Origin of the sequence: Novosphingobium anseongense, from assembly GCF_037482895.1 — a bacterium.
Classification (GTDB): domain Bacteria; phylum Pseudomonadota; class Alphaproteobacteria; order Sphingomonadales; family Sphingomonadaceae; genus Novosphingobium; species Novosphingobium anseongense.
The window spans coordinates 56,033-96,756 of sequence record NZ_JBBHJZ010000008.1 but is presented as its reverse complement, the minus strand read 5'-3'; the positions used below and the strand labels follow the sequence as shown (position 1 = coordinate 96,756).

46 protein-coding genes (1 of these 46 cut by a window edge) are annotated in these 40,724 nt (G+C 61.8%); 23 read left to right on the top strand and 23 right to left on the bottom strand.

Annotated features, from left to right (window positions below; all coding sequences use genetic code 11):
* Positions 1-199: 199 nt before the first annotated feature.
* Complete coding sequence (csgH, locus tag WG901_RS22820) at positions 200-478, top strand: curli-like amyloid fiber formation chaperone CsgH (RefSeq protein WP_339589443.1); 279 nt, start codon at positions 200-202, stop codon at positions 476-478.
* 233 nt (positions 479-711) lie between these two features.
* On the opposite strand, the gene WG901_RS22815 is transcribed toward csgH, so the two are convergent.
* Positions 712-1,575, bottom strand: a complete 864-nt coding sequence (locus tag WG901_RS22815) for a LysR family transcriptional regulator (RefSeq protein ID WP_339589442.1) — start codon at positions 1,573-1,575, stop codon at positions 712-714.
* A 1,353-nt stretch (positions 1,576-2,928) separates the two neighbouring features.
* Between WG901_RS22815 and WG901_RS22810 the strand changes: the two genes are divergently transcribed.
* On the top strand, positions 2,929-3,552 hold the full coding sequence (locus tag WG901_RS22810; RefSeq protein WP_339589441.1) for a hypothetical protein: 624 nt from the start codon (positions 2,929-2,931) through the stop codon (positions 3,550-3,552).
* Positions 3,553-3,807: 255 nt separating this feature from the next.
* Here WG901_RS22810 and WG901_RS22805 read toward each other — a convergent pair whose 3' ends face one another.
* The gene (locus WG901_RS22805) at positions 3,808-4,191 is read right to left on the bottom strand and encodes a hypothetical protein (protein WP_339589440.1); all 384 of its coding nucleotides are present in this window, start codon (positions 4,189-4,191) and stop codon (positions 3,808-3,810) included.
* A gap of 345 nt (positions 4,192-4,536) precedes the next feature.
* On the opposite strand from WG901_RS22805, the gene WG901_RS22800 reads away from it, so the two are divergent.
* Positions 4,537-5,094, top strand: coding sequence for a hypothetical protein (locus WG901_RS22800; RefSeq protein WP_339589439.1), 558 nt, complete (start codon positions 4,537-4,539; stop codon positions 5,092-5,094).
* A 273-nt stretch (positions 5,095-5,367) separates the two neighbouring features.
* A complete protein-coding gene (locus WG901_RS22795) occupies positions 5,368-6,441 on the top strand; it encodes a hypothetical protein (protein WP_339589438.1) in 1,074 nt (357 codons plus the stop codon).
* Between the two features lie 1,418 nt (positions 6,442-7,859).
* On the opposite strand, the gene WG901_RS22790 is transcribed toward WG901_RS22795, so the two are convergent.
* From WG901_RS22790 to WG901_RS22770, 5 genes are all read right to left on the bottom strand, one after another.
* The gene (locus tag WG901_RS22790) at positions 7,860-8,087 is read right to left on the bottom strand and encodes a hypothetical protein (protein ID WP_339589437.1); all 228 of its coding nucleotides are present in this window, start codon (positions 8,085-8,087) and stop codon (positions 7,860-7,862) included.
* 500 nt (positions 8,088-8,587) lie between these two features.
* On the bottom strand, positions 8,588-8,773 hold the full coding sequence (locus WG901_RS22785; protein WP_339589436.1) for a hypothetical protein: 186 nt from the start codon (positions 8,771-8,773) through the stop codon (positions 8,588-8,590).
* 406 nt (positions 8,774-9,179) lie between these two features.
* A complete protein-coding gene (locus tag WG901_RS22780; protein WP_339589435.1) occupies positions 9,180-9,362 on the bottom strand; it encodes a hypothetical protein in 183 nt (60 codons plus the stop codon).
* 17 nt (positions 9,363-9,379) lie between these two features.
* Complete coding sequence (locus WG901_RS22775) at positions 9,380-9,730, bottom strand: hypothetical protein (RefSeq protein ID WP_339589434.1); 351 nt, start codon at positions 9,728-9,730, stop codon at positions 9,380-9,382.
* Positions 9,730-9,981: a hypothetical protein gene (locus WG901_RS22770; protein WP_339589433.1), complete on the bottom strand. Its 252-nt coding sequence runs from the start codon at positions 9,979-9,981 to the stop codon at positions 9,730-9,732. The genes WG901_RS22775 and WG901_RS22770 overlap by 1 nt, the downstream gene beginning before the upstream one ends.
* Positions 9,982-11,337: 1,356 nt before the next feature.
* Here WG901_RS22770 and WG901_RS22765 point away from each other — a divergent pair.
* Both WG901_RS22765 and WG901_RS22760 read left to right on the top strand, forming a co-directional pair.
* Entirely contained in the window at positions 11,338-12,084 is a 747-nt protein-coding gene (locus tag WG901_RS22765) for an HAD-IIB family hydrolase (RefSeq protein ID WP_339589432.1), read from the top strand.
* Between the two features lie 324 nt (positions 12,085-12,408).
* Positions 12,409-12,627 carry a hypothetical protein gene (locus WG901_RS22760; protein WP_339589431.1) on the top strand — a complete coding sequence of 73 codons (219 nt, stop codon included), beginning with the start codon at positions 12,409-12,411 and terminating at the stop codon, positions 12,625-12,627.
* A 131-nt stretch (positions 12,628-12,758) separates the two neighbouring features.
* Here the strand turns inward: WG901_RS22760 and WG901_RS22755 are convergent, their stop codons facing one another.
* From WG901_RS22755 to traA, 6 genes are all read right to left on the bottom strand, one after another.
* Positions 12,759-12,950, bottom strand: a complete 192-nt coding sequence (locus WG901_RS22755; protein WP_339589430.1) for a hypothetical protein — start codon at positions 12,948-12,950, stop codon at positions 12,759-12,761.
* Between the two features lie 544 nt (positions 12,951-13,494).
* The gene (locus tag WG901_RS22750) at positions 13,495-14,406 is read right to left on the bottom strand and encodes a nucleotidyltransferase and HEPN domain-containing protein (protein WP_339589429.1); all 912 of its coding nucleotides are present in this window, start codon (positions 14,404-14,406) and stop codon (positions 13,495-13,497) included.
* 154 nt (positions 14,407-14,560) lie between these two features.
* On the bottom strand, positions 14,561-14,878 hold the full coding sequence (locus WG901_RS22745) for a type II toxin-antitoxin system RelE/ParE family toxin (protein WP_339589428.1): 318 nt from the start codon (positions 14,876-14,878) through the stop codon (positions 14,561-14,563).
* On the bottom strand, positions 14,875-15,114 hold the full coding sequence (locus WG901_RS22740; RefSeq protein WP_339589427.1) for a type II toxin-antitoxin system ParD family antitoxin: 240 nt from the start codon (positions 15,112-15,114) through the stop codon (positions 14,875-14,877). Before WG901_RS22740 ends, WG901_RS22745 begins: the two co-directional genes overlap by 4 nt.
* A gap of 59 nt (positions 15,115-15,173) precedes the next feature.
* Positions 15,174-15,821, bottom strand: a complete 648-nt coding sequence (locus WG901_RS22735) for a hypothetical protein (RefSeq protein WP_339589426.1) — start codon at positions 15,819-15,821, stop codon at positions 15,174-15,176.
* A 9-nt stretch (positions 15,822-15,830) separates the two neighbouring features.
* Positions 15,831-18,653, bottom strand: a complete 2,823-nt coding sequence (traA, locus tag WG901_RS22730) for a Ti-type conjugative transfer relaxase TraA (protein ID WP_339589425.1) — start codon at positions 18,651-18,653, stop codon at positions 15,831-15,833.
* 172 nt (positions 18,654-18,825) lie between these two features.
* On the opposite strand from traA, the gene WG901_RS22725 reads away from it, so the two are divergent.
* Positions 18,826-19,152, top strand: a complete 327-nt coding sequence (locus WG901_RS22725) for a conjugal transfer protein TraD (protein WP_339589424.1) — start codon at positions 18,826-18,828, stop codon at positions 19,150-19,152.
* 16 nt (positions 19,153-19,168) lie between these two features.
* Positions 19,169-19,405, top strand: a complete 237-nt coding sequence (locus WG901_RS22720) for a conjugal transfer protein TraD (protein WP_339589423.1) — start codon at positions 19,169-19,171, stop codon at positions 19,403-19,405.
* Between the two features lie 21 nt (positions 19,406-19,426).
* Here WG901_RS22720 and WG901_RS22715 read toward each other — a convergent pair whose 3' ends face one another.
* The 3 genes from WG901_RS22715 to WG901_RS22705 form a co-directional block, all read right to left on the bottom strand.
* The gene (locus tag WG901_RS22715) at positions 19,427-20,323 is read right to left on the bottom strand and encodes an HNH endonuclease (RefSeq protein ID WP_339589422.1); all 897 of its coding nucleotides are present in this window, start codon (positions 20,321-20,323) and stop codon (positions 19,427-19,429) included.
* A gap of 145 nt (positions 20,324-20,468) precedes the next feature.
* Complete coding sequence (locus tag WG901_RS22710) at positions 20,469-20,705, bottom strand: sigma factor-like helix-turn-helix DNA-binding protein (protein WP_339589421.1); 237 nt, start codon at positions 20,703-20,705, stop codon at positions 20,469-20,471.
* Complete coding sequence (locus tag WG901_RS22705) at positions 20,702-21,610, bottom strand: ArdC family protein (RefSeq protein WP_339589420.1); 909 nt, start codon at positions 21,608-21,610, stop codon at positions 20,702-20,704. The genes WG901_RS22710 and WG901_RS22705 overlap by 4 nt, the downstream gene beginning before the upstream one ends.
* 611 nt (positions 21,611-22,221) lie before the next feature.
* Between WG901_RS22705 and WG901_RS22700 the strand changes: the two genes are divergently transcribed.
* Positions 22,222-22,437: a helix-turn-helix transcriptional regulator gene (locus WG901_RS22700; protein WP_339589419.1), complete on the top strand. Its 216-nt coding sequence runs from the start codon at positions 22,222-22,224 to the stop codon at positions 22,435-22,437.
* Between the two features lie 66 nt (positions 22,438-22,503).
* Positions 22,504-22,698, top strand: coding sequence for a helix-turn-helix domain-containing protein (locus tag WG901_RS22695; protein WP_339589418.1), 195 nt, complete (start codon positions 22,504-22,506; stop codon positions 22,696-22,698).
* A gap of 544 nt (positions 22,699-23,242) precedes the next feature.
* On the opposite strand, the gene WG901_RS22690 is transcribed toward WG901_RS22695, so the two are convergent.
* Positions 23,243-24,769 carry an HNH endonuclease gene (locus WG901_RS22690; RefSeq protein ID WP_339589417.1) on the bottom strand — a complete coding sequence of 509 codons (1,527 nt, stop codon included), beginning with the start codon at positions 24,767-24,769 and terminating at the stop codon, positions 23,243-23,245.
* 567 nt (positions 24,770-25,336) lie between these two features.
* Here WG901_RS22690 and WG901_RS22685 point away from each other — a divergent pair.
* The 4 genes from WG901_RS22685 to WG901_RS22670 all read left to right on the top strand — a co-directional run bounded on the left by WG901_RS22685 (position 25,337) and on the right by WG901_RS22670 (position 27,988).
* Positions 25,337-25,657: a hypothetical protein gene (locus tag WG901_RS22685; protein ID WP_339589416.1), complete on the top strand. Its 321-nt coding sequence runs from the start codon at positions 25,337-25,339 to the stop codon at positions 25,655-25,657.
* A gap of 182 nt (positions 25,658-25,839) precedes the next feature.
* Positions 25,840-26,646 (top strand): hypothetical protein, encoded by an 807-nt coding sequence (locus tag WG901_RS22680; protein WP_339589415.1) that lies wholly within the window; start codon positions 25,840-25,842, stop codon positions 26,644-26,646.
* 132 nt (positions 26,647-26,778) lie between these two features.
* On the top strand, positions 26,779-27,099 hold the full coding sequence (locus WG901_RS22675; RefSeq protein ID WP_339589414.1) for a hypothetical protein: 321 nt from the start codon (positions 26,779-26,781) through the stop codon (positions 27,097-27,099).
* Positions 27,100-27,175: 76 nt separating this feature from the next.
* Complete coding sequence (locus WG901_RS22670) at positions 27,176-27,988, top strand: hypothetical protein (protein ID WP_339589413.1); 813 nt, start codon at positions 27,176-27,178, stop codon at positions 27,986-27,988.
* Between the two features lie 853 nt (positions 27,989-28,841).
* Here WG901_RS22670 and WG901_RS22665 read toward each other — a convergent pair.
* Positions 28,842-29,702 (bottom strand): sugar phosphate isomerase/epimerase family protein, encoded by an 861-nt coding sequence (locus WG901_RS22665; protein WP_339589412.1) that lies wholly within the window; start codon positions 29,700-29,702, stop codon positions 28,842-28,844.
* 91 nt (positions 29,703-29,793) lie between these two features.
* On the opposite strand from WG901_RS22665, the gene WG901_RS22660 reads away from it, so the two are divergent.
* The 8 genes from WG901_RS22660 (at position 29,794) to WG901_RS22625 (ending at position 34,247) form a co-directional block, all read left to right on the top strand.
* Positions 29,794-30,513: a CoA transferase subunit A gene (locus WG901_RS22660; RefSeq protein WP_339589411.1), complete on the top strand. Its 720-nt coding sequence runs from the start codon at positions 29,794-29,796 to the stop codon at positions 30,511-30,513.
* A gap of 14 nt (positions 30,514-30,527) precedes the next feature.
* Positions 30,528-31,163 (top strand): 3-oxoacid CoA-transferase subunit B, encoded by a 636-nt coding sequence (locus WG901_RS22655; RefSeq protein ID WP_339589446.1) that lies wholly within the window; start codon positions 30,528-30,530, stop codon positions 31,161-31,163.
* A 15-nt stretch (positions 31,164-31,178) separates the two neighbouring features.
* Complete coding sequence (locus WG901_RS22650; protein ID WP_339589410.1) at positions 31,179-31,865, top strand: glutathione S-transferase family protein; 687 nt, start codon at positions 31,179-31,181, stop codon at positions 31,863-31,865.
* Between the two features lie 80 nt (positions 31,866-31,945).
* The gene (locus WG901_RS22645) at positions 31,946-32,491 is read left to right on the top strand and encodes a glutathione peroxidase (protein ID WP_339589409.1); all 546 of its coding nucleotides are present in this window, start codon (positions 31,946-31,948) and stop codon (positions 32,489-32,491) included.
* 266 nt (positions 32,492-32,757) lie between these two features.
* Positions 32,758-32,964 carry a cold-shock protein gene (locus tag WG901_RS22640; RefSeq protein ID WP_339589408.1) on the top strand — a complete coding sequence of 69 codons (207 nt, stop codon included), beginning with the start codon at positions 32,758-32,760 and terminating at the stop codon, positions 32,962-32,964.
* A gap of 69 nt (positions 32,965-33,033) precedes the next feature.
* A complete protein-coding gene (locus tag WG901_RS22635; protein ID WP_339589407.1) occupies positions 33,034-33,366 on the top strand; it encodes a DUF6481 family protein in 333 nt (110 codons plus the stop codon).
* 202 nt (positions 33,367-33,568) lie between these two features.
* Positions 33,569-33,778, top strand: coding sequence for a hypothetical protein (locus WG901_RS22630; RefSeq protein ID WP_339589406.1), 210 nt, complete (start codon positions 33,569-33,571; stop codon positions 33,776-33,778).
* Positions 33,779-33,845: 67 nt separating this feature from the next.
* The gene (locus WG901_RS22625; RefSeq protein ID WP_339589405.1) at positions 33,846-34,247 is read left to right on the top strand and encodes a metallopeptidase family protein; all 402 of its coding nucleotides are present in this window, start codon (positions 33,846-33,848) and stop codon (positions 34,245-34,247) included.
* Positions 34,248-34,268: 21 nt separating this feature from the next.
* Here WG901_RS22625 and metK read toward each other — a convergent pair whose 3' ends face one another.
* Together metK and lnt are read right to left on the bottom strand one after the other, a co-directional pair.
* A complete protein-coding gene (gene metK, locus WG901_RS22620) occupies positions 34,269-35,480 on the bottom strand; it encodes a methionine adenosyltransferase (RefSeq protein WP_339589404.1) in 1,212 nt (403 codons plus the stop codon).
* A gap of 42 nt (positions 35,481-35,522) precedes the next feature.
* Positions 35,523-37,130 (bottom strand): apolipoprotein N-acyltransferase, encoded by a 1,608-nt coding sequence (gene lnt, locus WG901_RS22615; protein WP_339589403.1) that lies wholly within the window; start codon positions 37,128-37,130, stop codon positions 35,523-35,525.
* Positions 37,131-37,238: 108 nt separating this feature from the next.
* Here lnt and WG901_RS22610 point away from each other — a divergent pair, with 108 nt between their 5' ends.
* A complete protein-coding gene (locus WG901_RS22610; protein WP_339589402.1) occupies positions 37,239-37,943 on the top strand; it encodes an SOUL family heme-binding protein in 705 nt (234 codons plus the stop codon).
* Positions 37,944-37,991: 48 nt separating this feature from the next.
* Here WG901_RS22610 and WG901_RS22605 read toward each other — a convergent pair whose 3' ends face one another.
* The 3 genes from WG901_RS22605 to prfA form a co-directional block, all read right to left on the bottom strand.
* Positions 37,992-38,873, bottom strand: a complete 882-nt coding sequence (locus tag WG901_RS22605; RefSeq protein ID WP_339589401.1) for a DUF4167 domain-containing protein — start codon at positions 38,871-38,873, stop codon at positions 37,992-37,994.
* Between the two features lie 240 nt (positions 38,874-39,113).
* On the bottom strand, positions 39,114-39,947 hold the full coding sequence (prmC, locus tag WG901_RS22600; protein ID WP_339589400.1) for a peptide chain release factor N(5)-glutamine methyltransferase: 834 nt from the start codon (positions 39,945-39,947) through the stop codon (positions 39,114-39,116).
* Positions 39,944-40,724 carry the 3' portion of a peptide chain release factor 1 gene (prfA, locus tag WG901_RS22595; RefSeq protein ID WP_339589399.1) on the bottom strand. 290 nt of this gene lie beyond the right edge of the window, so the window shows 781 of its 1,071 coding nt (coding positions 291-1,071); its start codon lies off the right edge, out of view; its stop codon occupies positions 39,944-39,946. Before prfA ends, prmC begins: the two co-directional genes overlap by 4 nt.

Sequence of the window (40,724 nt, the reverse complement as noted above, 5' to 3'; positions counted from 1 at the left end):
ACAGGCCGCGGCCCAGGCTCTGCAGAACGCCACGGGCGGCACCGGCACCGGCACCAACGGTGCGCCGGTCATCGTTCCCGGCGGCGGCACTGTCGCACCGCCGACCGGCAACTGATCGAGTATGTTTCGAAGCACAATCCTTAGCAGCGCCATTATTCTCGGCGGTTTAGTTCTAGGCGGCGCAACCAAAGGAAATGACGTGACCGAATGTTGGATCGCCGCGGAGGGGCAACTCTTCGTCGGGCACGTGAAGTCGCCGGCAAGCTTCGTTGCGCGCTATGAATTGATCGGCGAGAAGCGTGGTCCATCCGGTAATTCGGTTGTGCGTCAAGGTGGGCAGGTGACAATTGAGGCGAACAGGCCCGCGCACCTGTCGCAGGTGTCATTTGGCGCTTTAGGCGCGAGTGATCACTATTCCGTGCATCTGCGCGTGTTTGACGGCGAGCAGCTGGTTGGCGAAACCGTCATCCAAAACTAAAGTGACTGTCCACCTGCTTGATTTGCTCCGGTCGACGCGCAGATCCTAGAGAAAGACTGCTGCACGGACGGCTGCCTCTCTTATGCCGCTTCCAGAACGACAATGCGCAGACTGTCGCTGCACAGGCGGCGGCCTATCGGAATATGACGGTGCTTTGGCCAGCGCGACGATATTTTATCCCTTGTGGCAAGGTCGCGTCATTTCTCAGCGCCAAGCGGGCCGATCACCAACACCTATTTGAGATCAGTCAGAACGCTCCATAAAAACTCAGCGACGGGGCCGGCTTCCGCTTTGCTGCGGGCGACCGAAAGTGACGGGTGGAAAGGTATCTCAGGAGCTTGGGCGAACTGGATGAGCCGCCCCGCATCGAGATGTTCTTCAATGTAATGAAGGGGCAACCGGCCCCAACCGCAGCCGTCCAGAACCAGCGCTAGCTGCAGCAGACGGTTTGAGACCGTAATGCACCTGGGCGAGTGGCTGCACTCGTCATGATCATTGTCGCTCGTTAGCAATATCCGGGGCAGCGTTGGTCGTGTATCGCCATGGAAAGAAGCACTGATTGTACAGACGTCGGCAAATTCGATCTCTTTGATGGTCTTCCATTCAAATTGAACCGAGCTTTGATGCAGAACTGTGTCGAGCATCACAGCTGCATGGGCGTGGCCGGCTTCTAAGAGCTCGCGACCAAGACTGCCATCAGCGCCAAGAAGCTCTATTTCAGTCTCCGGGAACCTTCTGGTGACCTGCGAAACGATCGACTGGCACATCGATTGAGGAACCGCGTGGTCGATTGCGATCGCGATCTTTGGCTCGATACCCGTCGCGAGTACACCGGCCAAATTGTACAGCGAGTCGACCTCTGCCAAAACCGAACGGGCTTTCGCTACCAAGGCTTCGCCTTCCCGGGTGAACTGCACCTTCCACGAGGGGCGCACCAATATGGCGATTCCCAACAGCCGCTCTAGTCGCGTAATCGTGATGCTGACTGCAGGCTTTGATTTTCCGTTCAGCTCTGCGGCCTGCCCCATCGATCCCGTATCGAACACCGCAACCAGATCGGCCAGATCCGTGGGCGAGAGATTACGCTGTGGTTTCAAGTGGCCCCTCGGATTCTTCAACTCGCATGCGCCCTATCATTTGAAGGCACAATCTCAAATCTCGTAGTCCGCCCGTGGCCGTGTTGGCAATTTTGCGTGAAGGAATTTATCGACGGTCTGAGGGGCTGCGTTTGAGGTTTGACTAGCGAAGCTGCATGGGACCGATGCGCAGCGAAACGGCGACGGGTAGTCTTGGCGGTCGTGCCAGGTACGCGGGTGTTCTTACCTCGCCGTGAGCCGCGCTCGGGTCATCCCCGCGATTGTGATCCGAAACCCCGCGCTTTATGCAAGTCGAGCTGACAGGCCAGCGCTGTGGCAACGTCGTATGTTCAATCGTGCTTCTCGCGCAGTGGCAGGCAATTTCCGATGATGGGAAGGCGGACGCAGCAGTCGTCGCGTCCCTGCGGCGCTGGGGCACAACAGCGAGCTGTCGGGGATTGAGCGGTGATTGCGCCAGTTGTCCGCGGAGATAAATTGTGTCCCCCGCGGCAAATCAGCGGCCGCCCGGAACCGCCCAAAGACATCGAGAGCGATCACAAACGAGACCAGATTCGTCGATGCCCGCGCTCAGGTGCTGTCGAAAGGCTTGATCAATGGGGTGCAGCGCGAGGCCGAAACACGTTCGGCTGGCGCGATCGGAAGTATCGAAACATGCGCTAGGCAACGTGGAGATCCACCTCGGCGCGACGTGTGAGTAATACCTAAAGCGGGATCGCCCGTTCCAGGCGCAGCGTCGCGGAATTGTGGCAATGTAAAACGCTTCCGAAACATGCATAATTCTCAAAGAAAATGCCCGTTTTCAATGGCATTTGGCGGTCTACTTGTTAACCTCGGTTTTGGAGGGAATCGCCCTCTGGGGCAGATTGGATGCAGCGCGATTTACACAGCGGCGGGGGACAGCCGCCGGATGCTCATGTGGATGAAAATTTAACGTCGCAAAGTGGGTCGACCTGCCCAAATGAGGGTAGCGCTTCTCGGCGGCAGCCTTCAGAAAGTGAAAGACCTGAGGTAATAAAAGACCTTGAGTCGGGAATTCAATTTTTTTCGCGTATAGCCGGTCCTCTCGTGTTGATCGGTGTTCTGATCGCTATATTTCTTATAGTGTTGTAGGTAGCGCGGCTTGATAAACATCGGATACTCTTCTGGGTATCGGCAAAATTTGCGTTGAACTATGCAAATTAGATTTGCGCAGCGCGAGTATGTCGCCGTGGGATTTGCAAGAAGATCGTGATAATGTAGTTTGGCATCGTGGCTATTTTCTGGATTTAAAATAGAATATGGCCGTCGCGCCATAGTGGCGTTTGGGTAGGAATTTATAGGGTTTGACTCTGTGAGCTGCTTTATGAGTTTTGCATGTGGAACTGGCTGAGCAATCCTCAAGCGGCCATCATCATCGCGATGGTTGCCGTGCTTTTCGCAATAAGCGCAATTTTGTTCTCGTTTGCAGGCGCGACATACTCGGTGCGCCTCTCGAAGAGGTCCGCGATGATCTCCGCCCGGACCGCCAAGCAGATCAAGCACGCTGAATTTCGACAGGCCTGGATCCACATCCTGCGCGAACAGATGGCGATTTTCCAAGCAAAGGCATTCCTCCACCCCAACGAGACCTCAAAAAAGGATTCGGTCGCGGAAGCCATGCTGATGATCATGATGCTCGTCGATCGTCGTGACGTGCATTACGCAGAGTTGAAATCGTTGCTTCATCAAGTAATGACCGTAATCAGCCAGCCAGCCGATCCACTCAATCCCTTCAGCGATGGTTTGAACGCTGCATATCTTCCGGACAGACCCTTATTCGAGGCACAGGCTCGTTTTGTTGAGATATGCCAGGACATTTTGAAAACCGAATGGGAAATCACTAAGCGCGATTTATATGCGCTTCGCCCCCAATCCGAAGGCGGTCGTGGCGTTAAAACGTTATGGTCGATCGGACCGATACGCCTGGGGCATGTGCGCAATCAAAGTCCTGGGGGGTAGATAAAGCACTACGGTACGCAGTGCTAAAGTTTGTAAGCGGCGAGCCGGTCGAACGTCGCCCGATGATGATACAGAAAGTCTGACGCTGTGCTCCGGTGCGGAGGACCGACACTTGGCCTTCTCTAAAATAATCGGATCGAAAGAAGCTGCGTGGCGACATCTATAATGCGCTCGGTTGGGACCGGTGCGATCGCGATGAGCTCGGCCAGCCGTTAGCGGGTCACTCGAGGCTCAGCGCCCGAGTTTGAGGAAGCGTTACCGCTCCAGAACCATGTGTCTGATGCCCAGCGTGAGAACTTCGATGAGAGCGTCGGTGTGGGCGTGCGGGGGCGGATAGGCGGTTTCCGCCAACATGTCGGCAACGACAGTGATTGCGGCAACCGCCTTCTGCCCATTGGTGCCGATGTTCCGGACACTTAATTTTCGCCCAAGCTCGCGAAGAGTTTCGGATGCTGCCGTTGTGCGCCGAGCATCGAGATCGGGCTGAAGCATCATGTCCATTTCGACCCGTTTGAGAAGGAACTCGGGCCAGCGCAGATCATGGCTGAGGAGTCGCTGACCCGAGGCATCCTGATAGCTGCAAACGGTTGAAGAACGATTGACGCTCAGGTCCAGGACAAAGTGGTGCAGCAGCCTCACGAGAGCGTAAATACGCTGTCACGCGAGGGATGGAAATTTCATTGAACGGTTCGAGAAAGGGCTTTCGTTAGGAAAGGGAAATCCGCGTCGTGCCTCGACAGCCGAGCGCGGCTTCGCCGCATGAAATAGCGATCCTACTCCATACAGGGCCAGTACAGCCCAGTAGCGTGCTAAAACGCCGATCGGCACGCAGCGAGAGAAATGCGCAGAAGCGCTAGCCTGGCCGGGCGATTCCACGATTTAGTTAGGTCGCCGAAACCTAAGGTTCGTGGATCCGTTGCAAGGTGGTCGCATGAGTGAAGAGGCGTATCACATGTCTCCGGCTATCCGACCGAGGAGAGCAAAATGACCGATATCTCGAGCACTTGGAACGACAGCGCAAACGGCGTGGTTTCTGCGGTTTTCGACACCGATGACGAAGCCCGGGATGCTATCGAAGCTCTGCGGACCGAAGGAGTGAACGACGCCTCGCTGTCATTGATCACGCAACGTCGCGGCACCACCACCACTGCGAATGCCGACGGGGAGGTCGTTGACGAAGAGCACAGCAATTTGCTTCGCGGCATTCTTGGCGGCGGAGCCCTGGGTGCGGGCCTCGGCATCGCAGCTCTGGCAATTCCTGGCGTGGGCCCCTTGGTGGCAGCTGGCGCAATCGCCGCCACAGCGGTTCCAGAAGCTCTCGCCATCGGCGCAGTTGCAGGGGCCGCTCTTGGTACAGCGAACGAAGCCTTGAAAAACCACGGTGTCGCCGACGACGACGTCGAATATTATGGCAACCGGCTGAAGAGCCAAGGCGGGGTACTGGTTACCGTCCATCCTAATGGAGAGGCGAGCTTCCAGCGAGTGCAGCAGATCCTACATGCCAACGGCGGTCACAACGCTGCGCAGCCGCGCGCCGCCTGAAATAATTCGAGGAGGGCGAGGGGTTCAATCCTTCGCCTTCTTAGCGCCGGGATCAAGACACGGCGATGTTTCGCTTGCGCCATGATACCTGTGAACCCAACGGTTCGAGCAGGGACGTGGGGCGGGGGCTGTCGCGAATGTGGTTCAGACAGGGACAAAGAAATCTTTGTCCTGTTCGACGCTATTCAAGGGATTCTAAGCGTTACAGTGTGCGGCGAGCGCGGTCGGGGGCACCCGATCGAGCGCGCCGTCACCGACGTTTTGGAGAGACTGATGGAGCCGGACGATTATCTTCCGATGGTCCTGGAAGAGATTAAGGGGATCATGTCGGCCGATGGAATAGCCCTGTCCCTTCATGCCGATGACGCACCGCCGACAGTCGTCAGCTCCGATTTCGGTGAACTTCTAGATCGCTTCGATTCCCACCGAATCCTATCGACCCAAGGTGTCGACCCGGTGAAGGGGACAAGGCAGCAAAGTTGGCTAGATACAGAGATTGATGACCAAGCTTGGGACGTCATGCAAATCCCTATCAAGCCGGTGCCGGGCCACAGCCGACTTCTTTTGAGCGTATTTTTTCGCGACGCCACGCGGGATAGAAAGGCCGCAGCGGATCAAATCTATGCGCACCGGAGACCGTTTGCGCTTGGCTACTTTCACTTGTGGCAGTTAGCTCGTCAGAAGACACGACAGATCAACGCGTTTCGAACGGCGCTCGACGGCACGGGGATTGCTGTTTTTCTCTTGAACTCTTCGGGCGAGGTACTTTTCTACAATAATGCCGCCGGCGAGATGACGGTGGGGAGCGGATCGCTCGTGATACGCAAGGGCGTGCTCGAGACGACGCATAAAGAGAGCAGGGGGCGTCTGCGCATGGTTCTACACCATGTCGTCGAGATCAACCGGAGGTCGGAAGACGCGGCAGCCTCAGCCAACAAGGCTGTTGTGCTGTCGGTCGACCGCGCAGAACTACCCCCCCTCATTCTGTCGGTCATTCCGGGGGAGCATGCAGCTGTCGATAAAAACGACGTGGCTGCGATTGTCTTCGCGCTGGACCCATCGCGCGAGATCAAGTCAATCCTCGAGCCAATCTGCCGAATCTATAGTCTCTCGCCGGTAGAGACCCGACTAACCTGTCTGCTCGTAAGCGGATCCACGGTGGGAGAGGCCGCGGTGGACATGGGTATTAAAGAGGCGACAGCGCGAGGCTACCTCAAACAGGTTCTGCGAAAAACCAAGACGGAGCGCCAGTCAGATCTGTTGCGGTTGATGTTGACGAGCGCGATACGCATGGCACCCAACATAGTCCCGGAAAGCGTGACGCGCGTTCTTGAAGCTTCAGCCTAGACCAACCGAAGTTGTGATATGGCCTGGTCGTAGCGGGCGCTATCTCAGACCTTCTGCGTTTCGCACATTGTCCGCAATTATGGCGCTTCCAATGCTTCCCCACCAAACATCCATCTCGAGTCCGCCTGCCTCAAGCGCAGCTCGAATGTCGGTTCTAGCCTGAGCTTCTGTCAGTGCAGCGAACGTGCGTCTTGTAAGGCCACTATGAGTCCCGACCACTGCCGCTAGTTCGTCGTTGGGCATCGCCGGTGAATGCCCCCAAGTGTCATGCAACGGCCGCTCGCAAATCGGTTGCGCCGTTACCGTAGGGAGCGAAGATACGCAGATGGCTAGGAGCGGCAGAATCGACATGAGATCTCCCTGTTCATTAACCTCAACAGTTCGAACACCCATCCGTTCCCGTAGCCTTGGACTGGCATTCGCTGTCGGGAGGGCCGCGGGACGGACGGCCAAGGCGAACGAGGACATTAGCAACTAGCGACACGGCTATGACTTGCTGGCAAATTCTGCGTTACGAGTTCCGCCAGCGGCGCTCAGGAGAGCTTTGTCCCTCTCGTCACGCAAATCGACCAAATTCAAACACCGAGCGTTTGGTCTGCCGAAGCAGAGCTGAAAACAACGTTCTGCCAATTTGCGAATCTCAGTCGGAAGGTGGAGGACTGAGATACCAGACCCCGCGTGGCACGGTATGCTCGCACATCTAATGCGGCGATTTCGGGGCACGAAGAAAGTGAGTGTCACCCGCTTCAATGCTGCCCACTCCGAGTGCCCAACCTTTCGAGAATTCCAAATGGCGTCGATTTCGCTCGCTCCACCCTCCACAGAGCGTGATCCATATCCAAAAGAAAACCCCCACCGAAGCGGAGGTAAGTTGGAAAGTAGTCGGTCATCTCAAGTGGGGCGGGGGGAGCCAGAGTTTCGCGACCGTTGCTCAGACTACTCTCGAACGTTGCTTATAGTTCCAAGGTTTCCCCTTTTTTTGTATTCCCGGCATGCGCGGCGGTTATTTGTTGGGGTCATTCCTCACACGATGGCGTGATCGAAAGTGGAAGAGAGCTAAGGACTGGACGGGAGGTTACGGAGGAAGCACCGGCCGACCCGCCTGAAAAATCGAGCCAGCCGCGCTAGATGGGCCGTGGAGATACCGCGCGAGGCCCGGCCCATGACCGGCATATCCGCCGTCATGATGGTTGATATTAACATCGCCCAACTGGTCACGGCGAACGGCGCGTCGCTGGCCCGACGCACGCGCGCTCGCTAGTACCTTGGAGGCAGACCAAATTGATAGGTGGCGATTTGGAACTGCCTTTCCTGCGCGGCCATGTGGAAAGGCTTGACCCCGTTAGGCGTGGAGCGTGTTTCCGCGTCGGCCAGGAAGAACTCCTCCTCGATCCCGAACTGATAGCTCGCTGCCACAGCTAAATCCGATCCCCGCTGTGCGTCACGAGCTCCTCGCGGGCAGCGTGCAGGGCGATCACGCGGGTGCGCGCGTGATGAATTTCATCGACATCAGCAAGCTCGCGTTCGGTCGAGGATGATTTGTCCGCCTCGGCCGTCGCCAGTGCGACAACCGCGCTCCGATAGGCGCCCTCCGCCGAAACGATTGCTGCGTCCAAGGCACTCACGAGATCTTCGGTTGCGACCATTTCATTTTCCTGTTCGAGGTCTTCGGGTAACGCGCGAACGGGTGCGGGGGTGCCTTGCATCATCGAATAGCTGCGTTCAACGCGCAGGGTGTACGCTGACCGATGTCACCACAGGGTCAACTAGGTCCGTCTCGCTCAACTCGAGGCAGTTCGGTGCTGGGCTGGGGTCGCGCTTGCGCAACGAACGACGACTGAAAGAACCTAAACGTCTTAGGCAGTCAGTGGCCACCCATGTCAGTTCGAGTGCGATTGAGGAGAGTTACCGGAGTTGCGGCAAAAACGCCTCATTCGCTATTCACCGGTGAACTTCGCGACAAGCTGCACTAGATCCGCCCAAGACAATCCTCGTCAGTCAGCGATGCTAGAGCGCCATTCAACTCGATAAGAGACGCGGCCAGCAGCTCAGGAATTGGGCCGATCGAGATGGGCAAATGCGATCGTCGTGAATCGCTCAGCGCATTGGGCGGCCTGCTTAATCCGCCACTCGATGTCACTCGCGTTCATCCGGCAACACCGTAAACATTTCCATCCTTATCCGGGATGCCGAGCACGTCGAGAATGCGGTTATAGGCCTCGATTAGATCCGCCGGATCCCGGATCGGAAAGCTCACGCAAGTATCCTTGAGGGCCACTTCGACGTCCTCTTGGGTCGCAGATCGAACGAGCCGGGGAGTGAGCTTGGTCACGATTCTCTTCGCTGAATGGGTCGATGCCGGCTCCACCGATTGTCACGATGTCGAGACAGTCCAATGGTCCATGCCTGGCGTTCGTCAGGAAAACTGGAGGCCTGGGCTAGCGGCCTATTCATGAACTCGCGCCAGAGCTCGAAAAAACTATCGCTGCTCAATCCGCTCGATGCCGGCCCCGAAGTGTTACTTCCCTCGCTGTGCACTCGATCGCTCTCCCATCAGATTGCGTGCGTCACAACGGAGCAACAAGCCCAGGGTTCCGCGCAGACTAGAATCCATCCACCGGTCAGGCCCAGCTGACCGCGTGGACAGCTTTTATGGTCCTGTGGACGTGCAGATCAGGACGCCCAAGCCCTCCAATAGAGGGCGCTCGACCTAACTCTTTAGGATTGCCAAGCAATTCTCAGTTGCCGCCGCCTTTGCTTATGAGCTCGCCTAACTGCCGTGAAAGCGACCTGCCGCTGAAGTGGCTTTCAAGGTTCGCGTAGCCTTCACGTTGCAGGACCTTCCGGATCTCCGTAACCGTTCGGCATTTCCCCTCACGCGCCAGTTCGAAGGCGCGGGCGATCGGATCGTTGGTAGGCAAGTGTTCTCCTAATTAATTCAAGGCGTCGGATGCCCATGAAAGCGGTCGCTGCCGGGTTCTCTCCATTGTGGCAGCACCTCTGCCCTGACCGCGAATCGCTGATGCGCCCCCAGCGGTTCGCGGCTTTCACCCTGAAGGATTGACGACAGCCCAATAGGCTTTTCGGAAAACGGCTCCCTGTCGAAAACCGGAGCTCCTCGTTTCTTCTCGGTCTCCCTTGGAAATCCAAGATCACTTGCCCAGTCGGTACCGACCCCATGAGCAAGCTGGGGCGAACCGGCCGCGGTGCATAGCAACATCAAGCAAGGGTCTCTGCGATCATCCGGCAATTCCTCAAACGGTTTCCAGTCGATGAGTTTCACCTCCATCAACCTTCCTCCAGCGCAGCGTCTATCATACGTTGCCACGCCTTCAGGGCTGTGCCGTCATCGAACCGCATCTCTCGATAAACGGCTTCCAACATCGCCTCGCTCGGCTCTCGAAGGGCTTCCAGGACAGCGCGGGCCTTGCCCACATAGGTGGTCCAGTAGTGGTCGCCGTTGTTCGACAATCCGACCCTATCTGGATCGTGACCCTCGTTATTGCATAGCGACCGCGCGGCCAGTTCAAGCGGCGTCATTGAGCTTCTCCCCAAGGTGACTCGGTTCGCAGAACCGTTTCGCAACTGCTCGGCCCAACGTTACCCACGCGTCGCGGCCCAGCAGGAAACGTTGCCGCTCAGCCTCCGATACTGCTGTGGCAGCTTCACGGTCGCACATCGCTGCCTGTTTAAAGTAGAAGAGAAACTGCTCGTTCGTCATGAGCGCTTAACGCAGCAGCCTCGGGCGGCGTTTCCAAAAACGCGGCAAAGGTCATATCGTGACGGCAAAAATTCCCTCGCTGCAGTGTGGGGCGCAGCGAGGGAACCGTAGGGCCGTCTGTGGGGTCTCCTGGCGGGCCAGGCAGCAGACAACGGCTCAACGTGGGTGCTGAATCCGAAATAGCACCAATCTAGATTAAGGCTGACGAGCCGATGCGGTAAAACGAGCTCACCATCTGCCAGTCAGAGTTAGTCCGTCATCCATGACGACGATTTGGATGAATCCATGTTGCCGAAAACCCGCGCGGATGAGCAATGCGTTGCTCCTTGCAATTATCCCGCTCGCCTCATGTGCGCTTACGGCTGCGCAGAGCCGGAATGCGTATGACTGAGACTCCATACTCTCGAGATGCTGACACAAGAGCCCTCAACGCGCAGATTTGGACGGGCGCTGAAGTGGCAAGACCTAGAAACAGCTCAGCGCCCGAACAGGTTCGCCTGTAGGGCGTTCGGTGGAATCCTCTCGGCAGAGCATGTGAAGCCGCGTATTTCGGCTCGTACCCTTCAATTGCGCGAGAGCGTCTGTCGACCAATCTCGAGCCGACAATCTGTGAGGATTTCACGGGCCTCACGTAATTGTCGATAAGATCGTGGGCGTTAGTCACGACTTCGGGAGGCTGGAAGGGCTCAAGGCTGAAGTCGGGCAGAACTCGGGGACTGGGCTGGGGCGTACGGTCGCAGCGCTACAACCTTGATGTCACCGCGTCCGCTGCCGACAAGGGCGATGGTGTAAAGGCGCTGACAAGCTGCCACGGCGTTTCGCTCGCGGAACCGCGGTGATCGACGACAACTTCGACGATATCGCCATGATCAGGGTCGCGGGGCGCGCAGTCGCGATGGGCCAGGGCGCCTGAAGATGTACGGATGGCGGGGGACGCCGTGACCCTGCTGAGCAGCGAAGACGGGCTTGCCCATGCGATCGATACGACGCTCGATGGCGCGTCCCAAAGTTCATCGCATTCCTAGTCATCTTCACGTCGGGATGATGGGCCAAGCCTGCCGACCGGCTCGAAGTCGCGCCGGTGACCGATGCATGGTCTGACATTGCGGTGGGAACCGCGCGCGACGAGCGTAGTTCGTCCGCATCGGAAGCGCTGTGAACAGGAGTACCGCCGCTTGAAGAAACTCGTCGCCTTTGATCTCGATGGAACCCTCGCTGAGAGCAAGCAGCCGTTGAAAGAGGACATGGGCGAAGCCCTTGCAGACCTGCTGGGAGTCGCTGAGGTGGCAGTCATTTCTGGCGGCGATTGGCCGCAGTTCGAAAAGCAGGTGGCATCCCGCCTGCCTGGTCACGCCGATCTTTCTCGGCTTTGGCTGATGCCGACCACGGGGACGAAGCTCTACACGAATCGTGGCTCGGGATGGGGCGCCGCCTACGCGGAACTCTTCAACGAAGGCCAGAGGGCTCGAATCCTGACCGCATTCGATGAATCACTGGAGGCGACCGGCTTCGTGCCCGAGCGTACCTGGGGCGAACGCATCGAGGATCGCGGTAGCCAAATCACGTTTTCCGCCCTGGGCCAGCAGGCGCCGACTGAGGCGAAGGAGGTTTGGGATCCGGACTTCGCCAAGCGGAAGGTCATCCAGGCGGATCTCCGGACGCGCCTCCCCGGAATGTCGATCAACATGGGCGGGGCCACTTCGATCGACATCACTCGTGAAGGCGTGGACAAGGCCTATGGGCTGAAGCGGCTTCGGGATGAAAGCGGCATCCCACTCGATGCGATGATGTTCATCGGCGATGCGATCTTCCCAGGTGGGAACGACTACCCTGCGAAGGAATTGGGCCTCGACACTGTTCGCGTCCGCGATCCGCAGGAGACGCTATCGGTGATCGCGGCGATCGTCGCCTGTCTCCGTTGAATAATCCTAACTGTCCTGCAGGAGCTAAAAGCGCCGCAAGAGAACTTCCTGAGAATGCGATCCGCGAGCTCGGCTACGATGTGGTCTGGCATGGCCAGAAAAGTTGGAAGTTTGGGACCATGCGGGTTTGCGGGGGGGGGCGAGTGACTATCGGCACGTTTGATATCCTCCCGAATGGTTCCACTCTCGATGTATGCCGACTTATTCAGTGTGCTCCGGGATCTCGTGCCGATCCGGAAGAATGCGTCACCACATCCGGCGGTCGAGGGTGTGCGGAGGAACCAGCAGGGCTACGGGACGCTTCGTCTGCGAATGGAGACGCGCATGCACACTGAAGAAGACGGCACCGAGATCCATCTGAGCAAGACGGAGGCCCGCGCAGGATCGCGAACCAAGGTCAATCGCAACGCTCTCGTCGGCGGCTTAGTCCTGGTGATCGTTGTCTTCACGATCATCCTGGGATTCGGCTTTTTGCAGACTGACAAGACCGGTGCAGACGAGGTGAATGCGCAAAATGTCGCAGCGAGCGATGCGGCGCCCTAGCCAAACGAACGAGTAACCCAAGCGCATTATCGGTCTCGAGCGGTACGCAAGGCGACCTGGATCACCCGCTGTGATCGGGATGCCGGTGCGCACGGCGATGCTGCCTTGTGAGAAAACGATACCGTCGGGTCCTACGAAGCCATCATGTTCTGGTATTTCACTTTCTCGTGCGGCTCAGCGGTTTTGTTGAGAGGCCCTGTCGTGGCACGAACCTGCTCGTCTCGAGCAGCTTGAGCATACTCGGCAAGGAACAGATGACGGCTCGACCAGCCGTAGACACGGCGCGAGGCAAGGCTGATGCCGAAGCCGAAGCCGCCGCCCATGCTTCCGTGGACCATGCGAAATTCGCGTCGGGCGAACGTGGACCTGTCTTGTGGATGACGGGCCACCCGATCTCGACTGCCACATGGCGCGCAATACACCCTATGCCGACTAGCTCGCTCGACTGGGCTGCGCGATACTTCCGCTCCACCGCCGCCTAGCGGGACGGATAACGCGCTCGTGATCGACTACCATCCGCACCGCGCGCTCGCGGACTTCCGGGGGCGAACTTGTTCGTTGTCTTGCTCACACAGGCTCCACATTTTCACGAGTTGGAGCCTCCGGCAAACCCTGGAGGGTTCAGACCGACGGGGATAGCCATCCAAAGCGGCTCGGCAGCAATGGCGGCCGTCTTAATTTTGGGCGAAACGTGGACCGGAACGATATGACAGAGAGCTTCAACCGCTACCACGCCGAGCTGGGCGCTATCTGACGCTCGCAGGATCCGTTGGGGCGACCTGAACGGAAGGCGATTCAGGCAGGCCAGCGGTTGCGACGCGGACTTTCCGGATCTTCCAACTCTAGCCGGCATTGGCATCTGGCGCGCTAGCGCCGGGACAACTCAGCAATCCTTTGCTCGCAAAGCTTCGCGACGATGTCCCGAAGTCGCTTCACCGAGGTGTAAAGCGCACCGAGATTCTCAAGCGAAATGCTGTAATTCGCCGAATAACGCGCCTCAACGTAAGCCCGCTTTAAGAGTTCGAACCGCCGACGATCGAGCTTGGTTCCACTTGGCCACGCTTCGATCAAACGTTGGTCCTTGCCCTCGGAGAGTGAACGCAGAAACTTGATGTTGTGTGACTTCGGAAAATAGAACGTCGTCACCAGCAAGAAGCATGCATAGGTGGTCTCTGCGGCTTGATGGAGATTGAAAGCGGCTTTGTTCAGCCAATCCCGACTGAGGTTGGGCTTTCTAAGAATGTCATGGGTCATCTCAAGCCAATTGTCAGTCGACTCTAGATAACTAAATAAATACCGCTCCGCCATCCTCACTGCGTCGAACTTGGAAAGCGGCATCGGTGCCGTCAAAGGGTGGCCAGGCAGCTCGTAGAGCAGGATTCCGTCCCGAACGATATCCGTCCAGAAGTACTCGCCGCGCTTCAGCGCCTGGTTCACATCGCTGAGGTCGTGAACGATGATGTTGACCTGCCGCCCGATCGCCGCGTCGCGTAGGATCCGATCCTCGGCGATGTACCAGTACTCGGAAACGTCGGTGAGCTTCTCGTGGCTGACGACCACCAGCAGGTCGAAGTCCGACTGATACCCGCTCTTAGGGTCATCCACCCAGTCGCTGCGAGCGTAGGAACCGAAAAGTATGACCTTGAGGATCTTGCCTTCGCGCTTCCACGTAGAGTTGCCCAGGACGATCGCCTTCTCGAATTCCTCCATGAGAATTCGAACGGCCCGCTGAAGCTCGTTTTGCTGCTTAGCCGGCAGATGCGAAAGGTCATCGTGCATGCGTTAGGATGCCAGAAGGTCGATGCGAGCAACCGACGAGAGACCATGCGAGAACATGCCAGATTCTCGCCGCTCGCCGTGCAAAATGCAATGGTGCCGAGCCAGAACTGCATCCGATTTGAGGAGAGGAAGAAGACCCATTCCTTGTGCCGTCCTACTCGGCCATCCATGCCGGAATATCCCTCGGGGCAAGGAGCACGCGCCAGACATCGATGTGATCGTCGCGCTCCAGATAGAAGACCAGATAGGGAAACCTGCGCATCTTCCGGCTGCGCAGGCCAGGAAGGTCCAACTCGTGCGCATACCGCGGCGATCCGGTGCCCGGCCGGCTTCCGATAGCGCGATAGGCCTCCGACAGTGCGTCAATGAATCGCAGCGCGAGGCCTTCCCCTGCCTCGTCGCCATAGTGATCGATCGCCTCCTCGACATCCCGGCTCGCCAGCTCACGAGGAACAACGGGCTTGCCGGTCACTTGCCCGCGCGGTTGCGGACACGATCTCGCAATCCGTCAAAGTACCTCTCGTCCGCGACCTGGCACGGCGCACTCGCCGCTCCATCAAGCAGGAGGCCGCGCAGCTTCTGCCGGTCCTGGTCCTTGCGGATCAGTTCGCGGACATACTCGCTCGACGTACCATAGCCGCGTCCAGCGACCTGCTCGTCCACGAAGGATTTGAGCGTTTCAGGCAGCGAGATGTTCATCGTGCTCATGCTGTTCAGAATAAGGCGATTGGCAAAAATTGGCAAGAACACGTCCCGCCCTCATCACTCTAGCGGCGCGATTTGCGACGATTGCGAGGGACAGCATTGCTCGGCGTCGCCGTGGGCTCGGCGATGACAGTCAGCCGAGGCTCGCGCTCGCGAGCAAGCCAGTAAAGCTTGGCGCCCGCATCCTTCATGGGGAGGCCCATGGTTTTGGAGGCCATCCACTCTGGGACGTGCCAGCTTTCCGGCAATAAGCGAGCTATCGGGCCGGGAATAATCGACCAGACCAGCATTCCGATCGCGACGAAACATGCCGCGTGCAAGTGCTCCTTCCGTTTGTCGCGATGGGCGGCCTGACCGCGCTCTACGATCCCATCGATCCGGCCGACTGCCTGCGCCATCGCGTTCTGCGCTTCGATGAGCATCTGCCGGTCTTCAGCTCTGATCACTTGGCTTAGCGCGACGATCTTCTCGTGCACGGCCTCGTGGGTCAATTTCACCGCAGGGCTGCTCTCGATCCTGGCCAGGCCAGCGCGAATGGATTTCAGCGACTGCTCCATGGCGGAGAGCGTCGGCGTGTAGTCGTGCATGCGGTCGGGCACCGCGGCGAGGTTCTCGACGTGGCGCTTCATAAGGATGACTTCGCGGCGCAGTTCTTGGAAGGCCTGCGACGGGTCGATTTCGGCGATGTCGGTGTCTTGGTGCTGCGTCATCGCAACAAGCTAACGCCCAAGCCCGCGGCTACGCGAGCGGTCGAGCCAGCTTTGGAGTTCTTGAGACAACGATTCCCTCTTGGGCATCCCGATTCCCAGTTCCCTGGCCCGATTTCGAAGCAGCGACTCGATCTGAGGATCGCGTTCGAGGCTTCTCGCCATCCCAGTCATCTGGTCCCGCACGCGCAATGCCGCATCGTGGTGCCCGTCTCGATCGAGCGCCTTGAACTGCCGCGCCTGGCGCTGCCATTCGGCGACGAAGCGGTCGGCGCGCTGAGCGTTGCTGATTCGAATCTCGCTCTCCAGCGCCATGGCACGGATCGCAGCGGCGGTGCGCCCTTTGACAGCATCGGCGAGCAGTTCGGGCGATCGAGTCATCGCGTCGCGCAGATCACGTGCAGCTTCGGGCCGGATAGCATCGAGCGCCTGGATGGCAGCTCGGACCGCCTCGCGCTGATGCGGCAGCTCTTCGAGGCCTTTCTCTCGCATCTGGAAGATGTCGGCGACGGCGCGGGCGTAGCGTTCAACAGCGGGGCCGATCGGCCCCACTTGCGGTCCGGCCGTTGGGCGGGATTTGAGGCGCAGGCCGGCGAATGGATTTCGGGCCGGCGCTCGATCGGCTTCCGGAGCGGCGTTCGGAGCGATGCCGTAGTCGGACGTCATGTCCTTGCCACGCTCGCGGCTGAGCGTGCGGACTAGCTTACCTTCATCGGCGAAGTCGTCGCGACCATAGTGGAGATCGACCCGATCGCGATGGCGCGAAAGCGCGACATAGGCGGCATGCCGATCTAGCCCCGGCGTTGCGAGCACATGGACACGGTCGACGGACATGCCCTGCGCTTTGTGGATGGTCGCAGCATAGCCGTGGTCGATATGAGCATAGTCCTTGATGTCGAAGGCAACGGCCCGGCCGTCGTCGAGCAGGACCGCCATGCGCGCATTGGTCAGGCTCTCAACCGTTCCTAACGTGCCGTTCTTCACGCCAAGCCCACGATCGTTCTTGAGGAACATGATCCGATCGCCCGATGCAAAAGCCCGTTTCCCGCGCTCAGCGCCGATCGTCACATCCTGGCCCAGCGCGCCAGCCGCACTCAGCCGCTCGCGAGCGGCGAGGTTGATATCGCGAACCTCGTCGTTCGTGTGGGTGAGGATGATCTGGCTTGCCTTCGGCTCGACCATCCGATCGCGATCCCATCGATCGACGAGATCGGCCCGCGCCTGGTCACGCGTCTCTGCCGCATGAACAAGGCCAGCTTCCTCGTAAGCACGGATCGCTTCGCCGGTCCGTCCCGTTGCAAGCTGCCGCGTCGCATCGCGCTGCCAGTCCTCGCGCTGCCGGCGGATCGCGGTGATCTCGACTCCGCCGTGGCGCTCGGCGATCGACCGGAAGGCGGCTCCCGCCTCGATTGCCTGCAACTGCTCGGGATCGCCGACCAGCACGACCTTGGCGCTACGCTTCTGTGCTTCGGCGATCAACCGCTCCATCTGGCGTGTGCCGATCATGCCCGCCTCGTCGATGACGAGCACGTTCTTGCTCGTCAGCAGCTCGCGTCCCCGCGCCCACTGATGTTCCATGCTCGCGATCGTTCGCGAGGCGATGCCCGAACCACTTTCGAGGTTCTCGGCGGCAATACCGGAGAGCGCGAGACCCTGGACGCGATAGCCGGCGGCTTCCCATGCCTCGCGCGCGACGCCGAGCATCGCCGACTTGCCGGTGCCGGCGTAGCCAATGACGAGACCCAGATCCTTACCGCGCGTCACATGTTCGAGCGCGCCGCGCTGCTCGGACGAGAGCATCATTCCGCGCGCCGCGGCGCGCGCAAGCGCGATCTCGCGATGGCGATCGGCAACGGGATGATGGCGCCCTTGCGACAAGGCCGTCGTCACCTTCTCCAACCGCCGCTCGGTCTCGATCATCGCGCGCGACGTGAAGCGCTGCTCGCCGCGTCCGTCTTTGCCCAGCGCCACCAGCTCGGGCGCAGCTTTCACCGCGGCCAGGACGCGATCGAATTGCTCCTTCCCGTCGCTGTGGCGATGGACGAAAATTGCGAGGTCGCGTTGGGTGAACGTGGCCTGCTGGTGCGTAATCGCATCGAGCGCGAGCGAAGGCCGCGCGAGTAGCCGCTCCCCATTGGCCTTGGCGATCTCGCGATGCTCGCCAAGGCGCTCGGGCTCCAGACCCTGCTCCGCCATGCGCGAAGCGGCCGGACCGATCTTGTGCTGGGGTTCGAGGTCGATGCCCTGGGCTTCGAGACTGCGATGATCGACGCGCGCGTCGATGTCGAGTTCGGTAAGGCGCTGGTTGACGTGCTCGGCCCAGGCACTGCGCCAATGCTCGAGCAGGTCAGTGCGGTTCCAGTCGCGAACCTTTGCGCTAAAGCCCTCCTCGCCGACTTCGCGCATGGTCAGCATCACATGGGCATGCGGCTTGGGCAGACCATCGGCGCCCATATCCCAATGCACGTTGATATCGGCGACCATGCCGCGCGCGACGAACTCACGGGCCACGAACTCGCGCGCCAGCCGAATGCCCTCGGCCTGGTCCAGCTCGCGCGGGATCCCGAATTCGATCTCGCGGGCGAGCTGCGCGTCCTTGCGGATCTCGGCCGCCTCGACCGCATTCCAGAGCTTCTGGCGGTCGTGCCATTCCTCGAAAGCGCCATCGGGCAGCATCACTTCAGAGTGGATGACGCCGGCCTTGTTGGTGAAGTCATGATGTCTATCGAGCCGCTGGTCGTGCAGCCGCGAGGCCGAACGATAGGCCGCCGCCGCGAGCGCGCTCGATCCGTTGGCGCGCGAGATGACCTTCGCCGTGAAATGGTAGATCGCCATGACGGCGATCCATTTACACCGCAAAGCGCACGTCGGCACGACGTATAAGCGCGCCCTCGAAAGATTTCATCAATCTCGGGACATCGAAGTCTCAAGAGATTTCAGACGGTTGCGACTAATCGAGACAGCCGATAACTGAACGGTCCGCCCACATCAACTGGAGGCCGGACCGATGCGCAAGCCCCGTGACTTCGATGCCGAACTGAAGGCGCTCACTGACAAAGCGCGCCTACTTAAGAGCCGCAAGCAGGGCCAGCTCGGCGAGCTGGTGATGGCAACCGGCGCCGACGCGCTGACGCCTGAAGAGCTGGCTGGCGCGCTGCTCGACGCCGGCGCCACAATCGACACCGCCCGGAAGGAGGCGTGGCGCAAACGCGGCGCCGAGTTCTTTCAGAACGGCGGCGCCGCGGCTCGCCGCGGATCTCGCAAGCTGCAGAGCGGCGCAGCGCCGAACGACGGCGGCGCGTCATCGACTGCAGGCCCAACAGGCGCGCCATGACACCCGGGCATGGCAGGTGAAGAGGCGCGAGCGCACGCGGCATCTGATCGAGCTGGGCGGCCTGATCGTGAAAGCGGGCATCGTCGAACTGGCCGAGGACGATCGCGCCGTGATGCTCGGCTTGCTCATTGAGGCGGCAGCAAAACTGCGTGGCGAGGATCGCGAGCAGTCCCTGACGCTGTGGCGTCGGCGCGGCATGCGTGCCTTTCACGATGCGCCGGGCAATGCGGTGCGGATGATTGGGTCGGATTGAGGAGCGCCAGCTCTTCCAAGGTCAGCGCTTGAAGCAGTTCTCGCGATGCCAGGTCAGAAAGCCTGGATGAGGTCGATCCGAGATCTTTGCGGGCGGCAGAGCAAACCCGCTGCGATTGACCAGTGCGCGGATGCTGTCTGCGTCGTTGGCTTGGCGGCTGATGAGGATCTCCAGATCGTCGCCGAGGCTGATCAGCCCGCGATCGAACATCCAATGCACCGTACCCGACAGGGCGATGCCGTTGTTGACGATGTCGGGCCCGCCGCGTTCGACCGGACGGATGTGCGCGGCTTCAACCTCCGCGCGGCCGCCGCCATTGATCAGCTTGAGTCCGGTGATCGCGCAGCGCGCATCGTAAGCCGTGACGATCCGGCGGCGGAAGAGACGATCGCGCACGATGCGCGATCCCAGATAGGCGACGCGGTCTCGCTCGATTTCGTAGACTAGAGGTATGCGCTCTTCGCGCAGCACGCCGTCCAACTCGCTGTCGACGCGCGGTAGGAAGTCGCCTTCCTCCGCGGTACCAAGGTCGATGATCCGGTTGAAGTCCTCGATCGACAGCGGCCGCACCGCGGACTGCGCGCGACCCGAGATCTTGCCGTCCGTGTTGAGCACCCCGCGCTCGACCAGACCGAGGGGACCGTTGAACGGTACCGGGTTGACGAAGTCGAGATAGGAGCCGGGCTCAATCAGCGCGAGATACATGTCCTTCGCGGTTGGATCGGGCACAACGTCAGCGACGTTTGCGACGGCGAAGTAGCCTTTCGAGGCCCGAACCTTGCTTGGCTCGTAGTAGACAATCCAGTCGCCGATGCAGGCGCTGACGCGGCCGAGATATTGGCGCGGAAACTGATACCGTTCGGCTGGGCTGTCATCGTAGATGGAATCCGACTGATGAATGAAAACGCCCTTGCCCATGGGACATTGATAGCGGCCGCAAAGGCCCGCTGGAATCCCTGATCGTGCCTTTGAATTTCGCGTCCCGCGTAGACCGCATGCGCGGGCATGGTCTCGAAAAAGCCGCCCGATGGCTCGCCATCGGGCGGCGTGATTTTCACCACAGCTATAGGCGTCGCCACCAGGGCTCTGGATCGCGAAACGCTAGCACCAGGATCAGAAGCGCAGCGGCAAATTCAGCCTCGACCTGGCGAACACCGATGCCGTGGCGAGCGGCGAGTTCAGGGTAGCTCCCGTCCTCAAACCGCATGGCCAGGAAGATCGCGCGCTGTCGCTTGGTCATCCGCCGCAACGCGCGCCGGCCCCGCCGTCCAAAGCGACGGGGAGACACGGACCCGGTCATGAGCGTTGCTCCCCGAAGGCCCGGAGATAGTCCGCCGCCTTGCTGGCGAGACTTGCCGCACGAAAGATCGCCCGGTTGTCGGCGCGCAGCACTTCGAGCCATGCACCGATGTAATCCGAATGCCGAACGGTCGGCACGATGCCCAGAGCCGCGCAACTGAACGCGCTACATAGCTCGGCGACGAGCTCTTCGCGCGCATAGGCCGCGCTGCCGAAGGGGCTCCTGAGATCACGGTCCAGCCGGCTGGCAGCACCCGTCCAATGGCCGAGTTCATGCAGCACCGTCCGATACCAGTTGATCTGCTCGGGATAGGACTGCTGATGCGGAACCTCGATCCGATCGCTGCCCGGCATGTAGCAGGCGTGCAGCGTGCCCATCTGGATGTCCGCGCCGGTGGCCGCGATGAAAGCCTCCGCCTGTGGGATCGTCTCGCGATCGCCAAGCGCCGGAACGTCCTGCCCATAGAGTTCATCGGGCAAGCCTTCGCACTGCGCAACGTTGAACACCGTGAAGCGCTTGAGGAAAGCGATCTGCCGCCGCTCCTCGCCCTCGCTTGCGGTCCCGTTCGGATCCTTGGGCGTGAACTTGTCGGCATAGCAAACGGTCGTGCCGTGCTCGCCCTTGCGAATGTGCCCGCCGAGCGCCTGCGCCTGTCGGAAGGTAAGCCAGCGCTGCGCGGTAAAACCCTGCTCGAATAGCGCATGCCAGAGGATCAGGATGTTGATCCCCGAATAAGCCCGCCCGCTGCTGGCATTGCACGGCAGACCGGCAATCGTGACACTGCTGTCCCACGGCTGCACCCATGGCAGCCTTCCGGCTTCCAGCTCTGCGATGATGCGGTTTGTAACTCCGGCATAGAGCGTGTCGATAGGGCGCTGCTCGCCTGCGTGATGCTTGTAGGCCATGTCCATTCCACTCCTTCAAACCACCGCAACCGGCGCCGGAATGGCGGGTGGGCGGCAGGAGAGAACCGACAGACCCGCCAAAGGAGGCGGGGCGCACCCGAAGGGCCGGAACGGAGAGGAGGACCCCGGCGCAGCCGGGGTTGCGGCACGCCGCGGCGGGACTACCGGGTAGCGACGCCCACCCGTCAGACCGATGCCGGAGGCCAACGCCATCGCGCCAAAGGTGCGATGACCATCAGGCCGGATCACCGCCCCGGCGAGGATCGAACGTCAGGGCCGGTCCATCGTCAGCGAATCGGCGGAGAAAACGCCCGAGTCGCGGCTCGGTGGGTCGTTGAATAGAGCGAATCTCTCCCTGAGTGAGGGCGCAGGAGCAGTATAACTTTGTAGCACACCCCAATTCCGAAATATATTTTCGGCCAGTTCACGGCACGGTGTGCAGATATCTGCCGTCACCTACCGACATATGCCGACATGTGCCGACATATGCCGACTCCCTTGTTTAACCAGAACTAGGACTGCGCATTTTGTCTATTGCGTTCTAGCCCGTTGGCACGCAGTCTTGCTCCACGAGCGAGTTCAACAGCTCGCAGGATGTAAGGAGAAATATCATGTCATCCGAAGGGACTGACCGAATTCTTAAGCTTCCTGTAGTCCTCGACCTCACGAGCCTCAGCCGGGCTACGCTCTATCGCAAGATTGAGGCCGGCACTTTTCCTCGGCAAATCAGGCTCAATACCCGGCGTACCGGCTGGCGGGAGTCTGAGGTCAAAGAGTGGATGCGAAACCCGATCTACTATTCGGTCGAGGACTACCGCGCCTCATAGGCAAAGCAATTTTATCTGTGTTCACCGGCAGAGCTACGGCCGCCAGAGATCATGAAGGATCCTCCCATGGACGAAAAAGATAATGCACGGCGATTGACCGTCCGTATCGGCAAAGCTTGCGACATGACCGGGATTGGCCGAACTAAATTCTACGAGCTGATCCACGACGGCGAAATCGAGGTGATCAAAGTCGGAGCGATGACACTCGTTCCAATCGCATCGCTGGAAGCCTTCATCGCTTCGCGACGGATGCAACAGTAATCACCCTGGCGGTCCTGAGTGACGGTGGCCAACAGCTCCTTTGAGATCGCGAGCCCGCTATGACCTGGGGTGCCGCCGGATCGCCCAGACGAGAGTAGACAAACTCGTGATCAATGCGGAAACGGCGACAATCCAATCGGGAATTGCAGCTGTCATAGTCGTGCTCCTTTACGTTCCGTGTAACCTATTTGGTTATATGTAGGAAAACGAAAAGTACGCGCGGCAATCCCTTGAGCGCGGATGGGTCGCGAGGCTGCATTCTTTAGCGAACTTTGGCCTAGGCTATTCGGGTTTGCCCAGGATCGGCCAAGAGATCGGCCAACGAGTATCGAAAGATGCGATGTAAACGCGAGTTTTCAGCAATTTCCTTCGCCCTCGGTACCGGCCACCACGAGACGTTCACGGCGGGGCAGCTCGCGACCAGCTCAAGACATTCAGCGTCATTGATGTGAGCGGCGGCTCTTGCTGAAAGCCGCCCTTCGGGTCGCGCAAACCAGCCGGTTCCCTTTTGGCGAAGCTCTGTCTTTGGCCGTCGCCGTTTCAGCTACCGATAGTCGCGCGGATCGATATCGTCGGCGAACCGCCTCTCCATTTCACCGTAGCCCCCACAAGCTCGGCACTCATCCCGTTTGTTCGCCTTACTCTTGCACAAGGGGCAGACGACGAGCTCGTAGTCGCGGACATCGACGCGATCGAGATAGCGGCGATCGAAGCTGCCCTCTCCTTGGCATGCGGGACAATCTTCACCGCGCAGCTTGCCCAAACCCTTGCAGACCGGACACTCGGCCAACTCATAGTCTTGCAAGTCCACTTCGTCGGCGAAGCGGCGCTGCATGGTGCCTTCACCTCCGCATTCCGGACAATCCGAATGTTCGTGGCGCCCCGATCGCTCGCACAGCGGGCACGCAACGATCTCGTAGCTTCGGACGTCGAGCATATCGAGGTGACGCCGCTCCATGTCGCCTTCGCCGCCGCACGCATGGCACGTCGTGCCCTCGTAATTCCCGGAGCCTTCGCAGATAGGACATTGCACGCGCCGATAGTCGCGAACGTCAATGCGGTCGGCGTAACGCTGCTCCATTGTGCATTCGCCACCGCAGGCTGGGCAAGTCTCACCCTCGTACGCCCCTCCACCGTCGCACAGCGGGCAGTCGACCTTCGTGAATTGGCTAAGGTCCAGCCGCTCCGCGTCACGCTCCTCAATCTCACGATCGCCATCGCAGACCGGGCAATCGTTACCGTCATATCGCCCCGTGGTCTCGCAAAGCGGGCAAGCCACCATGCCGAGAGCCGCGACATATTCGCTGCGGACGGTGCTGGCCGCTGAGAGACGCTGTCTGACCGATCGTTTGCTCTGTGCGAGTTCGCCGATCTTGGCCGACACGGTCTGGAAGCCGTTGTAGCGTGGATCGCTTTTGGACATCGGCGCCAAGGTCGGAAGCTTGTCGAGAATGTCCTTGGCGACCGTTTCGATTGCGCCGACCTGTTCCTGAGTCTTGGCGCTCGCCAGCTGTTTGTTGAGCAGATCGCAGTTTTCCAGCGCTGTGAGTACCTTGAAGCTAAGCGCGGCCTGCATGCGCCACAGCATGACCTTGTAGCGTCGCAAGGACGTCTTGAATCCGGCTACGAATTCGACTTCATCGTCGGCCGGACCGAATAGCCCGCCATCATAGGCCGTATGATGGTTACTGCAGAGCCAGAGCAAATTTTCCGGATGATTGTTGTCAGTCTTGGCGACCGGGTCGAGATGGGCGGCCTCGCAGGTGTCCTTATGACCCTGGCAGATCGCACAGGATCCGTTTGCCTCGTGCTTGATTTCGCGCCGGATGCCCGCCGGTATGACGGGCCGCTGCCCATTCTTGCGGGGCCATGGCTGCTTGAGCCAAGCGTCGAAAGCAAGAACCTCGTCGCGGTCGAAAAAGACCGTCCCATTCTCTTTTTTGGCAACCTTCAGCTTGCGAGCGAGACCGCTCTTCGGGGCATGGCCGGTGAGCCAGCGAAGCAGGTCCGGCGACATGTAGGTGATCGACGCCGCCTCATATTCGCTGATGATGTCGGTCTTCTTGGCCATGACAAACCCCCTGCGCGCGCCGTCGTCGCCTAGTCGCGCAACAACGCGGTCGCGCATCGCGCTTCAGCTAGGAGCACAGCAGGTTTTCATCAACATGTGTCTTGGCGAGTGACATCGGCAAGCGTCGAGCGGTTGTGCTTCGAACCCTTAACTCAAACTTGACGGTTGGATTGACTGCTGACTCGCAAGGCAGCTCGACCCGATCGCCTAGCTGAAAGCCGCCAGTCGCCCAACGGGCGAGCAAGCTAAAGAATCGGAATCTGAATTAATGGCAGAATTCGGGGCGCGTTGGAGTTCCTCCGGATGCCGGCTTTCGACCAAAATACGCCATTCCGATCCAGCGCTTCGTATGGCGGCTCACGCCGAAAGCTGTAGGTAAGGCTACGCGAAGCTGCGGTCGCTTTCGGGAATTCGGGCGAACTGCGCTGAGTTCGCTGTCAGGTGGCTGCGGTGTCGTTGCGCTAGACGTTGATCAGCCGCTCTGGATGTTGCGATCTTCCACTTGAAGGTGGATGGTCCCGACCCGAAATCGGCGACCGCCTCATCGTTCGCAGTGGAGACGTTTACGTGATCAATTTTCCGGGCGAGGCTGGTAACGCCCTCCATAATCAAGCGATGCCAAAGGCGATCCTGTTCGCCCTCGGCAGTCTGGAGCGCGCGGAAGGGCACCGCCGGTCCGTTGATTGGTTCAATGATGAGTGCTTTCGGGTTACCCCAAGAGTGGATCAGTTACAGCTTAGGGAGGTGTTGAAGGGTCTCGTTGCGCAGGAATTTGTCGTTTTCCATAGTGACGCTTTTACTCTGACGGACGCCGGCGAAGCCTATCTGGACGACGCGCGCAAGGCTTGGCCGGAGCTTCAAGAACCGTCCCGCCCAATGAATGACTGACTCTGGGCGGGTAGCCTTCTGCCTGCAAAGGGTGGACGCTGACGGCAGCGTCTCAATGCCCATTGCGCGGCATTTGATTTAGGAGGTGTGGTGTGGGATCTGGATCGAAAGTTGTCGTGAAGGCGCGCGGGTCGACAGGTCCCAAGGCGAAGAAAGGGTCAGGGTCAGAGGAGCCGAAGCGATTGGCGCCGAAGCCCGAAGTGCTTAGGGAACTGTATCTGCTATCGGGCAATAATTGTGCGATGCCGGATTGCGATGGCCTGATTATCGACAGCAGGGGCGTCGTGCTCGGTCATGTCTGTCACATTGAGGCGGCAATGCCCGACGGCGCTCGCTTCAACGGTGATATGACGAACGAGCAACGCCGAGCGGGCGCCAACCTCGTCCTGATGTGCAGTGGACATCACGCGCAGATCGACAGCAAGCAGTACGAGAAGGAATATGATTTTGAGAGGGTCCGAAGGATCAAGCGCGGCCACGAGGCCCGCTTTAAGGGTGTTGGAGATTCCCTCCGACAATCCTTCCGCACCGTCTATTCGGACGCGACCGACCGCCTCAGCCCGACCGGCTCCGGCCTATGCAAACGCTTGGAGCAGGTCCTCCCAGACTGTGTCGTCGATGAGGATGACGCGAAGACCCGCGCCACACAGTTGGGGGCATATGTCGAGCGGATGCGCAAGGTGCCCGAGCCGGAGCGCGACTTCATGTTGGTCGTTATCCGTCGGGCCGCGAAGCTAGGCGGCGCGAACTCCGTCCTCGTGCATGTCGACGACGTGAAAAATGCGCTCGGCGTCCCGGTCACGCGGATGAAAAGCCTTGGTGAGGCGATGGAACGTCACGGCGTAGGCGACATCGACCTCTACTCGACGAACGGGGAGGACGAGCCGCACGTCTGCGTCCGCGCCCATCCGAGTATGTCACGTGGTTCGACATCGTCGGATTCTGTGACAAGTCTGGCGCGGCGCTGGAGGATTTCGTCATCCGGCTGAAATTCGGACTGCTCGATTAACCTGCCCAACTGAAGGCTTGGGCGGCCCCCTATCGCGGCGGAAAGGGTCTTGCCAGCGATGCCGAACGGCGCACAGCATCGGACGTCGGACGGGCAGGAGAGGAGATCGTCGATGCTGTCGAGCGCATGGCCAGCGGCCTGGGCTTTCGCCGCCAAAGGGCTCGCGCTGGTCGTCGGGCTCGTCGCGGCCCTCGTCGGCTGGCGTGCCGCGCATCTCTGGCTGCAAGCGAGCCGGATAGCCATGCCGCCGATCGACCCGCCGCTCGCCTCGATCGATGACGCGCCGGAGCTCCATATCCTGTCTTATTCGGTGCAGCTTAACGCGACCGCCGAGGCGATGCGGCAATCGGGCGCGCTCAATGCGAAGGCAGCGCGCTGGACGTCGGTCGCCGCCCTTCTAACGGGGATCGCGGCGATCATCGCTGCCTTGTGACCCCGCTTTTGCCGATGCACCCCGGTTGCCGACCCGGCTCTCGCCAACAAGGTGCCGCGTCGCTAGCAGCATGACCATGACGACCAAGACCCGCGACGATTTCACAGAATCCACACGCCGCGCGCTCGCGATCCGGGCCGCGCACCATTGCAGCAACCCGCGTTGCCTGAAGCTGACCGCAGGACCGCATTCGGACAGTGCAAAGGGCCTGCAGACCGGCCATGCCGCCCATATCTGCGCGGCATCACCCGGCGGGCCACGCTACGACAAGGATCAGACGCCCGCACAGCGCCGTGCGGCCGCGAACGGGATCTGGATGTGTCGCGAGTGCGGGGTGATCGTCGACACCGATCCGGCCGCCTACACCGTCCTCCAACTGCGCCAGATGAAGGCCGACCATGAGGCTATGATCGGCGAGATCCGGACCGAGGGTTGGTCCAGCAGCATCGAACTCCTTCGGAGCGGACGGGCCGATCCCGCATTCGCCCAGCGGATCATCGCGCTGTTTGAGGATCGGAGTGTTTTCTGGGCGGCGTTCGATGCCGAGTTTCCAGATCGAGTGCGCCGCTCGCTGGATGGCCTTCGCCGTGACCTGACGGCGCTCCGCGGCAAGCGCGTCGCGGGCTCGCCGCTCGACCAGGTCCTCGTCGCACTCGGCAGGACGATCCGGCACTTTTTCGGCGCGGTCACACGCTTCGACATGGATACGCTTCGCTGCGACGGCAACGATCCCGAATGGCTCGCCTTCGAGTCAGCGTTACGGACGCTGCGAAAGGCGATCGGCTTCCAGTTGGCGACGCTCGGCAGTTCCTATGGGATCCCGCTCCAGGGCGAGTTCGCCGAATATCAGGCTGCGCTGGCGAAAGGCGAAAAGTCACCCGCCGCCTAAAAGCCGTTGGAAAAAATGGCCAACGATCCAGCCGAACCCTGGACCAGCAGGGCGGTATCGCAGCGTGGACCTTCGTTGCGGGAGGACGTGATAGGCTTTGGCCTCGATCCATTCATAGCAAGCGCCAACCTACTCAAGTCGTGTGCGAATACGCTCCCTGCCCTTAATGGGACGTGCGGATCCTGAAGATGAGGCCCCCTTGAGCCTCGGGACAGACAGGGCTTTCCGCCGTCATTCATTTGCAGAAAATACTGGGCACCGCTATTGAATGGCGGAGAATTGCCTCAAGCCTCCAGCGCAAGTCCGCCATCGCTCAGGCACTGGAACAAGTGGGGCGCCTGCCGCTTCGCCGTCTTTCGAGCTTCACCCGCCAGGCTGAAGGGCGTGTACATGGTCGTCATCGCCATTATTTGCGAGGATACCCAAGACCGGTCAGCCTTTTAAAGGCCAGTGCTCGTCATATCGAGCCGCAGAGGCGATTGAACGGGAAAGACCCGTTCTGACAGAAGCTGTCGCTCGCGAAGACCTTCGGGAACGGCAGAAATGTCCCACGACCTGTCGAGGCTTCGATTTTGGTCCGGCGGCCATGTCGGCTTAGCATGCGATGACAACTCGCAGCGATGCAGAGAATTCATTATCCTGTTCGGTGATTCGGAGGTTGGCATACGCGAAATTAGGACTCGCACACCTTGCACTTTTTGAGTTGGGGGCCGATCTGGGGGCGGAGCAAAAACGGACTGCCAACTTTTTATAATAATTTCAATTAGAAGCGTCGATCATTTCGATGACCCTAAGCGGCACCATTCCCCCCACATCGCCGGAACGCATCGATGGCTTCCGGTGATCCTGTGGGTCAGGACCAAAGTTTCCGGGCCGCCTCGACGCAGCGCCTTGTCCTCTCGCGGGCGCCCAAGCCCTGCTCGGCCAGCGAGCGCAGCGGGATCTCCAGGCTGACGGTGACATTTTCGGGTACGAGCGCCAGGAATTCGCGCAGTGGCAGTTCGCCCTGGCCGGGGATCATGCGCTCGAACATCGCTTCCTCGATGTAGCTGTCGAAGCGCGGCGTCCAGGGGGCGTCGGCGAGCTGGACGTAACCGATGAGCGCGGGATCGAGCGCGGCGAGGTCCGCCAGCGTGTTGCCCAGGCGAAAGAAATGCATCGAGTCGATCAGCAGCGAGAAATTCGCGGCATTGACGACACGGGCGATCTCGAGCGCCGGTGCCGTGCGGTCGAGCGGGCCGAGCGAGCCCATCTCGGCACTGACCGCGAGCTCCCGTTTGGCCGCCAGTTCGGCGAGCGCGGCGAAGCCGTCAATCGCCTGTGCCATGTCCTTGCCCAGGCTCACGACGTTGATGCGATCACAGCCGAGCTCGGCGACGCGGTCGAGATCGGCAGCGAAGTCGCGGGGGTCGCGGTCCGGCATCACGGCGAAACCCTCGACGATGCCGATCGCGACGCCGCGATCGCGGCAGGCGGCGATCGTCTCGCGGCGCAAAGCGGGATCGTCGCGCAACGACCAGTCGGGGTGACCGTCGGGATTGTATCTCGGCGTTGGCGAGAGGCCGATGCCGACCGAGGTGCAACCGAGATCGGCCGCGAGAGTCACGAATTCGACCGGCGGCATGCCGAACACGCCGAGTCTATCGATGCCTAGCGGTTTCATCGCGGCTCCTCCGTCCGCGGCGATAGTCCGCGTGGCTTCCGCAGTGGTCAATTGCGAAAACCGGGAGGTCCATGCTGGCTTCGCAATTGCGACAGGGCCGGGCATCCGCTAACCGGCTCGCTCCTGCCCCGGAGGAGGCTGCATGAACAAGCTCTATCCCACGGCCGAAGCGGCGCTCGACGGCCTGCTGCGCGACGGTCTTCTGGTCGCCTGCGGCGGCTTCGGCCTTTGCGGCATTCCCGAGCGCCTGCTCGACGCGGTGCGCGACAGCGGGGTCAAGGACCTGACCTTCGCCTCGAACAATGCCGGCATCGACAACGAGGGTATCGGCAAGCTGCTGCGCACGCGCCAGGTCCGCAAGATGATCGCCAGCTACGTCGGCGAGAACAAGGAATTCGAGCGGCAGTACCTGGCTGGCGAGCTCGAGGTCGAGTTCTGCCCGCAGGGCACCCTGGCAGAGCGCATGCGGGCGGGTGGTGCGGGCATCCCGGGCTTCTACACCAAGACCGGCGTCGGCACGCTCGTCGCCGAAGGCAAGGAGGTGAAGGTCTTCGAGGGCGCTAGTGGACCAGAGGAGTACATCCTCGAGCGCGGCATCTTCGCCGACCTGTCGCTGGTCAAGGCCTGGAAGGCCGACGAGACCGGCAACGTGATCTTCCGCAAGACGGCGCGCAATTTCAACGTGCCCGCCGCGACCTGCGGCAAGGTCTGCGTCGTCGAGGTCGAGGAAGTGGTGCCCGCGGGCGCGCTCGATCCCGATGCGATCCATCTGCCGGGCGTCTTCGTCCAGCGGCTGATCGTCGGCAGCCCTTACGACAAGAAGATCGAATTCCGCACGGTTCGCGAAAGGGAGACCGCCTGATGCCCCAAGACGCTATTGGGTGGACCCGCGACGAGATGGCCGCGCGCGCCGCGCGCGAGCTGCAGGATGGCTTCTACGTCAACCTTGGCATCGGCATCCCGACCTTGGTGGCGAACCATGTCCCCGAGGGTGTGACCGTGACCCTGCAGAGCGAGAACGGCATGCTCGGCATCGGCCCGTTCCCCTGGGCCGGCGAGGAAGATCCCGACCTGATCAATGCCGGCAAGCAGACGATCAGCGAGGTCGCGCATTCGGCCTTTTTCGACAGCGCGACCTCGTTCGGCATGATCCGCGGCGGCCATATCGATCTCGCCGTGCTCGGCGGCATGGAAGTGGCCGAGAACGGCGACCTCGCCAACTGGATGGTCCCGGGCAAGATGATCAAGGGCATGGGCGGGGCGATGGACCTCGTCGCCGGGGTCAAGAAGATCATCGTCGTCATGGAGCACAACGCCAAGGACGGCTCGGCCAAGTTCATCCCGGCCTGCACCCTGCCGCTGACGGGCCGGAACGTGGTCGACATGATCATCACCGATCTCGCCGTGTTCCAGCGCGCCGATCACGCCTCGCCGTTCCGGCTGATCGAACTCGCGCCGGGGATCGCTCCGGCCGAGGTTCGCGAGAAGACGACCGCGCACTATCTCGATTGAGGGAGCCCGCCTGCGATGGCCTATACGCTGATCACGGCCAACCGGAACTATTCGAGTTGGTCGCTCCGGCCCTGGCTGCTGATGAAGGCGCTGGGCGTGCCCTTCGCCGATCGTATCGAGCCCTTCACCCAGGCGAGCAATTGGGAAGCGTTTCGCGCCTTCTCGCCGACGGGCCAGGTACCCGTCCTGCTCGATGACGATCGGACCGTCTGGGACTCGCTGGGCATCGTGCTTTACCTTGCCGACCGCCATGACGGCGTGTTCCCCGCCGATCCCGCCGCGCGCAGCTTCGCCCAATGCGCGGTTACGGAGATGCACGGCGGCTTTTCGGCGCTGCGCAACGATTGCACGATGAACGTCGGCGTGCGCGTTCGGCCGCGGCCGATGCGGCCGCAGCTGCTGCGCGAGATCGCGCGCCTGCGCGAGCTGTTCGAGCATGGCCTCGCGCGCTTCGGCGGCCCCTGGCTGGCGGGATCGCATTTTTCGGCGATCGACGCCTTCTTCGCCCCGGTCGCTTTCCGTATTCGCACCTATGGCCTCGACGTTGGTCAGGGGCAGGCCTGGGTCGATGCGGTGCTCGCCCACCCGGCCATGCGCCAGTGGGAAGCCGAGGCCCTGGCCGAGACCTGGCGCGAGGCCGAGCACGAGGCCGAACTGGCCGCGGCCGGGGAAGTCATCGAGGACTTTCGCGCGCATCCCTGACACGGCCGGGCCCGACCGTCTTGCCCAGGTAACTTGCTGCGCGCATAGATCGCGCGACACGATTCCTGGGAGAACCGATCATGGCCGATATTTCCGCAATTCCGCTCAGCCGCATCGACGGCAAGGCCGACACGCTCGGCGCACACGAGGGCAATGTCCTGCTCGTGGTCAACGTCGCCTCGAAGTGCGGCCTGACCCCGCAATACGAAGGGCTCGAGAAACTCTACGCGCAGTACAAGGACCAGGGCTTCGAGGTCCTCGGTTTCCCCGCCAACGATTTTGGCGCGCAGGAGCCGGGCACCAACGAAGAGATCGTCGAGTTCTGCTCCGCAAACTACGGCGTGTCCTTCCCGCTGTTCACGAAGGCCGACGTGACCGGCGAGAACAAGCAGCCGCTCTACCAGGCGCTGACCGCCGCCGTGCCGACCAAGCAGGGCGACGTCGACGGCATGAAGGAGCGCTTCCGCGGCTACGGCATGAACCCGAACGACGATCCCGAAGTGCTGTGGAACTTCGAGAAGTTCCTGATCGGCAAGGACGGCTCGGTCGCGGCTCGTTTCGCGCCGGCGATGACCCCCGACGATCCCGCTCTGGTCGGGGCGATCGAGGCCGAACTCGCGAAGTAATCGCGGCGCGCCCGCGCGCAACATGACCTTTGGCCGCAAGGCCCTGACGCCTCCCGATCGATTGCGATCGGGAGGCGTTTTCGTTGCGGTGTCGATTTTGTGCCATAGTTGTGGAAAAGTATGCTAAAGCCACAGCGCTGACGTCGCCTTCGACGGATAAATAGGCCCGCTGCGGCATCTCCCTTATCCCAAAATAGCTTCACGACGCCGGGATCTGCGAATTGTTCGCGGATGCCCGTCAATTCATTGGGAATAAGGATACCCATATGACTACCGGAACCGTTAAATTCTTCAACGAAACCAAGGGCTATGGCTTTATCGCGCCTGAAGGCGGCGGCACCGATGCCTTCGTTCACATTTCGGCCGTGGAAGCCGCGGGCATGCGCACGCTGCAGCAGGAGCAGCGCGTTTCCTACGATCTGGAAACCGATAAGCGCGGCAAGACTTCGGCCGTGAACCTGAAGGCTGTGTGACGCGAAGGGCGAAGCGTCTTCGGACGCTCCGCCCCGATCGCCCGGCGATCAGGAAGTAGAGAAGACCAAATGCAAGGTTACAAGGAACCCGGGTTTCAGGAGCGGGCGGCTGCCGCCCGACAGGCCCGGAACACGGCACTGGCGGGACTGCGCGCGAAGCCCCCGGTCGACGAGGCGGCTCTGATGCAGAGCCAGGCCCGCCGTCTGGCGAAGGAAGCCGCCGCCGCCGAAAAGCGGATCGCGGCGCGTGCATCGCGCGAACAGGCGCGTCTCGATAAGCAGGAAAGCGTGAGACTGGCAGCCGAAGCGGCTGCGGCCGCGCAGCCCAAGGTGCTTACCGAAGCCGAACGCAAGGCCGCACGCGATGCGCGTTACGCCGCGCGCAAGAGCCGCAAGGCGTGAGGGCGGCTCTGGCCCTGCTCCCGTCGCTCGGTGAGGCAATCGTCCGGAATCGCCGCCCGCGGACCGACAGCATCCGGCCTGCCGCAGGTCTGCTGACGCGCGAACAACTACGACGGATCGTCGCCGACCTCATCGGCTGAATTCGTTCCGGCGCGGGGATCTCACGGTCCCCGCGCATCACTCGAGCAACAAGGAAAAACCCATGTCCCGCACCACGCTGAAACCGTTCCTGATCAACAAGGACGACGAGGGCAATTTTCGCCTGACGGTGCGCGACACGCGCTACAATTCGCAGGGTTATCCGATCGTCACCGCCAAGCTGCAGGACGAGAGCTTCAAGACCGCAGCCGCGGCCAAGGCCTTCGCGCGAACGAATTTCCAAGCCAAGGACGGCGAATACGCCACCAAGTAACGGGCGCGCGTCGCGAGGCGGCTTAGGTAGACTGGCGGAGCGATCCCCGGCTGCCCATATGGATGAGATGCCTCATCGCACGCTCGCTTCGCCCGACACCGCCACTTTCGAACGCCTGGCGCGCGATGCGCTCGACCGCCTGCCCGACCCTTTTCGCGAGCATCTCGGTGACATCGTCATCCGCATCGAGGAATTCGCCGACGACGAGACGCTTGATGCCCTGGGTATCGACAGCGAGTGGGAGCTCACGGGGCTCTACCACGGCCGCCCCGTGGGCGAGCAATCGGTTTGGATGACGGGCGACATGCCGCCCACGGTCACGCTCTATCGCCAGCCGCTGCTGGCCGAATGGCAGGAGACCGGCGTCGACCTCGGTGACCTGATCAACCACGTCGTCGTCCACGAGATCGGCCACCATTTCGGCCTGTCCGACGACGACATGCACAGGCTGGAAGACGACGCGCCCTGAGGCGTGTCGTCGCTATCGGCTTCAGCCCACCGCGGCCTTGAGCTTGTCGACCAGATCGGTCTTTTCCCAAGGAAAGAAGTCGCCTTCGGCCTTGCGGCCGAAGTGGCCGTAGGCGGCGGTCTTCTGGTAGATCGGCTTGTTGAGGCCCAGGTGCGTGCGGATCGCGCGCGGGGTCAGGCCGCCCAGTGCGTCGATGCTCATGATCGCCGCCTCGATCTTGTCGTCGCCGACGGTGCCCGTACCGTGGGTGTCGACATAGAGCGACAGCGGCTTCGACACGCCGATGGCATAGGCCAACTGGATCGTGCAGCGCTGCGCGAGCTTGGCGGCGACGATGTTCTTGGCCAGGTAGCGCGTGATATAGGCGGCCGAGCGATCGACCTTGGTCGGGTCCTTGCCCGAGAAGGCGCCGCCGCCATGCGGGGCCGCGCCACCGTAGGTATCGACGATGATCTTGCGGCCGGTCAGCCCGGCGTCGCCGTCGGGACCGCCGATTTCGAAGCTGCCGGTCGGGTTGATGTGATAGACGGTCTCGGCCGACAGCAGCGCCGCGGGCAGAATATCGGCGATGACGCTCTTCACATAGGAATGAAGCTCGGCTTCCTTCTCGCCCGCGTCATAGCCCTTGCCGTGCTGGGTCGAGACGACGATCGCAGTGCAGGCGACGGGCGTGCTGCCTTCGTAGCGCAGCGTGACCTGGCTTTTGGCGTCGGGCTCAAGGAACGGCGCGGCGCCCGAGTGGCGATCGGCAGCCATACGCTCGAGGATCTTGTGGCTGTAATACAGCGTCGCCGGCATCAGGTCCGGGGTGTCGTCCGCGGCATAGCCGAACATGATCCCCTGGTCGCCGGCGCCTTCGTCCTTGTTGCCCGAAGAATCGACGCCCTGAGCGATATGCGCGGACTGCGGGTGCAGGTTGTTCTCGAAACGCAGTGTCTGCCAGTGGAACCCGTCCTGCTCATAGCCGATGCGCTTCACGGTATCGCGCACCACCTTCTCGACCTCGTCTTTGACGCCGGGAGCCCAGTTGCCTTCGGTATCCATGATGCCCTTGCCGCGGATTTCACCCGCCAGCACCACGAGCTGCGTCGTCGTCAGCGTCTCGCAGGCGATGCGTGCCTCGGGGTCCTTCGACAGGAACAGATCGACGATAGCGTCGGAGATCTGGTCGGAAACCTTGTCGGGATGGCCTTCGGAAACGCTTTCGGAGGTGAAGAGGTAATCGCTGCGCATGGGTAGGATTCCGATATAAAGAATTCTTTATGTGGCTTCCCTCTACCGCCTGGCGCGCTTCAAGGCAATCACCGACAGGACAAGTAGAAATACGGCCCATGCAAGCGGAAGCATGTTGCCCAGTCGGGCGAAGAGCGTCGGCGCATCGGCCGGCGGAACCAGTCCGTCGAGGCGACGTGCGACGTAGCTCGGGACATGCTGGCGGACGATACCGTCGGCGTCGATAACGGCGCTGATGCCCGTGGTCGTCGCGCGCAGCACGGGCAAGCCTTCCTCGATGGCGCGCATCCGTGCCTGGGCCAGGTGCTGCGGCGGTCCCCAGGTGCCGAACCAGCCGTCGTTCGTGGGGTTGAAGATATAGTCGGGCCGGTGCGCGCGATCAGCGACTTCGCCCGAGAAGACGATCTCGTAGCAGAGCTGCATGCCGGCCTTGCCCCAAGGGCCGAAATCGAGCGTGCGCGCACCGGGGCCGGGCAGGAAGTCGAGCGTGCCCGCGACCAGCCGCGACGCGCCGAGCGGTTCGAGCAGCCAGCGCATCGGCAGGTACTCGCCATAGGGCACGAGGTGCGCCTTGGCATAGGATCCGCGGATCGTGCCGCGTTCGTCGATCGCGGTGATGACATTGCGCGCGGCCACGGCCCGGCGACCCTCGAACTCGAGATCGATCGCGCCGGTCAGCAGCAGGCTGCCGGGGCCGATCACGCGGCCGATGCGCCTGCGCGCCTGACCCGCGTCGGCCATATAGGTGGTCTCGCGGTAGAGGTGCGGCGGATAGCCGTCGCGCAGATAGTCGGGCACGCCCGACTCCGGCCAGAGCACCAGGCGGCGGGCGCCGCGCCGCTCGGGTACGGTGTAGCTCGCGGTCTTGAGGAACTGATCCTCCCATTGCCGCGGGTCGTTGAGATCTTCCTGGCGCACGTCGGGCTGGACGAGCGTGAAGGGCAGGGTGCCGCGCGCCTGGCCAAGATCGGCGCGCGGCATTTCCATGGCGAGCGTCACGACCAGTGCGACGGCTATCGCCGGCGCCCAGACGTGCAGGCGGCGTTCAGGGCCGGCGTACCGCGCCATGGCCGGCCAGGTGCGGATCATGCCCGCAAAGATCACGACGAGCCCCGACAGCCCGTAAGTGCCGGTCCAACGCGCGAGCCCGGCGAGGCCCGGCGTGTCGAACGAGCCCAGCAGCACCATCGACAGCGGGTTCCAGGCGAAGCCGGTGAAGACCCAGGCGCGCAGCCATTCGGTGACGATCCAGCAGGCGGCGAGGCCGGGCAGGAGCGCGGCTTCGCTGCGTCGCGCCAGTAACCAGGCGCCGAGCACCGCCAGCAGCGGGTAGACAGCTAGGTAGAGCGAGAGCAGGACCACCGCGATGCCGCCGAGCCAGGCCGGCATGTTGGCCTGATAGGTGAAGGCCGTCGCGATCCAGTTGTTGCCGAGGCTGAAATGCGCGACCCCGAAAAACCAGCCGATCAGCGCCGCATCCTTGGCCGTTCGCGCGCGCGCGGTGAGCTCGATGAGTCCGGCAAAGGCCAGCAAGGTCAGCGGCCATAGCGCGAGCGGCTGGAAGCCGCAGGCGGCGAGCGCGCCGAGCAGCAGCGCGGTCCAGCGCGGGCGGGCCAGAAAAGGGGCGGTCAGGCGGGAGAGCTGCGGCATCGTCGCGGGTTTGTGGCGGCTCGCCGCTTTCTGCGCAAGCGCTGGAACAGGCGCCGAGGGGCCGCATTTTCCCAGGGTAGGAAAACCGCATCCCGGGAGAACTCACTGATGGCTCTAACGGCCCACCTGCCGCACCGTCGGCATTCGCTTTCGCTCGACTCTTTGCGCTCGTCCGCGTCCGGCCGTCGCTCGCCCAGGCGCCTGGCGGGCGAACTTGCGCTCGGTGCCGCCGGCCTCGCGCTCAGCGGCTTCGCGCTCTATTTCCTCAAGGAACGCAGCCAGGAAGAGGCCGAACACAAGGTGGTCGAGCGCGACGGCGCGTTCAGCCTGCGGCGTTACGCGCGCCTGACTATCGCCGAAGTGCGCCGTACCGGCACGCTCGCCGAGGCCATGGATGCCGGCTTCGAGCCGCTCTATGCCTATATCTCGGCAAAGCCCGAGGCGCGCCAGCCGGGTGCGGACAAGGCCGGGATCGCCATGACGGTACCGGTCACGGTCGCTCCGGGAGGCACTTCGGCAGATTGGGCGATCCGTTTCGTCATGCCGCGTGCCTGGAGCCGGAGCAGCCTGCCCGAGCCGGCCAAGGACGTGACGCTGACCGACCTGCCGCCACGCACGATCGCCGCGCTGCGCTTCTCGGGACGCGGCACCGATGAGGACCTCTTGGCGCGCAAGCGTGCCGAGCTGCTGGAAAAGGTTCAGAAGCGCGGCTTGCACACCTTGGGCGAGCCAGAGTTCGCGGCCTACAACGCGCCGATCGTCCCGGGCGCGCTACGGCGAAACGAATGGTGGGTGGAAGTTCAGGCCAAGTAGAACCGGGTCAAATGAAAAAGCCCTCTCCGCGGGAGAGGGCTTTTCCTATCAGCTGACGGTTTCGAGCGTCTCGCCGGCATCGCCGGCGGGCGGCTTGGGCTTGCGCGTGCGGCGGCGAGGCTTGGCCTCTTCCTCAGCAACGGCGGTTTCGGCTTCAGGCGCTTCTTCGCGACCGGCCGAAATGGCCGGCGGCAGCACGCTCGCGTCGAAAGTCGGCGCTGCGTTTTCGGCATCGCTGTCGGCGCGTTCGCGGCGCGGGCGGCGCTCCTCACGACCTTCGCGACGCGGCTTCAGGCCACGCGTCGAACGACCCTCGCGGACGAAGGGGTTCTCCGCCGGCTCGTAAGGCGAGCGCGAAGCTTCGTCGCCACCCGTATCTTCGGCCGTCTCGGCCGCAGGCGCTTCCGGCTCGCGTTCGACCCGTTCGGCGCGATCGTCCCGACGCTGCGGGCGATCTTCACGCTGGGGCCGATCATCCCGTTGCGGGCGATCTTCACGCTGGGGCCGATCATCCCGTTGCGCGCGATCCTCACGCTGCGGACGATCTTCGCGTTCGCGACGATGCGGCTGGTCGTAGGCCGTGTAGTCGTCAGAACCGTATTCGGAGGCGAAATCGCCGTCCTCGCGGTCCGCTTCGGCGCCACCTTCCTGCCACCGTTCGTCGCGCGGACGCCGTTGTTCTTCCTGTCGTACCCGCTGGTCGGCGATCACGCGGAAATAGTGGTCGGCGAACTGAAGATAGTATTCCTCGGTGACACGATCGCCGTTGAGATGCGCGTCGTGAGCGAGTTTACGATACTTCTCGAGAAGCTGCGGCGCATTGCCACGCGCGCGACTATCGATGCGGTTGAGCTGCTGCCCACCGCCCTGACGATTGTTGTTATTGTTACCCCGGCCGCGCCGGCGGTTATTCCCACGATTATTGTTCAAGGGTGATCTTCCTCAAAGCCCCTGGCCACTTCCGGCAAACATCCCGGACGGCATGACGCACGCCACTAAAGCCACGGATCGCATTGGGACCCGTGGTCCCGACATCTGCGCTTGGCGAACGGTTCCTGACCGCAAGCCCTATGCAAATGTAGGAGTTGAACCGGCCGGATGGGAAGCGTGCATCCATCCGCTGGTCACAAGGGGAGATAAGCATCGCGCGGGCAAATGCCAAGCGGAATTTTATTGCTGTTGCGAAAGTTCGACTACGCGCGGTCGCCCGCCGAGATCGCGGTGCAGGCGGTGCGCGAAACCGGCTTCGGCGGCGATCGCGGCGACCGCCTCGGCCTGGGTCGCGCCGATCTCGAGCACGGCCACGCCGCCGGGCGTGAGCAGCGCCGGCAGCTGGGGGATCAGCACGCGATAGGCGTCGAGCCCTTCGGGTCCGGCGAAAAGCGCGCCGTGCGGTTCGTGCGCGTGGACCGAGGGCGCCAAGGGTGCCGCATCCTCGACATAGGGTGGATTGGCGAGGATCAGATCAAACGCCCCGCCGAGTGGTTCGATCCAATCCGGCTGGTCCCAGTCGGCGGCGATCATCCGCGCGCGGTCGGCCAGATGCAGTCGCTCGGCATTGCCCTGGGCCATGGCCAGCGCCTCGGACGATCGATCGATGCCGACGCCCTGTGCCAGGGGCAGGCGGTGCAGCACGGTCAGCAGCAGTGCGCCCGAGCCGGTCCCGCAATCGAGCACGCGCCCGGCATCGGGCCGCGCCGCCAGCGCCGCCTCGACCACGACCTCGCTGTCTCCGCGCGGGATCAGCACGGCAGGGGAGACGCGGAATTCGAGCCCGAAGAACTCCTGATGGCCCAGAATATAGGCGATCGGTTCGTGTCCGCGCCGCCGTTCGAGCAACGCGGCGAAGCTGGCGGGAGCGACGTCGCCTGTGTGACGTAGCAGCAGGTCGGACCGCGACACACCGAGCGCTTCGGCCATCAGCAGTTCGGCATCGAGACGGGGGGTGTCGCTGGTTTCCTCAAGCACCGTCGCGGCGGTGCGCAACGCTTCGTTGATTGTCACGAATCCATCGCGGCCAGGCGCTTGGCCTGGTCCTCGGCGATCAGCGCGTCGATCAGCTCGACGAGCCCCGGGCCTTCGAGGATCTCGGGCAGGCGGTGCAGGGTCAGGTTGATGCGGTGGTCGGTCACGCGGCCCTGCGGAAAATTGTAGGTGCGGATGCGTTCGGACCGGTCGCCCGAACCGACCATGGCCTTACGCGCCTCGGCCTCGGCGCCCTGAACCTCGGCACGGCGCAGGTCGTAGAGGCGCGTGCGCAGAACCTGCATCGCCTTGTCCTTGTTCTTGTGCTGGCTGCGCTGGTCCTGCTGGATGACGACGAGACCCGTGGGCAGGTGCGTCAGCCGCACTGCCGAATCGGTGGTGTTGACGTGCTGGCCGCCCGCGCCCGAGGCGCGGTAGATGTCGATCTTGAGATCGCCCGGATCGATCTGGACGTCGACCTCGTCGGGCTCGGGCAGGACCGCGACGGTCGCGGCCGAAGTGTGAATGCGCCCGCCGCTCTCGGTCACGGGCACGCGCTGGACGCGATGCACGCCGCTCTCGAACTTGAGCTTCGCGAAGACGCCGGTGCCCGCGATGTTGGCGACGACTTCCTTGAACCCGCCGAGCTCGTTGGCGTTGGCCGAGACCATCTCGATCTTCCAGCCCTGCTCCGCCGCATAGCGCTCGTACATGCGATAGAGGTCGGCGGCGAACAGTGCGGCCTCGTCGCCACCAGTGCCCGCGCGGATTTCGAGCATGGCCGGGCGCGCGTCTGCCGAATCGCGCGGCAGCATG

Coding starts and splice junctions, on each gene's coding strand:
- WG901_RS22810 (WP_339589441.1), top strand. CDS start 2,929: ATGTGGAACTGGCTGAGCAATCCTCAAGCGGCCATCATCATCGCGATG.
- WG901_RS22695 (WP_339589418.1), top strand. CDS start 22,504: ATGGACGAAAAAGATAATGCACGGCGATTGACCGTCCGTATCGGCAAA.
- WG901_RS22735 (WP_339589426.1), bottom strand. CDS start 15,821: ATGACGCAGCACCAAGACACCGACATCGCCGAAATCGACCCGTCGCAG.
- WG901_RS22650 (WP_339589410.1), top strand. CDS start 31,179: ATGGCCTATACGCTGATCACGGCCAACCGGAACTATTCGAGTTGGTCG.
- WG901_RS22770 (WP_339589433.1), bottom strand. CDS start 9,981: ATGACGCCGCTTGAACTGGCCGCGCGGTCGCTATGCAATAACGAGGGT.
- WG901_RS22690 (WP_339589417.1), bottom strand. CDS start 24,769: ATGGCCAAGAAGACCGACATCATCAGCGAATATGAGGCGGCGTCGATC.
- WG901_RS22790 (WP_339589437.1), bottom strand. CDS start 8,087: ATGGTCGCAACCGAAGATCTCGTGAGTGCCTTGGACGCAGCAATCGTT.
- WG901_RS22715 (WP_339589422.1), bottom strand. CDS start 20,323: ATGGGCAAGGGCGTTTTCATTCATCAGTCGGATTCCATCTACGATGAC.
- WG901_RS22675 (WP_339589414.1), top strand. CDS start 26,779: ATGCTGTCGAGCGCATGGCCAGCGGCCTGGGCTTTCGCCGCCAAAGGG.
- WG901_RS22610 (WP_339589402.1), top strand. CDS start 37,239: ATGGCTCTAACGGCCCACCTGCCGCACCGTCGGCATTCGCTTTCGCTC.
- WG901_RS22800 (WP_339589439.1), top strand. CDS start 4,537: ATGACCGATATCTCGAGCACTTGGAACGACAGCGCAAACGGCGTGGTT.
- WG901_RS22725 (WP_339589424.1), top strand. CDS start 18,826: ATGCGCAAGCCCCGTGACTTCGATGCCGAACTGAAGGCGCTCACTGAC.
- WG901_RS22775 (WP_339589434.1), bottom strand. CDS start 9,730: ATGGAGGTGAAACTCATCGACTGGAAACCGTTTGAGGAATTGCCGGAT.
- WG901_RS22635 (WP_339589407.1), top strand. CDS start 33,034: ATGCAAGGTTACAAGGAACCCGGGTTTCAGGAGCGGGCGGCTGCCGCC.
- WG901_RS22625 (WP_339589405.1), top strand. CDS start 33,846: ATGCCTCATCGCACGCTCGCTTCGCCCGACACCGCCACTTTCGAACGC.
- WG901_RS22660 (WP_339589411.1), top strand. CDS start 29,794: ATGAACAAGCTCTATCCCACGGCCGAAGCGGCGCTCGACGGCCTGCTG.
- WG901_RS22750 (WP_339589429.1), bottom strand. CDS start 14,406: ATGCACGATGACCTTTCGCATCTGCCGGCTAAGCAGCAAAACGAGCTT.
- WG901_RS22630 (WP_339589406.1), top strand. CDS start 33,569: ATGTCCCGCACCACGCTGAAACCGTTCCTGATCAACAAGGACGACGAG.
- metK (WP_339589404.1), bottom strand. CDS start 35,480: ATGCGCAGCGATTACCTCTTCACCTCCGAAAGCGTTTCCGAAGGCCAT.
- traA (WP_339589425.1), bottom strand. CDS start 18,653: ATGGCGATCTACCATTTCACGGCGAAGGTCATCTCGCGCGCCAACGGA.
- WG901_RS22760 (WP_339589431.1), top strand. CDS start 12,409: ATGCACACTGAAGAAGACGGCACCGAGATCCATCTGAGCAAGACGGAG.
- WG901_RS22710 (WP_339589421.1), bottom strand. CDS start 20,705: ATGACCGGGTCCGTGTCTCCCCGTCGCTTTGGACGGCGGGGCCGGCGC.
- WG901_RS22740 (WP_339589427.1), bottom strand. CDS start 15,114: ATGAGCACGATGAACATCTCGCTGCCTGAAACGCTCAAATCCTTCGTG.
- WG901_RS22640 (WP_339589408.1), top strand. CDS start 32,758: ATGACTACCGGAACCGTTAAATTCTTCAACGAAACCAAGGGCTATGGC.
- WG901_RS22705 (WP_339589420.1), bottom strand. CDS start 21,610: ATGGCCTACAAGCATCACGCAGGCGAGCAGCGCCCTATCGACACGCTC.
- WG901_RS22645 (WP_339589409.1), top strand. CDS start 31,946: ATGGCCGATATTTCCGCAATTCCGCTCAGCCGCATCGACGGCAAGGCC.
- WG901_RS22700 (WP_339589419.1), top strand. CDS start 22,222: ATGTCATCCGAAGGGACTGACCGAATTCTTAAGCTTCCTGTAGTCCTC.
- WG901_RS22795 (WP_339589438.1), top strand. CDS start 5,368: ATGGAGCCGGACGATTATCTTCCGATGGTCCTGGAAGAGATTAAGGGG.
- lnt (WP_339589403.1), bottom strand. CDS start 37,130: ATGCCGCAGCTCTCCCGCCTGACCGCCCCTTTTCTGGCCCGCCCGCGC.
- WG901_RS22670 (WP_339589413.1), top strand. CDS start 27,176: ATGACGACCAAGACCCGCGACGATTTCACAGAATCCACACGCCGCGCG.
- WG901_RS22755 (WP_339589430.1), bottom strand. CDS start 12,950: ATGGGCGGCGGCTTCGGCTTCGGCATCAGCCTTGCCTCGCGCCGTGTC.